The following is a 57671-nucleotide window of genomic DNA, read 5'->3' on the forward strand; positions in this document are numbered from 1 at the left end:
GCTCAGATCCAGGCTCATACGGCAGCCCACGCCGGCTCTCGACACCTACGCTGCCACATTCCGAACAGATAAGGCTCTTCTGCGGCATCCATGCCGCAGAAGGTCCCGCGACGGTGGGCGGCCAAAGGCTGGTCACGATGGTCGGTGCACCACCAAGCAGTGCGTGCATTCATCGCTCTGAGCGATCCGCCCAGTGCCCGGCCCGGTGTTGCCGTCGCATCGGTGCCGCTTGCACGGATGCGTGGCCGTGCAGTTGCAGCGCACCGAGACGATCCGCTGCGTCAGATCTTGGCGCGCTGTTCCCGCAGGGCGGTCAATTGCACGGTCCAGTCGTTCAAGCGCGCGCGCTCCTGTTCGACCACCGCCGCCGGCGCGTTCTGCACGAAGGTGGCGTTGCCCAGCTTGCCGTTGCACTTGCCGATCTCGCCTTCCACGCGCTTGATCTCCTTGTCCAGGCGGGTGCGCTCGGCTTCCATGTCGACCAGGCCTTCCAGCGGCACCAGCAAGGTGAGCTCGCCGACGATGGCGGCGGCGGCCGGTGGCGTGCCCTGGCCGGCGTCCAGCCAGTCGATCGTCTCCAGCTTGAGCAGGAACGACAGCTGCGAGGCGAAGCGGGCAACGCGTGGGCGGTCCTCGGCGGTGCCGGCCTGCAGCAGCAGGCGCACCTGCCTGGAGGGCGGCACGTTCAATTCGCTGCGCACGCGGCGCAATGCCGACACCATCGACTTCAGCCATTCGACATCGGCGTCTGCGCTGGCGTAGCTGCTGGTGTCCACATCGCCGACCTGCGGGAAGGCCTGCAGTGAGATCGTTGCAGCGGTGATGCCGAGGCGCGGCGCAACCTGCTGCCACAGTTCTTCGGTGACGAACGGGGTCAGCGGGTGCAGCAAACGCAGCAAGGCATCGAGCACGTACAGCAGGGTGTGGCGGGTGCTGGTCGCATCTGCGGCGTCCTCGCCGTTGAGCGCAGGCTTGGCCAGTTCCACGAACCAGTCGCAGAACGCGTTCCAGGCGAACTCGTACAGCGACTGCGCGAGCAGGTCGAAGCGGTAGTTGGCATAATGCGCATGCGTTTCGGCGGTGACCTTGTCCAGCCGCGCCAGGATCCATTTCTCCGCTTCGGTACGCGGCTGCGGCACGCCGTTGAAGCGTGCGCCTTCGGTGTTCATCAGCACGAAGCGCGTGGCATTCCACAACTTGTTGCAGAAGTTCTTGTAGCCTTCGGCGCGCCCCAGGTCGAACTTGATGTCGCGGCCGTGGGTGGCGAGTGCGGCGATGGTGAAGCGCAGCGCATCCGCACCATGGGCGATGATGCCGTCCGGAAATTCCTTGCGCGTGGCTTTTTCGATCTTTTCGGCCATGCGCGGTTGCATCAAGCCATGCGTGCGCTTGGCAACCAGCGCTTCGATACTGATGCCGTCGATGATGTCCAGCGGGTCGAGCACGTTGCCCTTGGACTTGGACATCTTCTGGCCCTGCGCATCGCGGATCAGGCCGGTGATGTAGACATCGCGGAACGGCACCTGGCCGGTGAAGCTGTCGGTGGCCATGATCATGCGCGCCACCCAGAAGAAGATGATGTCGAACCCGGTGACCAGCACGCTGGAGGGCAGATAGCGCTCGAAGCCGCGCTCGGCCATCGCCTGCGCCTCCGGCCAGCCCAGCGTGGAGAACGGCCACAGCTGCGAGGAGAACCAGGTCTCCAGCACATCGCTGTCCTGATGCAACGCGATCTCTGCGCCCAGGCCATGCGTCGCTCGCACCTCGGCTTCGTCGTGGCCGACGTAATACTTGCCGGCATCGTCGAACCACGCCGGAATGCGGTGGCCCCACCACAGCTGGCGGCTGATGCACCAATCCTGGATGTTTTCCATCCAGTGGCGATAGGTATTGATCCAGTTCGGCGGCACGAACTTGACCTGGCCGCTTTCCACCAGCTCCAGCCCGCGCCTGGCCAGCGCGTCCATCTTCACGAACCACTGGTCGGTGAGATAGGGCTCGATCACCTGGCCGGTGCGATCGCCGCGCGGCACCTGCAGTTTGTGCGGCTTGGTTTCCACCAGGATGCCGAGGTCTTCCAGCTCGGACAACACCAGCTTGCGCGCATCGTAGCGGTCCAGCCCGCGATAACGCTCCGGCGCGTTGTCGTTGATGGTCGCAGTGACGGTAAATAGATTGATCAGCGGCAGGTCATGCCGCACACCCACCGCATAGTCGTTGAAATCATGCGCAGGCGTGACCTTGACCACGCCGGTGCCGAAGGCGCGGTCCACATAATCGTCGGTGATCACCGGCACCTGGCGGCCGGTGAGCGGCAGCACGATGCGTGCGCTGTGCAGGCTGGCATAGCGCGCATCGTCCGGGTGCACCATCACCGCGGTGTCGCCCAGCATGGTTTCCGGGCGCGTGGTGGCCACCACCAGATAATCGCGGGTTTCGCGCAGGGTCTCGACGCCATCGGCATCGTGCTCGATGTGTTCGTAGGTCACGCCATCGGCCAACGGGTAGCGGATCGACCACAGGAACCCGTCTTCTTCGACGTTTTCCACTTCCAGATCGGAGATGGCGGTCTTCAGCACCGGGTCCCAGTTGACCAGGCGTTGGCCGCGATAGATCAGGCCCTGTTCGTACCAGCGCACGAAGGCCTCATTCACCGCCGCCGACGGCTGCGGATCCATGGTGAAGGTGCTGCGCGACCAATCGCTGGAGGTACCCAGCCGGCGCATCTGGCGCTCGATGGTGTCGCCGGATTCAGCCTTCCATTCCCACACCTTGGCGATGAAGCCTTCGCGCCCCAGCGAGTCGCGCGTTTCGCCCTTGCCTTCCAGCGCCAGATTGCGCGACACCACCATCTCGGTGGCGATGCCGGCATGGTCAGTGCCCACCTGCCACAGCGTGTCGTAGCCGCGCATGCGGTGATAGCGCACCAGCGCATCCATCAGCGTCTGCTGGAACGCATGGCCCATGTGCAGCGTGCCGGTGACATTCGGCGGCGGCAGCAGCACGGTGTATGGCTCGCCCTTGCCGGACGGCACGAAATAACCAGCCGCCTCCCACTGCGCATACAGGCGCGATTCGAAGGAAGCGGGGTCGTAGCTGGAGGCGAGGGTGGTCATAGAGGTGCTGGGATTCGGGAATCGGGAGTCGGGATTGGTTGCGATATGGGGCCGGCGAAAATCACTGGCCATCCACTCGTTAACGTCAGTGTTGGTGCTGTGGAGCGAACATCGGCCGCGTTGGATTGGTCGTTGGATGTAGCCTCGGGGCGCGCAGCAATCTGCTTTAACGAATCCCCAATCCCAACTCCCCAATCCCAGCCCCACTCACATGTCGTACTTGGTCAGTTCCAGGCCCAGGGCCTTGTACTGCTTCCAGCGTTCGCGCAGCGGTTCGCGGGCGGCGGGGTCGGCGGGGACCACTTCCAGCACGCGGTCGCAGGCGCCCAGGTACGGGTCGTCGCGCAGGTTGATCACCAGCGGGCGCGAGGGTGCGGCGAATTCGGGCGCGGCGATCAGCACCGGCGCCAGTTCGTCTTCCTCGTCGGTGCCGGCGATCTGGTGCGGCACATAGGCTTCGTCGTCGAACGCCCACAGCAGGTCGTCCAGTGCTTCGGCCTGTTCTGCATCGCGGGCCAGGATCAACGTGGACAGGTTGGCGTCGTTGGCCTTGCGCGCCAGCTCGCAGACCAGCCGCAGCGGTTCGTTGAGGAAGCGCGGCTTGGCGATCAGATAGAAATCGGCACGGGGCATCAGAGCAGGGATTCGTTGAGGGGGATTCGGGATTGGTAACAGCGGGTCACTGTCTGCCTGCGAGTTGCTAAGGGCGGCGGGATGCGTGTGCTTGCACGAATCCCGAATCTCCACTCCCCAATCACGCCGCGCCGCTTGCGGCGCGGTCGAGCAACCACTGCGTCAGCAGCCCGACCGGGCGGCCGGTGGCCATGCCGCGCTTGCCTTCGTCGCTGGCCACGCCGGCAATGTCCAGGTGCGCCCAGCGCTGGTTTTCGGTGAAGCGCGACAGGAAGCAACCCGCCGTGATCGCGCCGCCCCAGCGGCCGCCGATGTTGTAGACGTCGGCAAAGGTGGAATCCAGCAGGCCCTGGTATTCGTCCCACAGCGGCAGGCGCCAGGCGCGGTCGAACACATGCTCGCCGGCGGCCAGCAATTCGTTGGCCAGGTCGTCGTGCTTGCTCATCAGGCCGGCGGTCTGGTGGCCCAGTGCCACCATGCAGGCGCCGGTCAGCGTGGCCACGTCCACCAGCGCTTCGGGATTGAAGCGTTCGGCGTAGGTCAGCGCATCGCACAGGATCAGGCGGCCCTCGGCGTCGGTGTTGCCGACCTCGATGGTCTTGCCGGACATGCTGGTGATCACGTCCGACGGGCGGTACGCGTTGCCGTCGATGGCGTTCTCGACCGCCGGCACCACCACCACCAGGTTGATCGGCAGCTCGGCCTTGACCGTGGCCACGAAGGTGCCGATGACGTTGGCGCCACCGCACATGTCGTACTTCATTTCCTCGATGCCGCCCTGCGTCTTGAGGTTGACGCCGCCGGTGTCGAAGGTGATGCCCTTGCCGACCAGCACATACGGGCGCGCGTCGCCGCCGCCGTTCCACTTCAGCACGATCAGGCGTGGGCGGTTGGCCGAGCCGCGCGCCACCGACAGCAGCGAGCCCATGCCCAGCGCGTCCATCTGCGCCTCGTCCAGGATCTCGGCCTCGGCGCCGGGGAACTTGCCGGCAAACGCGGCCGCGGTGTCGGCCAGGTAGGCCGGGGTGCAGTAGTTCGGCGGCAGGTTGCCCAGCTCGCGGGCGAACTCCACGCCCTCGGCGGTGGCCACGCCCACGGCCAGTGCGCGGGCGTCGTCGCCGGCGATGGCCAGGGTGCTCAGGCCGCTCTCGTCGACCTTTTTCTTGCCCAGGGTGGCGGTGTAGCGGTAGGCCGCGTGGTCGCTGACGGTCACCGCCTGGCGGATGTTCCAGGCTGCATCCCGGGCCTTGACGGTCAGCTCGGTCAGGGTGAGCAGGGCGGTGCCGACCGCGCCGGTCTTCAGCGCACGGGTCGCATCGCCGATGGCCTTCAGGTAGGGCGCCACGCCGAACTTGCCGGCTTCGCCCAGCCCCACCACCAGCACGCGCGGGGCGCTGACGCCCGGCAGGTCATGGACCAGCGTGGTGCTGCCGGTCTTGCCGGTCACGTCGCCGCGTGCCACCAGGGCGCTCAGACGGCCCTGGCTGGCGCTGTCCAGCGCCTGGGCGGCAGGCGAAAGGGTCTTGTCGGCGAACACGCCAACCACGATGCAGTCGACGGCAGCGCTTGCCGGCGCGTCTTGGTTCAGGGTGAATTGCAGGGCCATTGATCAGATTCCGTAGGCAAATCCGTACAATCGCGGGCTGTTTACGCCAACCGGACTAGGCTGGCGGCGCCGCGAACGAATCCGAGAGTTTAAAACAAGCCCACCCCATGCCGAAGCTCGATCGATACCTGCTTAGCGATTTCACCCAGAGCTTCCTGGCCACCTTGATCGTGCTGCTGGTCGTCAGCGTCGGCGGTGTGCTGGTGGATATCCTCGGCAATATCGCCGACGGCCGCATCCCCGCTCGCTTGCTGCTGTCGCAGGTGGGCCTGCAGTTCGTGGCCTACCTGCCCATCATCCTGCCGCTGGCGCTGATGCTGGGCCTGTTGCTGGCGCTGGCGCGGCTGTACCGCGATTCAGAAATGGCCGTCATTACCGCCATTGGCGTGGGCCCCAGGCGCATGTTGCGGCCGATGCTGATGCTGGTGGTGCCGGTGGTGGCCATCATCGGGCTGTGTTCGCTGTGGTTGGGCCCCTGGGCCAGCCGCACCGCCGAGACCATGCTGGAAGACGCCAATCGCAGCGTGCTGATGGCCGGCCTGGAGTCGGGCAAGTTCACCCCGCTGTCCGGCGGCGGCGTGGTCTACCTGACCACGATTTCGGCCGACGGCAAGGGCCTGGGCAAGGTGTTCCTGCAGCGCCAGAAGGACGACCGCATCGATGTGGTCACCGCGCAACGCGGGGCGATGTTCTTCGAAGGCAAGACCGACCGCTACCTGCGCCTGGAAGACGGCTATCGCATCGAGGGCCCGGCCGCAGGCGCCACCCTGGATTACCGCCTGATGAAGTTCGCCAGCAACGACGTGGCGCTACCCGACCGCACCCAGGTGCACGATGCCAACGACCCGGAAGTGATGTGGACCACCCAATTGCTCAGCGATGAACGCCCGGCCGCGCGTGCGCAGCTGCACGAGCGGCTGGCGCCGCCGCTGCTGGCGCTGGCCTTTGCCCTGCTGACCCTGCCGCTGTCGCGCAGCGCGCCGCGCCAGCAGCGCTATGGCCGGATCATGCTCGCGTTCCTGGCGTACATGGTCGGCACCAATCTGATGATCGTCGGCACCCAGTGGATCGCCAACGGCAAGACCCCGGCCGCGCTGGGCCTGTGGTGGCTGACCCTGCCGCTGCTGGGCGTGGCGATCTGGGCATATGCGCGCGATGGCCGCGTGCGTCGGCCGAGGGTGCGCGCATGAGGCTGATGCCGCGGGTCCACGATTGGTATGTCGGTCGGGTAGTGTTGTTCACCGTGCTGCTGACCTGGGCGGTGCTGTTGGGCCTGGACCTGGTCAATGCGTTTGCCAGCGAAGCCAAGAGCATCGGGCAGGGCAGCTACAGCTTCGGGCATGCGGTGGCCTATGTGGCCTATACCGTGCCACGCCGGGCTTACACCTTGTTCCCCACCGCCGCCGTCATCGGCGCCCTGATGGGCCTGGGCCAGTTGGCGGCAACCTCGGAATTGACCGCGCTGCGTGCGCTGGGCGTGTCGCGCAAGCGCATGTCCGCTTCGGTGGTGGCCGCAATGGCGCTGCTGACCGCAGGCATGGTGATCAGTGGCGAGACGATCGGGCCATGGGCCCAGAACCAGGCCGACACGCTCAAGACCAGCGCGCGCTACAACAGCAACATGGCAATGGCGCGCTACTCGGGCCTGTGGGCGCGCGAGGGCGACACCTTCCTCAATGCACTCAGCGGCGAAGAAAAGCTGCTCGAGGGCGGCGGTACCGCGCTGGCCCTGCACGACGTGCGCCTGTATCACCTGGACGCCAGCGGCCGCATGCAGCAGCTGACCTACGCAGCGGTGGCCGAGCACCGTGACGGTCGCTGGACCTTGCGCCAGGTGCGCCGCGATACCTTCCAGGAACGCTCTGTGCAGCGCGAAACCTTCCCGGAACTGCCCTGGCAGTCGCAGCTGAGTCCTGCGGCGCTGGCGGCCGGACTGGCCAAGCCGCGCAATCTCTCGGCCCACGAACTGCAGCAGAGCATCGAGTACCGGCGCCGCAACGGCCTGGATGCGCGCGATTACGAAGACCAGTACTGGAGTCGCTGGTTCTACCCGCTCAACGTGCTGGCGCTGTGCATGGCGGCCATCCCGTTTTCGTTCGGCTCGCTGCGCAGCGGTGGTCTGGGCAAACGCCTGTTCCTGGGCATCCTGTTTGCGCTGGGATTCTGGCTGCTGCAGCTGTTCTTCGGACGCATGGCCGGCGCGCTCAAGCTGGATTACCGCATCGCCTATGCATTGCCGCCGATGGTGATGTTGGGGGTGTCGGTGTGGTTGTTCAGGCGACGCAGTAGTTGAGCCGCGCAGCGCAGGCCTTGCCCGATGCCGACCGACGTGCGCTTGCGCAGGCGGTCAGCGAGGTACTGCATTATCTGTGGGATCCGATCGGAGTTGCGGGCGTGCCGCAGGCGCGTGATGAGTACGACAGCTATGTTCCCGAAATATGCACGCTGCTCTGGCAGGGTGCTGATCAGGCAACGGTCGCCACGACCCTGCGTGAGATCTCCGGGCAGCGCATGGGTCTTGACGACACGGACGCTTTAGCCGAGCAGGCGGCCCGCCGTTTGATGGCGTGGCGCGAGGTCATCACCCGTTAGAGGGGTGGGGAAATCCGTCAGGCATACTGGCTGGCCGGTTCCGGCAGCCGACGCGCCGCCGGTCATTAGGTGAGCGCGTGTTCGACCTCGCACGTGCGGGCAGGTCCCCGAGGCGGCTGCGTAGTGCCCTTGCCAGCGCATGCCGTTGACAGGCTCACAGGAGCTCGCTGGTATCCGCAATCGGCATGTTGCAAAACGGCCACTCAGCCGCAGCAAATTCCCCCCAACTAGCATTAGCTGGCGACGTGTTGATTGTGGCTAATGCTTGGGAATGCGCTGCAGCCGGGTGCCACTCGCACGGTCATGCCAGGTCAGGCGCTCGCGATCCAGCCATGCCCACCAGAATCCGGCGCCGCCCAGCATCAGCGACAGCGTGCCCACTGCATAACGCATCCAGGCCTGTCGCCAGCTGGGGGATGGCCCTTGCAGCTGCAGTCGCCACGGGCGCATGCCCAGGGTCTGCCCACCGCGCCGCCAGCTCACCGTGGCGTAGATCCCGCCGGCGACCCAGCAGCACAGCCACAGCAGCCACTGCCAACTACTGAAAGGAGCGATGTTCTCGCGCGCCGGGTGCCCGGCGAGCGTAAAGCCCAGCGTGAACGCGGCGGAGATCAGCATCGACAGCGCCAGCACCGGCCAGGCGTCGTAGCACAGCGCCAGCAGTCGCCAGCCCACCAGGGCGGGGGGGCGTGCAACGCGAGGCGACGGGATCGAGGTCATGGCGCGAGCATAGCGGCCGGCAGGCACGGCGCAACGCTGCGCTGCGGTGACGGCGATCCGCGGCGTGCATGTGCTGCGCCATCGCTACATCGCGCCGCGCCAGGCGTCTCGATCGGGCGCATGCCTGTGCCCAGCGTCTGCCTGCTGTGGTGCCGGCTCGCGGCGCGTACACCGCCGCATTCCCGCCACACCGCTGCCGGTTGTCGGTCTCTCTGCAGGTGACGAGGTCCGTCAGGCCTGGCAAGGCCGTTTGGCGCAGCGGCACCACGACGCCGCGCATCCAGGCAGGCTGCGTGCAGACGACAGCCAGCGCAGCGTCCCTCAACCGCGCCGCCCGTTTATGCTGTTGCGATGTCAGCCAGCAGTCCCGCAGAACGCCGCCAGCTTGCCCAGCAGTTGCCCCCCGTCCAGGCGGCCGACGCCGCGGCCATCGAGCGCTTCCTGGATCGGTTGTGGGCCGAACAGGGCGTGGCGCGGCAGACCCTGGAGAGCTACCGGCGCGATCTGGAGGGGCTAGCACGCTGGCGCGATGGTGCCGGCGGCGGCCTGCTCGGCGTCGACCGCGCGGTGTTGTTCGACTATCTGCGCTGGCGCACCGAGGCGCGGTATTCGCCGCGCAGCAATGCCCGGCTGTTGTCGACCTTGCGCGCCTTCTACGGCCTGTGTCTGCGCGATGGCGTGCGCAGCGACGACCCCACCACGCTGCTGGACCCGCCGCGATTGCCGCGCTCGTTGCCCAAGGCGCTGACCGAAACCCAGATCGATGCCTTGCTGGCCGCGCCCGACATCCAGACGCCGCTCGGCCTGCGCGACCGCGCCATGCTCGAGCTGATGTATGCGGCCGGGCTGCGGGTCAGCGAGCTGGTCACGCTGCCGGCGGTGGGCGTCAACCTGCGCCAGGGCGTGCTGCGCGTCACCGGCAAGGGCAGCAAGGAGCGCCTGGTGCCGCTGGGCGAAGAATCGCAGCACTGGCTGGAACGCTATCTGCGCGAGGCGCGCACGCTGCTGGCCGACGGGAAGCCGGTACCCGCCGTAGACGGGCAGGTGCCCCTGTTCATCGACGCTGCGCGGCAGCCGCCCAGCCGCCAGCAGTTCTGGTCGCTGGTTAAACGCTACGCGGCGCTGGCCGGCATCGACCCGGCAACGGTCAGCCCGCACGGCCTGCGGCATAGCTTTGCGACCCATCTGCTCAACCACGGCGCCGACCTCCGCGCGCTGCAGATGCTGTTGGGCCACAGCTCGCTGTCCACTACCCAGATCTACACGCTGGTCGCACGGCAGCACCTGCAGACGCTGCATGCCAGGCACCACCCGCGCGGCTAGCGAGGTGTTGCCGGGACGGCCCCGTCGCCTGCACGCGCGTTCCCCGAGGATCGATGGCGCCGGTCGCGCAATTGGCGGCGCCCGCAGGCCTGCGGTGCATGCCCGGCGTCGAATGGTCACGAACCCACCGGCCGGCGAACGAACAAACTGTCGCGGCCGCTGCCTGGCTTCATCTGCCCTGTGCGAGAATCCAGCCACCCCATTCCACTGGATGCGTGAATGTATCGTCTTGCCATCGCCGCACTGCTGGGCGCCATCAGCCTCACCGCCTGCGCGCAATCCTCGCAGCCCGCGGCAAGCAACGCTGGCGCCAAGCCGGCCGCCACCGCGCCTGCCGCTGCCGGCAATGTGGATCAGCGTGTGGGCGCGGCGCTCAAGGCGCTGGACCCGGACTTCAAGCCCGACTACATCGGCGCCGCGCCGTTCCCCGGCTTCCGCGAAGTGGTGGTCGGTGGGCAGGTGCTGTACGTCAGCGATGATGGCCGCTACCTGATCCAGGCCCAGCCGTTCGACATCCAGAACAAGCAGTTTGCGGCCAGCCCCGGCCTGCTGGCCTATCGGCGCAAGCAGCTGGACACCGTGCCCAAGGCCGATCGCATCGTGTTCGCGCCGGCCAACCCGAAGTACACCGTCACCGTCTTCACCGACGTGGAATGCGGTTACTGCCGCAAGCTGCACAGCGAGATCGGCGAGCTCAACAAGCAGGGTATCGCCGTGGAATACCTGGCATTCCCGCGCATGGGGCTGGGCAGCCAGGACCACAAGGAAATGATTGCGGTCTGGTGTGCGGCCGATCGCAAGCAGGCGCTCACCGCCGCCAAGTCCGGCCAGCCGGTGGCGTCCAAGGACTGCAAGAACCCGGTGTCGATGGAATACACGCTGGGCCAGCGCCTGGGCGTCAACGGCACCCCGGCGATCTTTGCACCGGACGGGACCCAGCTCGGCGGCTACCTGCCGCCGGCGCAGTTGCGTGAAGCGCTGGAAAAGCGTGCCGTGACCACGGCGGGCGGCAGCCGCTGAGGCGGGCTCAGCCCTGATCATCGCGGCGCCTCGCCGATGGCGCCGTCGCGGTGGTGGTCTGTGCAATGACAAAGGCCCGGGTGCGTCCGCATCCGGGCCTTTGCTGTTTCCGGCGCCCGGACGCCATCTGGCCACATCCCCTACTGCCGGCCGGCGCAACACGCCGGCATGGGCATGGGCCCGCGCAAAGGCCCGCCTGACGATTCCCGATTCCCGATTCCCGATCCGTAACGCCGCACACCCGACCGACGCCGACCCACCGGCTCCGTTACAATCTGCAGCCCCGTTTCTGACACGGTTCCCCGGACATGATGGTCCTCGAGGGCGCTTCCGCCCTTTCGCCGTTCCGCCGCGCTCGGCTCGAAACCCGCCTGCAAACCCTCGTCCCCGCGCTGCGCATCACCGGCGCCTGGCACGTGTACTTCATCCGCGCCGAAGCCGGGCAAGCGCCCGATCAAGCCACCTTGCAGCGGATCCTGCAGGCCGACGCCGCCCCCGCGCCGCGCGACGCGGATGCCTCCTCGCGCTATGTGGTCCCGCGGCTGGGTACGCTGTCGCCGTGGTCCAGCAAGGCCACCGAACTGGTGCGCGGCGCCGGGCAGCCGATCCAGCGCGTGGAGCGCGGCACCCGCATCGACCTGGCCGGCTGGCCGGAGGACGCGGCCGCGCAGGCTGCCGTGGCCAAGCTGCTGCACGACCCGATGACGCAGTCGCTGCTTGGCTCGGCCGCCGCTGCCGAGGCGCTGTTCAACGTGCCCGATCCGGGCCAGTTGCAACGCGTGCCGCTGGACGCGCTGGAGCAGGCCAACCGCGACCTGGGCCTGGCGCTGGCGCAGGACGAGATCGACTACCTGCGCGAGCGCTTCGCCGCGCTGGGGCGCGACCCGGCCGATGTCGAACTGATGATGTTCGCCCAGGCCAATTCCGAGCATTGCCGGCACAAGATCTTCAACGCCAGCTGGACCATCGACGGCAAGCCGCAGGAACGCTCGCTGTTCCGCATGATCAAGCACACCCACCAGCAGACCCCGCAGCACACCTTGTCCGCCTACAGCGACAACGCGGCGGTGGTGGAAGGCGTGCCGGCTGCGCGCTATCGCCCGGACCCGGTCAGCGGCGAGTACCGCAGCGAAGCGGTGCTGCCGTCGGCCTTCGCGATCAAGGTGGAAACGCATAACCACCCCACCGCGATCGCGCCATTCCCCGGTGCGGCCACCGGCGCGGGCGGCGAGATTCGCGACGAAGGCGCCACCGGCCGCGGCGGCAAGCCCAAGGCCGGCCTGACCGGGTTTTCGGTCTCGCACCTGCGCATTCCCACCCTGCCGCAGCCGTGGGAAGCGCCGCGCGCGCTGAACCCGCGCATGGCGCCGGCGCTGGACATCATGCTCGATGGCCCGCTGGGCGGTGCCGCCTTCAACAACGAATTCGGCCGGCCCAACCTGCTCGGCTATTTCCGTAGCTTCGAGCTCGCCGAAGGCCCGGGCCTGACCCGCGCCTACGACAAACCCATCATGCTGGCCGGTGGCCTGGGCGCGATCGATCGCAACCAGGTCGAAAAGCTGCGCCTGCAGCCGGGCGATGCGGTGATCGTGCTGGGCGGCCCGGCGATGCTGATCGGCCTGGGCGGCGGTGCGGCCAGTTCGGTGGCGGCCGGCGACAGCGCCGAGGCACTGGATTTCGCCAGCGTGCAGCGCGAAAACCCGGAGATGGAGCGCCGCTGCCAGGAGGTCATCGACCGCTGCGTGGCGCTGGGCATCGACAACCCGATCCGCTGGTTCCACGACGTGGGCGCGGGTGGTCTGTCCAACGCCATTCCCGAGCTGCTGCACGACTCCGGCGTGGGCGGCATCATCGACCTGGGCCGCGTGCTCACCGACGACCCCTCGCTGTCGCCGCTGGAACTGTGGTGCAACGAATCGCAGGAACGCTATGTGCTCGGCGTGCCGCAGGCGCGCCTGGAAGAATTCGCCGCCATCTGCGCCCGCGAACGCTGCCCGTTCGCCGCAGTCGGCGTCGCCACGGCCGAGGAGCGGCTGGTGGTGGGCTACGGTGTCCTTGACGCCGGGAATGGGGAATCGGGAATCGGGAATCGCAACGGCGCATTGCCGGCGACCGACGCCGCTTCTCACCAATCCCCAATCCCGACTCCCGACTCCCAGCTCCCCATCGACCTGCCCATGGACGTGCTCTTCGGCAAGGCGCCGAAGATGCATCGCGATGCCGTGCATCCGCCAGCGCCGCAGTGGCCGGTGTTGCAGACCGCCTCGCTGGACCTGCAGCAGGCTGGCCTGCGCGTGCTGGCGCATCCCACCGTGGCGTCCAAGAGTTTTCTGGTCACCATCGGCGACCGCAGCGTGGGCGGGTTGACTGCGCGCGAGCAGATGATCGGGCCGTGGCAGCTGCCGCTGGCCGATTGCGCGATCACCCTGGCCGGCTTCGACACCTTCGAAGGCGAGGCGATGTCGATCGGCGAGCGCACCCCGCTGGCGCTGTTGAACGCGGCTGCGTCCGCACGCATGGCAGTGGGCGAGGCGATCACCAACCTGTGCGCTGCCCCGGTGCAGCGGCTGGACAGCATCAAGCTCTCGGCCAACTGGATGGCCGCCGCCGGCCACAACGGCGAAGACGCCTTGCTGTACGACGCCGTGCGCGCAATCGGCATGGAACTGTGCCCCGCGCTCGAACTGAGCGTACCGGTAGGCAAGGACTCGCTGTCGATGCAGGCGCAGTGGGTTGAGACCGGGATTCGGGATTCGGCATTCGAGATTGGCGAAACACCGGAGCCCTCCGCTGTTGCAAATCCCCAATCCCCAATGCCCAATCCCATCGCTCACAAGAGCGTTTCACCGGTCTCGCTGATCATCAGCGCCTTTGCGCCGGTCGGCGATGTGCGCCGGCAGTTGACGCCGTTGTTGCGCAACGACGAAGAGAGCGAGCTGTGGTTGATCGGGCTGGGTGGCGGCAAGCAGCGTCTGGGTGGATCGGTGCTGGCGCAGGTGTATGCCGATGACGCGGCGTTGCCGGCGTTTGGCGGCGAAGTGCCGGACCTGGACGATGCGCAGCGGCTGCGCAGCTTCTTTGAGCTGATTGGCGATGCACGCGAGAGCGGTCTGCTGCTGGCGTACCACGACCGCAGCGATGGCGGTGCGTTTGCGGCGCTGTGCGAGATGGCGTTCGCGTCGCGTCAGGGCCTGGACATCACCCTGGATGCATGGGGCGAGGACGCATTCCGTAGCCTGTTCAACGAAGAGCTCGGTGCGGTGGTGCAGATCGCCAGCGAAGACCGCGCGGCGTTCGCCGATCTGGTCGAGCGCCACGCCTTGACCGAATGCGCGCAGCGCATTGCACGCCCCACCGGCACGCCGCGCATCCGCGTGAGCGGGCAGGGCCGCGTGCTGGCCGAATGGCGCTGGGAAGAGTTGTTCGATGCGTGGTGGTCGGTGACCCATGCCATGCAGAAGTTGCGCGACAACCCGGACAGCGCCGACGAAGAGCGCGCGCTGGCGCGCGATTTCCAGGCGCCCGGGCTGCGTCCGAAACTGGTGTTCGACCCCTCGGAAGATGTGGCGGCGCCGTTCGTGGCCACCGGTGCGCGGCCCGAGGTGGCGATCCTGCGCGAGCAGGGCGTCAACGGGCAGATCGAAATGGCCTACAACTTCGAGCGCGCCGGTTTCCGCGCCTACGACGTGCACATGAGCGACCTGATCGACGGCCGCGTGGAGTTGAGCGAGTTCGTCGGCTTCGCAGCGTGCGGCGGTTTCAGCTACGGCGACGTGCTGGGTGCCGGGCGTGGCTGGGCAACCTCGATCCTGGAGCGTTCGGCATTGCGCGATGCGTTTGCCGCATTCTTTGCGCGCGGCGATACGTTCGCGCTGGGCGTGTGCAACGGCTGCCAGATGCTCAGCCAGCTCAAGGACATCATTCCCGGTGCCGAGCATTGGCCGCGCTTTCTGCGCAACCGCAGTGAACAGTTCGAAGCACGCACCGCGCTGCTGGAAGTGGTGGAATCGCCGTCGATCTTCCTGCGCGGCATGGCCGGTTCGCGGATTCCGGTGGCGGTGGCGCACGGCGAAGGCCGGGCCGAGTTCGAGACTGCCGTGGACCAGGCCGCCGCGCGCGTGGCCTTGCGTTTTGTCGATGGCGACGGCGCAGCGTCCTTGCGTTACCCGCTCAACCCGAACGGCTCGCCAGACGGCATCACCGGGCTGACCAGCACCGATGGCCGCGCCACCATCCTGATGCCGCATCCCGAGCGCACCCCACGCACGGCGAACCTGAGTTGGCATCCAGCCGACTGGGGCGACGATTCGCCGTGGCTGCGGATGTTCCGCAACGCGCGCGTCTGGTGCGGCTGATGGCTGCACGCCGCGCGCGCTGACCCGGGCGCGCGGCGATCCGGCTGCGTTTGGCGCAAGCCGTGCGGCCGGCGCGGGAACCAGCCGCATGCCGGCCGATTGCCGGAACCAGCCGGGTGGGCGACGGACGTCGCCCGCTGCCAGCGCCATCATTCACGGCCGTGTGCAGCCCTGCGCGCGGCCGTTGTCGTGTGCGCGATGGCCTGACATCGGCGTTCGCCAGGCGCGCCGCGTGGTGGCAGCGATGTCCCTGCGCCGGTGATTGATGGCGCCCGCTGGGTGGCAGCGCGACGCTGCGCCGTGATACCTGCTGCGCCGGGCCTGGCGCGGGGCCTGGCGCGGGGCCGGCCAGCGCGACAGCCGAGCCGCACCCCGCAAACCAGCCCGACCGCCAACGGCCTCCAGCAGATCGAAGTGCAAGCGCGCTGCGCGATGCCAGTCTGCAGGTGGCGTGGAGATCGTATGCAAGTAAATGAAAACGCCGGTACGTGGTATTTTTTAAGTAACTAATAAAAATACTAGTTTTTCAGGGGTGGATGGTCGCCATTTCGATAATGCGACGTCTAGCGCATTTGAATACTGTGTTTTTCAATAGATTCATCTGGCGTTATCCATTTGCGGAATTTCCGCATTATCTGCTGCATCCGTTTATTTACTTGATTGAATCTTTTGCGCGGGAGGTTTTCCGCCGCAGAAGGCATGTGTGCGCATGTCGACAGAGCCTCAGGGGGACCGTGCGATGCAATCGCGCGGTGGCCGGTTTTTTTTACACACCAGGCCAATGGGGAGTAAGGCGTTAATGAAACGACATTATCTGCAGGACGGTCTCGAGCAGGGCGCTCTCGACCGAATGGCGGCGCATGCCTGCGCCACCGGACATCACCGGCCAGGCATGCGGCGGGCACAGGCCGGCAGCCTGCTGACGGCATCCATGGGGGTGGTGCTGTTCGGCATGGCGGGCGTTGCCGGTGCGGTCACCGCGCAGGCGGCGCCGGGCGCGCAATGCCGCCTGATCGATGGCCGGCAACACTGCGGTCCCGATGCGGGCATCGATGCCGCTGCCACGGCTGCACCGTTGGAGCGTGCAACGACCCAGCGCGCGGCAACACCCGCTGCCGACAGCGACCTGCCGCCCTTTGCCGACGGGCAGGATGCGCTGGCCCTGGGCAATGCAAGCAATGCCCTGGGCGATGGAACCATCGCGCTCGGCGGCGGCAGCCTGGCGGTGGAGCGCAATGCCACCGCAATCGGCTACAACGCAGCGGCAGCCGGAGAATCGGCCGTCGCCCTCGGTGGGGTGGCCACCGTTTACGACTACGACGCGTTCGGGTTCGTCATTGGTCAACGCGAACTGGCCGCGCAGGCGGCAGGCGTTGGCGCCACCGCCATCGGGGGCGGTGCGGTGGCCGCCACGCCATTTGCAAGCGCGCTTGGCAGTGGTGCCAGCGCCGACGGCGTGCAGAGCGCGGCGCTGGGCTACCGCGCGCAAACCTTCAGCGATGGGGCGACTGCAGTAGGCGGCCTGTCCACGGCAAGCGGTTTCCTGTCCACTGCCGGTGGCTATCTGTCGCGGGCCAGTGCCGACACGGCAACCGCCTTCGGTTACCGGGCGCGCAGCGATGGCGCCAGCAGCGTTGCGATCGGCGATACCGCTTTCGCCATCGGTGCGCAGAGCGTGGTGATCGGGGGTGTCAGCGATTTCGGCGCGATCACGGCGGCCACCGGGCGTGGTGGCATCGCCTTCGGTGCGGGCGCGCAGAGTCAGTCCGACTATGCCATTGCGATCGGCTACGACTCCAACGTGTTTCCCAACCGACCCGGCAACACCGATTCGATAGCGATCGGGCACTCGGCGGGCACCTTCGCACCGGGCACCGTGTCGCTGGGCGGTTTTGCGTTGACGATGGGCGACGGTGGCATCTCGATCGGCCAGGACAGCGTCACCTATACCGAAAACAGCGTCGCGCTCGGTGCTCGTGCCAGCACCTCGTGGTTCAACGGCAACAACACCGCCATCGGTGCCGATGCGCAGACCAACGGGGTCGATGCGGTGGCACTCGGCTATGGCGCGCGGGTAGGCGACTTTGTCGACGATGCGTGGAACCGTTCTGCCTCCAGCGCAGTGGCGCTGGGCGCGTTTTCCTACGCGGACCGCAGCAACACGGTGTCGGTGGGCAACGTGCAGACCGGCCTGACCCGGCAGATCACCAATGTGGCGGCCGGGACCGAGGCATCGGATGCGGTGAACGTCGCGCAGCTGGACAGCGTGCGCGCGGTCGCTGCACGTCTGGATAGCCATCTTGCGTTGGCCAAGTCCGACACCGACGAGCCGGCGGCCTTTGCCGAAGGCAGCAATGCGATTGCGCTTGGCAGTGCCAGCAATGCGCTGGGCGAGGGAGCCGGCGCGCTTGGATCGGGCAGTGCGGCGATCGGGCGCGACGCCGTGGCGGTTGGCCGCAATGCCAGTGCCTCCGACGCCTCGGCGCTGGCGGTAGGCGGTGTTGCCACGGTGCCGCTGGTGGATGCCGCCGGCTTCATCATCGGCGAGCAGGAGCAGGCCACCACCGCGCAAGGGCGCGGCGCAGTCGCCCTGGGCAGCGGCGCCACCGCCATGCAGGTGTTTGCCACCGCCGTGGGGACCGGTGCCAGGGCACTGGGCACGCAGTCGACCGCGGTGGGTTTCGGCGCGCAGGCGCTGGCGGACACCACCGCCGCGTTGGGAAGTTTCTCGGCCGCACGCGGCGCCGGATCGTCGGCGTTCGGGTTCAATGCCACCTCCGCCGCCAGCCTGGCGACGGCGGTGGGCTTCAATGCGCTGGGTTTTGGCGAAAGCAGTATCGCCGTTGGCAGCAGCGCGGCATCGACCGGCGAGCGCAGCATCACCGTGGGCGGCTTCTCGCTCATCAGCAACACGCTGCGCAGTGCTGGCGCGTCCGGTGTCGGGGGCATTGCCATCGGGGCTGGCGCGCAGAGCCAGGCCGACTATGCAATTGCCCTGGGCTACAACGCCAATGTCTTTCCCAATGGCAGCAACACCGATGCGGTGGCGATCGGCCATAGCGCAGCGGCGTCCGCACCACGTGCCGTGGCGCTCGGGGGCGCGGCCTCGGCCTGGGGCGAGGAAGGCATTGCCATCGGCTACGACGCGCGTGCCGCCAACAACCGCAGTATTGCCATCGGCAGCGGTGCCGACACCTCGATCGTCCATCGCGACGCCATCGCGCTGGGCACCAACGCCAGGGCCGACGCCGCCGATGCGATTGCGATCGGGCGCGACGCCAGCGTCGGGGTGTTCGTCGGCGACATCGGCAGTGCGGCGGTCGCGGTGGGCGTGCAGGCGCGTGCGCTCGGCAACAACAGCCTGGCACTGGGCCACAACGCCTTTACCCGCGAGAGCGGGCGCAACGCGGTGGCGGTGGGCACCAACGCCGGTGCCAACGGCGCCGATTCCGTCGCGCTCGGCGCAGGTGCACGCAGTGATCAGGCCGAGGTGGTCTCGGTGGGCAATGGCAACGGCCGCGGCGGTCCGGCCAGCCGTCGCATCGTCAATGTCGGTGCCGGTGCGATTGCAGCGGGCAGCACCGATGCGCTCAATGGCGGGCAACTGTTCCAGTCGTTGAGCAATGCGGCCAGTTTCCTGGGCGGTGGTGCGGCGATCGGCGCGCAGGGCGTGTTCGTCGCGCCGACCTACGTGATCCAGGGCAGCAGTTACAGCAATGTGGGCGCTGCATTGACGGCCCTGGACAGCAAGGTCAGCGAGCTGGATGCGCGTGGCGGCAGGGAAGTGGCGTCACGCGGCAGCGCAGCGCGCGCGGCATCGGTCAGCGTGTCGTCGGCGGCCAATGCGGTGGGCGGCAGTGGTGCAAGCGACCTTGCCGCTGGCGCACTGGCAACGCAGTCAACGGACGACACCGGCGCTGTCGCGGCCTCGCTCGCCACGGCGTCGGCCGGCAGTCCTGCGCAGGCCGATGGCGTGCAGGGCACGCCCACCGCCGCCGTGGTCGGCAGCATCACGCCGGCGGCAACGTCCACGGCGGTCGGCACTGCTGCAGTGGCCAACCACGTCACCGGTACTGCAATTGGCGGCAGCGCGTATGCGCACGGCCCCAACGACACGGCGATCGGCAGCAATGCACGCGTCAATGCCGATGGAAGCACGGCGGTGGGCGCCAATACGCAGATTGCCGCGGTGGCCACCAATGCGGTGGCGATGGGCGAGGGCGCGCAGGTCAGCGCGGCCTCCGGCACGGCGATCGGTCAGGGCGCACGTGCCAGTGCGCAGGGCGCGGTTGCCCTGGGGCAGGGCTCGGTGGCCGATCGTGCCAACACGGTGTCGGTGGGCAGCGTCGGCGGCGAGCGTCAGGTGGCCAATGTGGCGGCCGGCGTGCGCGCCACCGATGCGGTGAACAAGGGGCAGTTGGACAGCGGGGTTGCCGCAGCCAACAGCTACACCGACAGCCGCTACAGCGCGATGGCCGACAGCTTCGAAAGCTACCAGGGCGATATCGAAGACCGTCTGCGTCGGCAGAACCGTCGCTTGGACCGTCAGGGCGCGATGAGCTCGGCGATGTTGAACATGTCCGCCAGCGTGGCGGGCATCGCGTCGCAGAACCGCATCGGTGCCGGTGTGGGGTTCCAGAACGGCGAATCGGCGTTGTCGGTGGGCTACCAGCGCGCGATCAGCCCGCGCGCCACGTTGACGGTGGGCGGTGCGCTCAGCGGCGACGACAGCTCGATCGGCGTGGGTGCCGGTTTCGGCTGGTAACGCAGGCCTTGCACGCGTAGCGGTGGCATGTGCGGCCGCTGCGCGCTCACTCATTCGCCATGCATTTCATCTTGAAGAGGACGTCATCGTGATTCAGACCCATCATTCCCGCGCGCTTGCCATCGCCTGCAGCGCCGTACTCTTGCTGTCCGGCGGCAGCGCTCTTGCGGCTGCCGCCGATGCCGGCATGCGCACCGTGCAACGTCAGCAGGCCCTGCGCGATGCGCCGGTCGACGGCATCATCGTCAAATATCGCAGCGGCACGGTGGCCGCGCGCAGTGTCGGCGCCGCGTCGGTGGCCACGATCACCGCGGCCGCGTCACGCGCTGCCGTGCAGTTGGCTCCGGCCGCGCGCAGCGGCGTGCATCCGGCGCCGACGCATGTGCGGACGCTGGCAGTGGGCAGCGAGTTGATCAAGTTGCCCACTCGACTGCGCCGCAGCGACGCCGATCGCCTGGTACGTGCGCTGCAAGCGGATCCTGCGGTGGAATATGCGCAGATCGACACGCGCATGTATCCGTTGCAGAGCAGTGGCGGCAGCCTCCCCAACGACCCGTTGCTGGCGAGCAATCAATGGCATCTCACCGATCCGGTCGGCGGCATCGATGCGCCGGCGGCGTGGAAGACCGCGCAAGGCGAGGGCGTGGTGGTGGCCGTGATCGACACCGGCATCCTGCCGGCACATCCGGATCTGGCCGGCAATCTGCTGCAGGGCTACGACTTCATCACCAACGCCGACACCTCGCGACGCGCCACCGATGCGCGCGTGCCGGGGGCGCTGGATTACGGGGATTGGGAAGCGACGGACGGCGAATGCGGCATTTTTTCAGCGGCCCGCGACAGTTCCTGGCACGGCACGCACGTGGCCGGCACCATTGCCGAAGCCACCGGCAACGGCATCGGCGGCGCCGGCGTGGCCTACAGGGCCAAGGTGTTGCCGGTGCGCGTGCTCGGCCATTGCGGGGGTTCGTCTTCGGACATCAGCGATGCCATCGTGTGGGCGTCCGGCGGGCATGTGGATGGCGTGCCGGACAATCGCGATCCGGCGGAAATCATCAACATGAGCCTGGGCGGTTTCGGTCCCTGCGATTCGGTGACGCAGGCGGCGATCAACGGCGCGGTAGCGCGAGGCACCACCGTGGTGGTGGCGGCCGGCAACGACAGCTCGGATGTATCCAGTGCGGTGCCGGCCAACTGTGCCAACGTGGTGTCGGTGGCGGCCACCCGCCTGACCGGCGGGCTGGCCTACTACAGCAATTTCGGCAGCTTGATCGATCTGGCCGCACCCGGCGGCGGCGCGCGCAATCTGGAAACCGACACCTTGTACGACGGCCTGATCGGCAGCTGGATCTGGCAGACCGGCTACACCGGCAAAACCACGCCCACGTCCGGGCAATTCACCTATGTCGGGCCTGGTTTTGCCGGGACCTCGATGGCCTCGCCGCATGTGGCCGGGACCGCCGCACTGGTGCAGAGCGCCTTGATCGCCGACGGCAAACCGCCGTTGACACCTGCGGCGCTGGAACGCCTGCTCAAGCGCAGCGCGCGCGCCTTTCCCGTGCAGTTGCCGCTGACCACGCCGGCCGGCAGCGGCATCGTGGACGCCGCCGCAGCCATCGATCGTGCACTGCGCCGCTGCGACAGTGGCGACCTGAGCTGCCAGCTGGACGCGCAGACGCTGCGCAACGGCGTGGCCGAACGCGGTCTGTCGAACGTGGCCGGCGATGCCGGCGTCTTTGCCTTCGAAGCGAATGCCGGCGCGGTACTGAGCTTCATCAGCTTCGGCGGCAGCGGGCAGACCGCGCTGTATGTCGCGTTGGGCCGCGCGCCGACCGCGACCGATAACGACGGCATGTCCAGCCGCAGCGGCACCAGCCAGACCGTGCGCTTCACCGCGCCACGCACCGGAACCTATTTCCTCCGGCTCGATGGCCGTGGCTTCGATGGCGTGAGTCTGCTCGCGCGTCAGTGATCCGACACGCGACGGCGCAAGGGGGCGCTGTCGTCGGTTTCTTGGCGCAGTTCTGTAGGTGACACCGGTCTCGGCGACGAGGGCGCCGCCCGAGGACGGCGGCACGGGGCGCGCTGACCGGCCTTCTGACCTGTTCCGCGTACGGTTTTGCGCAACCAAGCCCGCTGGCATCCTGCCGGCGGGCTTTTTTGTCTTCATCAGACACGGCTATTCAGGATCCGAATGTCTCGCGAGACACGATCTAGGTCGCTGTTTTCCAAAGAATTATCAAAAAAATAATAAAAGCAAGCAGAAGTGTGACCAGATGCACGCTTATCTTCGCTTTCTGTCAAAAACTTGACGCCTGATTTGACGACTGTTAACACTTCGCGCAGTTCTATGGTTGGGTAGCGTTCACTTTTTGACTATCCAGGGTGCAGGCGCGAGCCGCCCATCGCCGCAAGGTCCATAGCGCAACCAACCGCGGGGAATCGCCTGGCCGAACGGCCTTCCGATGGTGGGTGTTCGCCAAAAACCAGTCCAAACAACTCAGGAGTCGTGCGTCGATGAATCGGATTTATCGCAAGGTCTGGAACAAATCACTGGGCGTATGGGCCGTGGCATCGGAATTAGCCAGCGGTGACAGCCCCGGAGCCGTCGCTCCAGCCTCGCTCATCGACCGCCGCCAGAGCCTGGCTCTGGCCGCCGCCATCACCCTGGCGCTGGGTGGCGCCGGCCTTGTCACGCCGCTCCCCGCCACCGCGCAGTCGGTCGAAGTCGGCCGCGGCGCTACTGCACCCGCCGCCAAGGCGACCGCCATCGGCGCAGGCAGCCATGCCAGCGCGACCGGCGCAGTGGCCACCGGCGCCGACAGCAGCGCCAGCGGCGTGAACAGCAGCGCGATCGGGCGCCAGACCAATGCGATCGGCGAAAACGCCGTGGCCATCGGCTACAACAGTTTCGTGCGTCAGGCCGGTGAAAACGGCGTGGCGCTGGGCGCCAATGCCGGCGTCACCGGCGCAAATTCCGTGGCGCTGGGCGCAGGCTCGCGCACCCACGAAGACGACGTGGTGTCGGTGGGCAGCGGCAACGGCCGCGGTGGCCCGGCCACGCGCCGCATCACCAACGTCACCGCCGGCGTCAACGCCACCGACGCGGTCAATGTCGCGCAGCTGCGCGACGTGGCCGATGTGGCCGAAGACACCGCAACGTTCTTCAAGGCAAGCCCGGGCGAAGACAGCGTCGGCGCCTATGTCGAAGGCGAGCGCGCCCTGGCCGCAGGCGATGGCGCCAATGCAGTGGGCACCGCCACCACCGCGCTGGGCAGCGGCGCCAATGCCGTGGCCGAGAACGCAACGGCAGTGGGGTTCAATGCACTGGCATCGGGCCAGAACAGCGCGGCCTTCGGCCATAACGCACAGGCCACTGGCCCGGCCAGCGTGGCCGTTGGCGGCGCGGCGGTGAACGAAGACGGCCAGCCGTTGATCACCAACGGCGGCGTGCCGGTCGATACCGGCGCCACCAGCGCCGGCGTCGGCGGGACCGCGGTCGGCGCCAGTGCCAATGCCGATGGCTTTGCCGCGTCCTCGTTCGGCGTCGGCGCGTATGCGGCCGGTGCGCAGTCGTCCGCGTTCGGCGCGGTGGCCAATGCGGCCGGCGATTACGCCACGGCCGTGGGCACGCAGACCAGCGCCAGCGGCACCAGCAGCACTGCTGTCGGTGGTCCGGTGGACCTCATCCCCGGCCTGGGTTTCTTCGTGCAGACCCAGGCCAGTGGCGAAGCGGCCACTGCGCTGGGCGCCGGTGCGATCGCGTCCGGCACCTACACCACGGCCGTCGGCACGCTCAGCGAAGCCTCCGGCACCGAAGCCACCGCCGTGGGCTACTTCGCCTACGCACCTGGCGAAGGCGCCACAGCGGTTGGCCCGGAATCCTGGGCCAGCGGCGAACTCAGCACCGCGCTCGGCTACTACAGCACTGCACGGGGCGCCAACTCGGTTGCGTTGGGTGCCAACTCGGTCGCCACGCGCGCCAACACCGTATCGGTGGGCGCGGCCGGCGATGAGCGTCAGATCACCAACGTGGCCGCTGGTACCGAGGGCACCGATGCGGTGAATCTCGACCAGCTCACCGCGGTGTCCGACGTTGCATCCACCACCGCGCGTTCCTTTGTCGCCACCGGCGATGGCGCCGCCGTTGCAGAAGGCGTCGACAGCGTCGCTGCCGGTTCCAACGCATCGGCCTTCAGCGATTACAGCACTGCGGTGGGTTCGAGCAGCGCGGCCTCTGCGCAGGGTGCAACTGCCGTTGGCAGTGGCGCCAATGCAACTACCGACAACGCCACGGCGGTGGGTTTCAACAGCGCCGCAATCGCCGAAAACACCACCGCGCTCGGCGGCAACAGCAGCGCTTCGGGCGACTCCAGCACTGCGGTGGGCGGCGCAAGCCAGGCCACCACCAGCGGCGCGACCGCCCTGGGTTACGAAAGCATCGCCAACGGCGCCGATTCCACTGCGCTGGGTGTGGGCAGCGTGGCCTTCGGTGACACCAGCACGGCCGTGGGCGGCGCAAGCGTCGCGTTCGGTGATGACAGTGCCGCCTTCGGTGCCAATGCCGCCGCCGGTGGCAGCGCATCCACCGCGATCGGCGCAAACAGCAGTGCCTTCGGCGAGCGCACCGTTGCGCTGGGTAGCACCAGTAACGCGTCGGGCGACGACGCCATTGCGCTCGGTGCGGGCAGCCAGGCCTCTGCGCTGGGGACCACGGCGGTCGGCAGCAATGCCAACGCCAGCATCGCCAATGCCACGGCGGTGGGCTTCAACAGCAGCGCCGGCGACGACTACGCCACTGCGCTCGGCGGCGACAGCAATGCATCGGGATATTTCAGCACTGCCGTCGGCGGCAACAGCATTTCCAACGGGCGTGGTGCAACGGCAATCGGTTACGAAAGCATCGGCAATGGCAGCGCATCGACTGCCCTGGGCTTTGCCAGCGTGGCATGGGGTAACGGCGGCACCGCCATCGGGACCGAAAGTGTGGCCTATGGCGATGACAGCACGGCAGTGGGCGCGAATGCGTTTGCGGCCGATACCGGCGGGATTGCGGTGGGCACCTATGCAAATGCGTATGGCCCGCGTGCCATTTCGCTCGGTGGCCAATCCAGAGCGACTGGCGATGAGAGCATCGCACTGGGTTGGGAAGCCACTGCGGTGGGCACGCAGAGCATCAGCCTCGGCGGCGGCGCGCTGGCATCTGCCGACAACAGCGTTGCGCTGGGTGCAGGCGCCGTCGCTGATCGCGCCAACACGGTGTCGGTTGGTGCAGCCGGCAGCGAACGCCAGATTGCCAATGTTGCGGCCGGCACCGAGGGCACCGATGCGGTGAATCTCGATCAGCTCAACGCCGTGGCTGGCGCTGCGGAAAATACCGCGCGCCTGTACGCAGGCACCGGTGACGGCACCGCCTTCGCACAGGGCGACGACGCGACCGCGGCCGGTTCCAATGCCACCGCAGACGGCGATTACAGCAGCGCGTTCGGTGCCAGCAGCCAGGCCACCGCAATCGGTGCGGTGGCCATCGGCAGCGGTGCCAGCGCCACGGCGCAGTACGCCAATGCGGCCGGTTACAACGCTGCGGCCAGCGGTTTCGGCAGCGTGTCCAATGGCGCCTTCAGCCAGGCCAGCGGTGACTACGCGGTGGCCGTGGGTGGCGAGAGCGAAGCAGCCGGCGCGCAGAGCACCGCGCTCGGCGCAGCGGCAGGCGCCTATGGCGATGGTTCGCTGGCGGTCGGCGCGTTGAGCGAAGCGCAAGGCAGCGAATCCACCGCAATGGGCTATTTCGCCAGCGCCAGCGGCGAATCGGCCACCGCGGTCGGTGCGGAGAGCGTCGCCAACGGTACCAGTGCGGCGGCCTTCGGCTTCGGTGCCGAAGCCACCGGCAACTACACCACCGCCTTGGGCGGCTATTCCACCGCCAGCGGTTTCAACAGCACCGCGCTGGGTAATTTCAGCACGGCCAGCGGTTCCAACACGCTGGCCGTGGGTAGCGATGCAACCGCCACCGGCGCCTACAGCGTGGCGGCCGGCCAGGGCAGCGTGGCCAGTGGCTACAACAGCGTGTCGGTCGGCGGTGCGGTGCTCGGCCTGTTGCCGACCGAAGCCTCCGGCGATTTCTCCACGGCACTCGGCGGCGCGGCGTGGGCGCCGGGCCTCAACAGCACCGCGCTGGGGAATTTCTCCGAATCCACCGGCGAAAGCAGCGTGGCGTTGGGCGCCGATTCGGTGGCCGATCGTGACTTCGCGGTGTCGGTGGGCAGTGCCGGCAACGAGCGCCAGATCACCAACGTGGCAGCCGGCACGCAAGGTACCGATGCGGTGAATCTGGACCAGCTCACCGCGGTTGCCGAAGCCGGTGCAGCCACCAGCAAGTACTTCCAGGCCAGCGGCAGCGACGACAGCGACGCCGGCGCGTATGTGGAAGGCGACAACGCGTTGGCGGCAGGCGAGGGTGCCAATGCCACCGGTACCGGCACCACCGCATTGGGCGCAGGGGCGCAGGCAGTAGTCGACAACTCCACCGCAGTTGGCGTCGCCGCGTTGGCTGGCGGCATCGGCGCGGCAGCGGTGGGCAACAACGCTCAAGCAGTGGGCGAAAACAGCAGCGCGGTCGGCAGCAACGCATTGGCCAGCGATATCGGCGCCACCGCGAACGGTGCCGGTGCGCAGGCGATTTCCACCTACACCACCGCACTCGGCAGCGAAGCGGTGGCCTCCGACAACCAGGCCACCGCTGCGGGCTTCCGCAGTGCCGCCTCCAATGTCGGCAGCGCCGCATTCGGTGGCTACAGCGAATCCAGTGGCCGCCTGTCGTCGGCACTGGGCTACGGCGCAGTGGCTTCGAGCGACTACAGCACCGCCGTTGGTGCTGCCTCGCTGGCTTCCGGCGCCAGCGCAGTGGCCGTGGGTGAATTCAGCGAAGCCACCGGCGACGAAAGCGTGGCGGTGGGCGGTAGCACGTTCTTCGGGTTCATTCCGGCGCGTGCGTCCGGTACCGGCGCGGCCGCCTTCGGTGCAGGTGCGTGGGCAACCGCGGACTACACCACCGCAATCGGCTGGAATTCCTATGCCGACGGCGCCAATGCGACCGCACTGGGCCAGAGCGCAGCCGCGCTTGCCGACAACACGCTGGCATTGGGTGGTGGCAGCCGCGCCGATGCAATCGGCGCCAGCGTGGTCGGTGTGGATGCATCGGCCACTGGCATCAACAGCACCGGCGTCGGTCGTCAGGTCAACGTCATCGGCGAAAACGCGGTCTCGGTTGGCTACAACTCGTTCGTGCGCCAAAGCGCGGTCAACGGCGTGGCCCTGGGTGCCAACGCCGGTGCAACCGGTGCCGATTCGGTGGCGCTGGGCTCCGGTTCGCGTACCTATGAAGCCGACACGGTGTCGATCGGCAGCGGCAATGGGCGCGGTGGTCCGGCCACGCGTCGCATCGTCAACGTCAGCGATGGCCAGGCGGCGACCGATGCAGTCAACAAGGGCCAGCTCGATGCGCTGACGGCCGATGTGCAGAACACCAGCAGCAAGTTCAAGACCACCGGCGATGCAGTGGCCTCGGCGACCGGTGAGCGCAGCACCGCTGCCGGCTCGGGCGCCGCCGCCACCGGCGCACGTAGTGTGGCCATCGCCTCCGGCAGCAGCGCGTCGGCTACCGGCGCCAGCGCGATGGGCGTGGACAGCAGCGCCAGCGGCGTGAACAGCACCGCGATGGGCCGTCAGACCAGTTCCATCGGCGAAAACGGCGTGGCGCTGGGCTACAACTCCTTCGTGCGCGAGAGCGGCAGCAATGCCGTGGCATTGGGCGCCAACGCCGGTGCCAGCGGTGCCGACTCGGTAGCGTTGGGCTCGGGCTCGCGTACCTACGACGCCAACACGGTGTCGGTGGGTAGTGGCAATGGGCGCGGCGGTCCGGCCACGCGTCGCATCGTCAACGTGGGCGCCGGTGCGATTGCCGATGCCAGCACCGATGCCATCACCGGTGGCCAGCTGTTCCAGTCGTTGAGCAATGCGGCCAGCTTCCTGGGCGGCGGTGCGGCGATCGGCGCGCAGGGCGTGTTCGTTGCGCCGACCTACGTGATCCAGGGCGCCAGCTACAACAACGTGGGCGCGGCGTTGACTGCGCTGGACAGCAAGGTCACCGAACTGGATGCACGTGGTGGCAGCACGGTTGCCGGCACCACGGCCGGCACCGCGTCGCTGCGGACCGCAACGGTGCCCGCGGTTGTCGCAACTGTCACGAGCGATGCGGCCGGCAACGTGAGCGCCTCCACGGCGACGAGCGGCGTGCAGGGCACGCCCACCGCCGCCGTGGTCGGCAGCATCACGCCGGCGGCAACGTCCACGGCGGTCGGCACTGCTGCAGTGGCCAACCACGTCACCGGTACCGCGATTGGCGGCAGCGCGTATGCGCACGGCCCCAACGACACGGCGATCGGCAGCAATGCACGCGTCAATGCCGATGGCAGCACGGCGGTGGGCGCCAATACGCAGATTGCCGCCGTGGCCACCAATGCGGTGGCGATGGGCGAGGGTGCGCAGGTCAGCGCGGCCTCCGGCACGGCGATCGGCCAGGGCGCGCGTGCCAGTGCGCAGGGCGCGGTGGCCCTGGGGCAGGGCTCGGTGGCCGATCGTGCCAACACGGTGTCGGTGGGCAGCGTCGGCGGCGAGCGCCAGGTGGCCAACGTGGCGGCTGGCGTGCGCGCTACCGATGCGGTGAACAAGGGGCAGTTGGACAGCGGGGTTGCCGCAGCCAACAGCTACACCGACAGCCGCTACAGCGCGATGGCCGACAGCTTCGAAAGCTACCAGGGCGATATCGAAGACCGTCTGCGTCGGCAGAACCGTCGCTTGGACCGTCAGGGCGCGATGAGCTCGGCGATGTTGAACATGTCCGCCAGCGTGGCGGGCATCGCGTCGCAGAACCGCATCGGTGCCGGTGTGGGGTTCCAGAACGGCGAATCGGCGTTGTCGGTGGGCTACCAGCGCGCGATCAGCCCGCGCGCCACGTTGACGGTGGGCGGTGCGCTCAGCGGCGACGACAGCTCGATCGGCGTGGGTGCCGGTTTCGGCTGGTAACGCGGCACACGCACGCGCAGTTGCATCACACGCGGCGGCGCGCACATGCGCCGCCGCGGCAAGGCAAGGCCTGAGGGGGCGGGCAAGGACCGTGGCTAGGCCAGCCAACGGATTCGCATGGAGTGATGGCCGTACCAGGAGCGATCCACAGCAACAGCGCAGGCCGTTTGACGGCTGCGCGCCGTTGCCGACGTCGTTCCAAGCCTGATTCACGAAAAACACGAAGAGGATTTCACCGTGATCGACAAGACCTTCCGCCTCACCCCGCTGACCGGCGCCATCCTGATGATGGCCCTGGGTGCATCCGGCACCCTGGCTGCCGCACCGAAACTGCTGGTCAAGGAACCGACCCAGGCAGCGCCGGCCGGCGCCGCATTCAGTAGCCGCCTGATCGTGCGCTACAAGGACAACACTGCCGCTGCGACCGATCGCAGCAGCAAGCTCAATGCCGTGCAGGCCGCTGTCGGCCGCGTTGGCGCCAGTACCGGGGCACGCAGCGCTGCCGCCGCTGCCAAGGCGACGTATGTGCGCAAGCTGGGCATCGGTTCGGACCTGATCAGGCTGTCCAGCACGCTGACTGCCGCACAGGTAAACAAGGTGGTGGTGGAGCTGAAGAACGACCCGTCCGTGGCCGACGTGCAGATCGACCGCATGCTGCGTCCGATCGACATCCAGAAGAACGTGCCGGCCACCGACGTGAGCCCGCAACTGGTGCCCAATGATCCGCTGTACGCGCAGTACCAGTGGCACCTGAGCAACCCGACTGGCGGCATCAATGCGCCGGCGGCATGGGACCTGTCGCAGGGCGCCGGCGTAGTGGTGGCAGTGCTGGACACCGGCATCCTGCCGGGCCATCCGGACTTTGCCGGCAACCTGCTGCAGGGCTACGACTTCATCACCGATGCAGAAGTCTCGCGCCGCCCGACCGATGCCCGCGTGCCGGGCGCGCTGGACTACGGCGACTGGGAAGAGGCCGACAACGTCTGCTACGACGGCTCGGTGGCACAGGAGAGCTCCTGGCACGGCACCCATGTCTCGGGCACCGTGGCCGAGGCGACCAATAACGGCATTGGCATGGCCGGCGTGGCGCCCAAGGCGACCATCCTGCCGGTGCGCGTGCTCGGCCGTTGCGGCGGCTACACCTCCGACATCGCCGACGCCATCGTGTGGGCGTCCGGCGGTACCGTCGACGGCGTGCCGGCCAACACCAATCCGGCCGAAGTGATCAACATGAGCCTGGGCGGCGGCGAGCCGTGCGACTCGGCCACCCAGCTGGCGATCAATGGCGCGGTCTCGCGCGGCACCACCGTGGTGGTGGCGGCCGGCAACAGTGGCGAAGATGCAGCCAACCATTCGCCGGCCAGCTGCAACAACACCATTACCGTGGGCGCCACGCGCATCACTGGCGGCATCACCTATTACTCCAATTACGGCAGCAAGGTCGACCTGTCCGGCCCGGGTGGCGGTGGCAGCGTGGACGGCAATCCGGGCGGCTACATCTGGCAGGCCGGCTACGACGGTGCGACCACGCCGACCTCCGGTTCCTACATCTATATGGGAATGGGCGGCACCTCGATGGCGTCCCCGCACGTGGCCGGCGTCGTGGCGCTGGTGCAGAGCGCGTCCATCGGTCTGGGCGATGGACCGTTGACCCCGGCCGCGGTGGAAGCCCTCCTCAAGCAGACCAGCCGCCGTTTCCCGGTGACCCCGCCGGCCAGCACCCCGATCGGCAGCGGCATCGTCGATGCCAAGGCCGCACTGGAAGCGGTGCTGGTGGAGCCGTGCGACCCGTCCACCGAGAGCTGCGCGCCCACCGCCATCGCCCTGACCAACAAGGCGCCGGTGACTGGCCTGAGCGGCACTGCCGGCAGCGCCACGCTGTACAGCTTCGAGGCCAAGGCCGGCGCCGTGCTGAGCTTCATGACCTATGGCGGCACCGGCGATGTCTCGCTGTACGTCAGCCATGAAGCCGAGCCCAGCGCCACCAGCTTCGATGCCAAGTCGACCCGCCCCGGCAACAGCGAAACCGTGCGCTTCACCGCGCCCAAGGCAGGCACGTACTACATCAAGTTGGTGGGTGCGTCGGCCTATGCGAAGGTGACGCTCGTTGCGCGACAGTAAGCGCATGCAATAGTGTGACCGATGCCCCCGGCTCATCACCGGGGGCATCGTTTTTCAGGGGGATTCAGATGCGTGCGGTTGATCGTCGCGGCAAACTGCTACAGTCGGCGACGGACCAGTGGAGACGAGTGTGAACGCGGTTGCCGTCGATCCAATTGAGCAGCGAAGTGCCGAAACGCGCATCGTCGAAGCACTGCTTGAACGCCGTCGTCTGAAAGACTCCGACCTGCTGCGCGCGCGCCAGTTGCAGGCCGAGTCAGGCATGGGTCTGCTGGCCCTGCTCGGCCGTCTGGGCCTGGTGTCCGAACGCGATCACGCAGAGACCTGCGCCGATGTGCTCGGCCTGCCGTTGGTGGATGCGCGCCAACTCGGCGATACCCCGCCGGAAATGCTGCCGGAGGTGCAGGGCCTGTCGCTGCGCTTCCTCAAGCAATTTCATCTGTGCCCGGTGGGCGAACGCGATGGCCGGCTGGAGCTATGGATCGCCGACCCGTACGACGACTACGCAGTCGATGCCGTTCGCCTTGCCACCGGCTGCACGTTGTTCCTGCAGGTCGGCCTGCGTTCGGAAATCGACGATCTGATCGAGCGTTGGTATGGCCAGGGCCGCAGCGCGATGGGCACCATTGTCGAAACCGCCGATGGCGATGCCAACAGTAACGACGACATCGAAGCGCTGCGCGATCTGGCCTCCGAAGCGCCGGTGATCCGGCTGGTGAATCTGGTGATCCAGCACGCGGTGGAACTGCGCGCCTCCGACATCCATATCGAACCGTTCGAAAGCCGGCTCAAGGTGCGTTACCGCGTCGATGGCGTGCTGGTGGAGGGCGAGAGCCCGCCGGCCAAGCTCACTGCCGCGGTGATCAGCCGCATCAAGATCATGGCCAAGCTCAATATCGCCGAACGTCGCCTGCCGCAGGACGGCCGCATCATGTTGCGCGTGCAGGGCAAGGAGCTGGACCTGCGCGTCAGCACCGTGCCCACCGCGCATGGCGAAAGCGTGGTGATGCGTCTGCTCGATCGCGAAACGGTGGTGTTTGACTTCTACAAGCTGGGCTTCACCGAAGAGTTTCTGCCGCAGTTCCGCAAGGTGCTGGAGCAGCCGCACGGCATCATGCTGGTCACCGGCCCCACCGGCTCGGGCAAGACCACCACGCTGTACACCGCGTTGAGCCAGCTCAATACCTCCGACGTCAAGATCATCACTGTCGAAGACCCGGTGGAATACCAGATCGAAGGCATCAACCAGATCCAAGCCAAGCCGCAGATCGGGCTGGATTTTGCCAATGCGCTGCGCAGCATCGTGCGCCAGGACCCGGACATCATCATGATCGGCGAAATGCGTGACCTGGAGACCGCGCGCATCGCGATCCAGTCCGCGCTCACCGGCCACCTGGTGCTCTCCACGTTGCACACCAACAACGCCGCCGGCGGCATCACCCGCCTGCTGGACATGGGCGTGGAAGATTACCTGCTGACCTCCACCATCAACGGCATCCTGGCCCAGCGGCTGGTCCGCAAACTGGACCTGGCCAATGCCGAATGCTATGCCGCATCGCCGGAGGAGATCGACAAGTTCGATCTGCGCCGCCTGCAGCCCGAGGGCGAGATCTACCTGTATCGCCCGCGCCCCTCCGCCGCCGCACCCACCGGTTACCTGGGCCGCACCACCATCGTCGAGTTCCTGGTCATGAACGACGAACTGCGGCGTGCGGTGATGCGCCGCGCCGGCATGGGCGAGATCGAACAGCTGGCACGCCAGGCCGGCATGCGCACCATGTACGAAGACGGCCTGTCCAAGGCCCTGCGTGGCGAAACCACCATCGAAGAAGTCCTGCGCGTCACGGAGGATGCGTGAGAAGGCCGGGACCGGGGACCCGGGACCGGGGGCCCGGGAACAGCCAAGGCAAGGGCCCAGTGGGGTGCTTCGTATTCGCTGACCAAGGCGCTGGCGCGGTTCGGTGCGGCAGTGGAGTGCTGCTGTCGGGACCCGGGAACAGCCTCGTCAACGGCGCTGTTGGTGAGGCCGCATGCGCCGACCAACGCGCTGCCAAGTCTCAGTGCTGCATCGTGCTGCGTTTCCCGTGTCCCGTGTCCCGTGTCCCTGGTCCCGGTCATTCCTGATGCCGCTCTACCGTTACAAGGCGCTCGACGCCCACGGCGAAATGCTCGACGGCCAGATGGAAGCGTCCAGCGATGCCGAGGTGGCGTTGCGCCTGCAGGAGCAGGGCCATCTGCCGGTGGAAACACGCCTGGCCACCGGTGAGAACGATTCGCCATCGCTGCGCATGCTGTTGCGCAAGAAGCCATTCGACAATGCGGCGCTGGTGCAGTTCACCCAGCAGCTGTCCACCCTGATCGGTGCCGGGCAGCCGCTGGATCGCGCGCTGTCGATCCTGATGGATCTGCCCGAAGACGAAAAAAGCCGGCGCGTCATCGGCGACATCCGCGACACCGTGCGTGGCGGTGCGCCGCTGTCGTCGGCGCTGGAACGCCAGCATGGGCTGTTCTCCAAGCTGTACATCAACATGGTGCGCGCGGGCGAAGCTGGCGGCAGCATGCAGGACACGCTGCAGCGGCTGGCCGATTACCTGGAGCGCAGCCGCGCGCTCAGGGGCAAGGTGATCAACGCGCTGATTTACCCGGCCATCCTGTTGGCGGTGGTCGGCTGCGCATTGCTGTTCCTGTTGGGCTACGTGGTGCCGCAGTTCGCGCAGATGTACGAAAGCCTGGACGTGGCCTTGCCCTGGTTCACGCAAGCGGTGCTGAGCGTCGGCCTGTTGGTGCGCGACTGGTGGATCGTGCTGATCGTGGTGCCCGGCGTGCTTGGGCTCTGGCTGGATCGCAAGCGCCGCAACGCTGCATTTCGTGCGTCGTTGGATGAGTGGCTGCTGCGCCAGAAGGTGGTCGGCAGCCTGATCGCGCGGCTGGAAACCGCACGCCTGACGCGCACGCTGGGCACCTTGTTGCGCAATGGCGTGCCGTTGCTGGCGGCCATCGGCATCGCACGCAATGTCATGTCCAACCTGGCGCTGGTCGACGATGTGGCCACTGCGGCCGACGACGTCAAGAACGGGCATGGCCTGGCAATGTCGCTGGCGCGCGGCAAGCGCTTTCCGCGCTTGGCGCTGCAGATGATCCAGGTGGGCGAGGAATCCGGCGCGCTGGACACGATGTTGCTCAAGACCGCCGACACCTTCGAGCTGGAAACCGCGCAAGCCATCGATCGCGCACTGGCGGCACTGGTGCCCTTCATCACGCTGGTGCTGGCCTCGGTGGTGGGGCTTGTCATCATCTCGGTGCTGGTGCCGCTGTATGACCTCACCAATGCGATCGGCTGAGCGCAATGACCAACATCGCTGCAGCGCCGTCAGCCGGACCCGAGCGGGGCTCGGCATCGGTACGCATCGCTCGTACACTTCGGTGGCAATGCACAGCTCCCTGACCGCAGTAACGGCTTCACGACAACTTTCCGGTGACCGCACGACACCCATGCGGGAACCACTGCAATGGCCGCCGTGTCCTCTGTTGGCGGCAGCATCCTTCATCGACGTGCAAGGAAATCGTTCATGATCAAGCGCTCCATCACCCGTAGTCCGTCGCGCGCAGGCCAGGCCGGCATGAGCCTGCTGGAAATCATTATCGTCATCGTGCTGATCGGTGCAGTGCTCACCCTGGTCGGTAGCCGCGTGCTCGGTGGTGCCGATCGCGGCAAGGCCAATCTGGCCAAGTCGCAGATCCAGACCCTGGCCGGCAAGATCGAGAATTTCCAGCTCGACACCGGCAAGTTGCCGGGCAAGCTCGATGACCTGGTGACCCAGCCCGGTGGCAGCAGCGGCTGGCTGGGCCCGTACGCCAAGCCGGTCGAGCTCAACGACCCGTGGGGCCACACCATCGAATACCGCGTGCCCGGCGATGGCCAGCCGTTCGATCTGATCAGCCTGGGCAAGGACGGCAAGCCCGGCGGCAGCAGCTACGATTCGGACATCAAGTACCAATAAGCCCTCGCCATGCGCGTTGCGTGTCAGCCGTTGCGTCATCGGCATGAAGTGGTCGGCCCTGGTCGTCCGCGCACGCGTGGCACATCGTTGCTGGAAATGCTGCTGGTCATCGCGTTGATCGCCATGGCCGGCGTGCTCGCGGCCGCGGCATTGAACGGCGGCATCGACGGCATGCGCCTGCGCACCGCCGGCAAGGCGATCGCCTCGCAACTGCGCTACACGCGCACCCAGGCGATTGCTACCGGCACGCCGCAGCGGTTCCTGATCGACCCGCTGCAACGTCGTTGGGAAGCCCCCGGCGGCCATCGCGGCGATCTGCCGTCCTCGCTGCAAGTGCGTTTCACCGGCGCGCGCCAGGTGCAGTCGCGCGAAGACCAGGGCGCCATCCAGTTCTTTCCCGACGGCGCCTCCACCGGCGGCCGCATCGATCTGCAGGTCAAGGACGCGCGCTGGCGCGTGGATGTGGGCTGGATCACCGGCGAAGTGCGTTCGGGCCCATTGCGGACGCCGTCGCCATGAGGCGTGAGCGCGGTTACACCCTGATCGAAGTGATCGTCGCCTTCGCGCTGCTGGCGCTGGCCTTGAGCCTGTTGCTGGGATCGTTGTCGGGTGCGGCGCGGCAGGTGCGTGCGGCCGACGACAGCACCCGCGCCACGCTGCACGCGCAATCGTTGCTCGCCCTGCAGGGCATGGACAAGCCGCTGGTGCCCGAGCAGCAGCAGGGCAGCTTCGAGAACGGGCATTTCCGCTGGTCGATGGATGTGCGCCCCTACGACGAGCCGCGGCGCAACCCGCAGGCGCCGGTCGCGCCGGGCGCGCACAAGCTGCTGCAACTGACCCTGGTGGTGCGCTGGGGCGAGCAGCCCAATCAGATGCTGCAGTGGCGCACCTTGCGGCTGGTGGCCGCCACCGCGCAGGACGGCGCCTGATGCGCCGTTCGCGCAGTGCAGGGTTCACCCTGATCGAGGTGCTGCTGGCCACCATGCTGCTGGTTGGCGGCCTGGCGCTGGCCTTTGCCACGCTGCGCTCGGCCAGCGCAGTGAGTCAGCGCGGCGAGGCGATTGCCCAGCGCAGCGAGCGCGTGCGCGCGGTGGAAGAATTCCTGCGCCGCCGTCTGGCGGCCGCGTTGCCGCTGGCGATGAGCATCGACCCGCAGAGCCAGCAGCCGATGCTGTTCGTCGGCGAGCCGCGGCGCATGCGCTTTGCCGCCGACGTGCCGGATTACCTGGGGCGCGGCGGCCCGTATCTGCATGACCTGGCGGTGGTCGGCGACGGCGAGCAGCGCACCTTGCAGATTGCCCTGACCATGCTGCAGTCGGGCAAGTCGATCGAAGAAGGCAGTGCGCTGCCGCCGGAGCCGCTGGCGCAGGACGTGCAGCAGGTGAGCTTCCGCTATCGCGGCATGGACCCGCAGACCGGCCGCCTGAGCGCGTGGTTGCCGCAGTGGGAATGGCACGACCGCCTGCCGCTGCTGGTGCGCATCGACATCCGCAGCGGCGATGCGGCATGGCCGTCGCTGGTGGTGGCGCTGCCGCAATCCAGCAACCCCGGAGCAGGGCAATGAGCCGGATGCGCGGCGCGGCGCTGGTGCTGGTGTTGTGGCTGATTGCCCTGCTCACCGCGATGATCGGTGCGTTCGCGCTCACCGCCCGCGTGGAAGCATTGCAGGGCAGCATGCTGCGCAACGGCGCGCAGGCGCAGGAATACGCGCGTGCTGGCCTGGAATACGCACTTTCGCGCTTGCAAAGCACCGATACCCAGGCACGCTGGCGCGCAGACGGCCGGCGCTATCGTTGGCAGCTGGACGATGCCACGGTGGAGATCCGCATCACTGACGAAAGCGGCAAGGTGGATCTGAACATGGCCGAGCCGGCGCTGCTGGCCGGGCTGGTGCGTGCGGTGGGCGGCGAACAGGGCCGCGACACGCGCATTGCCGGCGCGATCGTCGATTGGCGCGATGGCGACTCGCTGAGCCAGCCTGGCGGTGGCGCCGAAGACCGCGACTATGCCGACGCTGGCCTGCCGTACGGCGCAAAGGACAGCCCCTTCGAAACCCTGGGCGAACTGCGGTTGGTACTGGGCATGGACAGCGCGTTGTATCGCAAGCTGCTGCCCAACCTCACGCTGTACAGCGGCCGCTCGCGCCCCGAAGCGCGCTTTGCGCCCGGCCCGGTGTTGACCGCAATGGGCCTGGATGCGCGGCAACTGCTGGCGCAGCGTGACGCGCCGCTGGGTTTGCCGGGCAGCGAGGCGACGGTCGGTGGCTCTGACACTTATAGTATCGAGAGCCGGGCGCGACTGAGTCAGGGACGCGAGGCTGTGTTGCGGGCGGTCGTGTCCACCAGCGCGTCCGCCGTACCGGGATCGGCCTACACCGTGTTGCGTTGGGAAGAGGGAGCAGCAGTGCAATGACCGCATGGCGGGATACCTTGGGTCGTATCGGCGTACGCGCCATGCCGGGCGCCGGAGGCTTCTGGCGTTGGTGGCAACAATCGCTGCTGGCCTGGCTGCCGCAACGGTGGCAATGGCAATTGGGTCTGTCGCAGGCACGCCTGTTGTTGCAGCTCGATGGCGATACCTTGCAGTTGCTGCGCCAGCGCGACCATAGCCGCGAGGCGGTCGCCAGCCTGCCGTGGCCGGTGCAGCCGCAGGAAGTCAACGCCGTGCTGCCGAGCGCGCTGGATGGGTTGCCGCGGCATTGGCTGCTGCCGTCGGCGCATGCGCTGCGGCGCCCCTTGCGGCTGCCGGCCGCCGCCGCCGCACGCCTGCAGGACGTGGCGCGTTTCGAGATCGACCGGCAGACCCCGTTCACGGCCGACCAGGTGTATTTCGATGCGCGCGTGCTCGACGTGCGCGAAGACGGCCAGCTCGATGCCGAACTGGTGGTGGTGCCGCGGCGCATGATCGACGGCCCGGCCGGCGTGCCCGATGCCTGGACCAGCGCGTTGTCCGGCATCGACGTGGCCGACACCCAGGGCGTGCCGCTGGGGGTGAACCTGCTGCCGCCGGCGCGCCGGCTGCGGCGCAGCGACCCCATGCAGCGCTGGAACCTGATGCTTGCCGCCACCGCGCTGGTGTTGCTGGCAGTGGCCGGCTGGTTGCTGCTGGACAACCGCCGTCAGGCGGCCGACGACCTGCGCGCCAAGGTGCAGGCCAATGCCGCGCGTGCGCGCCAGGTGGCCGCCGAACGGCAGCAGCTGATGGACCTGGTCGAAGGCGCCAATTTCTTCCAGAAACAGCGCGCCACGCGTCCGACCTCGGTGGAAATCTGGGACGAGCTGAGCCGGCGTCTGCCCGGTGGCACCTATCTGGAAAAATTCTCGGTCGAAGGCGGGCAATTGCAGTTGATTGGCCTGAGCAACGAAGCCTCCTCGCTGGTGCGCCGTCTGGAAGGCTCGCCGTTATGGCGCACGCCCTCGCTGACCGGCGTGCTGCAGAGCGATGCCGGTCGCAACGTCGACCGCTTCACCATCACTGCCGAGCTGGCCGGCCCCGACGCCAAGGAGGCGGCCGATGCCACGCAGCGTTAAGCGCGATCGCTGGATCGCTTTGGGGTTGCTGCTGCTGGTGCTGGGCGTGGCGTATCTGGTGCTGGTGCACCCGTGGTTCACCCAGCCGATGATCGCCGTGCAGGACGACCTGCATTCGCTGCGCGAGCGCGAGCTGCGCGTGCGCGTGCAGCTGCAGCAGGCGCCGGAAGTCAGCAAGCGGCTGCGGCAGGCACGCCAGACGCTGGAGAGCCGCCCGGGGTTCCTGCCGGAAACCTCCGCCGAGCTGGCCTCGGCCGGGCTGGTGCAGCGGCTGGAACGCGCGGTGGTGGAAGCCAGCCCTGGTAACCGCAGCTGTGCCATCAGCAACCGCTCGCCGCTGCAGCCGGAGAGCAAGGACCGCTTCACCCGCGTGGCGGTGCAGGTGCGCCTGCGCTGCGGCACGCCGGAGCTGGCCTCGGTGTTGTACAGCCTGGAAAACGGCACGCCGCGGCTGTTCGTGGACAACCTCAATGTCATGGCGCAGCGCTACCAACTCTCTCCCAACGAAAGCGGCAACGGGCTGGATATCGCCTTCGAACTGGCCGGCTACCTGCGCCCCGGCGCCAGTGCCGCACCGTTGAACACCGAGGCCGCGCCCGCCGCCGCCGGGGAGGCCAGCAATGCGCCTTGACCTGATCGGTTTACGCACCTGGTTGCTGGCCACCGTGGTCGGCTGGGCGCTGCTGGTGTGCATCCTGGCGGTGGCCGGCCTGGGCAAGCGCGTGGAGCTGCTGCCCGACGACCCGGCGCTGGTGCAGCGCCTGCCCACGTTGCCGGCACCGGCGCCGGAACGGCTGGGCGCGTTCGAGAAATATTCGGAGATCGCCGCGCACCCGGCCTTCGCCGAGGACCGCCTGCCGCATCCGTTCTTCCTGTCCGGCAACGATGGCAGCGGCGCGGCCTCGACGGTGCGCCTGACCGGCGTGCTGCTGACGGAAAACTTCAAGATGGCCACGCTGACCCTGGACCCGCAGGATTCGGTGCGCGTGCAGCTCGGCGGCGACGCGGTCAAGGGCTGGCGCCTGCTGGCCCTGCAGCCGCGCAGTGCCACCATCGAAGGCCCCGGCGGCACCCAGACCCTGGAACTGCACGTGTTCAACGGCCAGGGCGGGCAGCCGCCCACCGCCAATGCCGCCGCGCGCGGGGCTGCGGGCGCCACCCCGCCGTTGCCCTCGCCCGACGCAGCGGATCCTGCGGCCACGGCGCAACCGCCGCAGCCGCAGCCGGCCACCCCGCCGCAGCCGCAGCCCGGCGGGCAGGCCCCGCCCACGGTGCCGCCGCAGCGCAGCGATGGCGCCCAGGAAGCCCCACGCCCCTCCGACGATCAGATGCGTGCCATCCGCGAACGCATCGAAGCCCGACGCCGCCAGCTGCAACAGCAGCGCCAGAGCGGCTCTACCCCCGGTCAGACCCAATGAGTGAACGCATGACGCCGCGCCTGTTTCCCGTGTCCCTGCTGATTGGCCTGCTGGCCGGTTGCGCCACCACTCCGCCACCGGACGTGCGCCGCGACGCGCGCCTGGACCCGCAAGTCGGCGCTGCCGGCGCCACCCAGACCCCCGCCGAACAGCGCGCCGACGGCGATGCCAACGCCAAGCCCAGCCCGGTGATCCGCCGCGGCAGCGGCACCATGATCAACCAGAGTGCGGCTGGCGCGCCGGCGCCCACGCTGGGCATGGCCAGCAGTGGCAGCGCCACCTTCAACTTCGAAGGCGAATCGGTGCAGGCCGTGGTCAAGGCGATCCTGGGCGACATGCTCGGCCAGAACTACGTCATCGCGCCGGGCGTGCAGGGCACCGTGACCCTGGCCACGCCCAACCCGGTCTCGCCGGCCCAGGCACTCAACCTGCTGGAGATGGTGCTGGGCTGGAACAACGCCCGCATGGTGTTCAGCGGTGGCCGCTACAACATCGTGCCGGCCGACCAGGCACTGGCCGGCACCGTCGCGCCCAGCACCGCATCGCCGTCGGCCGCACGCGGGTTCGAAGTGCGCGTGGTGCCGTTGAAGTTCATTTCCGCCAGCGAAATGAAGAAAGTGCTCGAGCCCTATGCACGGCCGAATGCCATCGTCGGTACCGACCCCGCGCGCAACGTCATCACCCTCGGTGGTACCCGCGCCGAGCTGGAAAACTATCTGCGCACCGTGCAGATCTTCGACGTGGACTGGTTGTCGGGCATGTCGGTGGGCGTATTCCCGATCCAGTCCGGCAAGGCCGAGAAGGTCTCTGCCGACCTGGAAAAGGTGTTCGGCGAACAGAGCAAGACGCCCAGCGCCGGCATGTTCCGTTTCATGCCGCTGGAAAACGCCAACGCCGTGCTGGTGATCACCCCGCAGCCGCGCTACCTGGACCAGATCCAGCAGTGGCTGGACCGTATCGACAGCGCCGGCGGCGGCGTACGGCTGTTCTCGTACGAGTTGAAGTACATCAAGGCCAAGGACCTGGCCGATCGGTTGTCGGAAGTGTTCGGCGGCCGCAGTAGCGGTGGCGATTCCAATGCCTCGCTGGCGCCGGGCGCCGAGAGCAGCGTGCTCGGCGGTCAGCTGGGTAATCGCGACAGCACGATGGGCGGCAGCTCCGGCCTGACCGGTGGCAGCGTCGGCGAAAGCGGCGATGGCAGTGGTTCGGGCAGCTTCGGCGGTAGCAGCGCCATGGGTGGCGGCAGCAGCGGTAGCGGCGGCCTGGGCAACGGCAGCCTGCAGCTGTCGCCGCGCAGCAATGGCAATGGCGCCGTGACGCTGGAAGTGCAAGGCGACAAGGTCGGCGTGTCGGCAGTGGCCGAAACCAACACCTTGCTGGTGCGCTCCACCCCGCAGGCATGGACGTCCATCCGCGATGTCATCGAGAAACTCGACGTGATGCCGATGCAGGTGCATATCGAGGCACAGGTGGCTGAGGTGAATTTGACGGGTGCGCTGCAGTACGGTGTGAATTGGTATTTCGAGAATGCAGTGAGCGTGCCAGTGACATCCGGTGGGCCTGGCCTGCCACCCGCTGTAGGACGCGGCATCTGGGGCGATATTGCAGGTACCGTCACCAACGGCGGCGTGGGCTGGACGTTTCTCGGCAAGAATGCTGCAGCAGTCATCAGTGCCCTGGATACGGTCACCAATTTGCGACTGCTGCAGACACCGTCAGTCTTTGTGCGAAACAACGCCGAAGCCACGCTCAATGTTGGCTCACGCATTCCGATCAATTCCACGTCGATCAATACTGGCCTGGGCAGCGACAGTAGTTTCTCGTCGGTGCAATACATCGATACCGGTGTGATCCTGAAGGTGCGCCCACGCGTTACCAAGGACGGCATGGTGTTCCTGGATATCGTGCAGGAAATCAGCACCCCGGGCGCACGGCCTCAAGCGTGTACGGCAGCAGCCACAACCACCGTCAACAGCGCTGCTTGCAATGTCGATATCAATACGCGTCGTGTCAAAACCGAGGCGGCAGTGCAAAGTGGTGACACCATGATGCTGGCCGGCCTGATCGACGACAGTACGACCGATATCAGCGCTGGCGTGCCATTTCTCAGCAAGTTGCCGGTTGTCGGCGCCCTGTTTGGTCAGAAAAATAAAGATACCAACCGCCGTGAAGTCATCGTCTTGATCACTCCCACGATCGTGCGCAACCCGCAGGAAGCGCGCAATCTCACCGACGAATACGGCCAGAAGTTCAAGGCCATGGAGCCGCTGAAACCCAGCCAGAAGCCGCAATGAGTGCAGCACTGCCCGTCGTGCTGGTGCCGATTGGCACCGACGACGAGGCGCTGGACGCGTGCCTGGGTGCACTGGATGTGGCCACACCCGCAGGTACACGGGTGTGGCTGGCCGACGATGCGCAGGCCGGCCCGCGCGGGCGTGCGGTGATCGAACACTGGTTGGCACGCACTCGATTGCAGGCCCATCACACCCGTCGCCAACGCATGCTCGGCGAGGTGGCGCATCTGGATGAAATGCTCAGCGCCTGCGGCGACGCCGATGTGGTGGTGTTGGGCGTGGATGCCTGCCCATTTCCGGGCTGGTTGAGCCAGTTGAGCGCGTGCTTTGCGCGCGATGCGGCGATCGCCACGGCCACGCCATGGAGCAACGTGGGCGAAGCCTGCAGTTGGCCGCGGCTGGGCGAACTCAACCCGTTGCCGGATGCGCCGGAACGGTTGGCCGCTGCCTGTGCGGCCATGCCGCCGTTGCACCCGGAGCTGCCTTCGGCGGTCGGCCACGCGGTGCTGTTGCGCGGCACCGCGCGACGCAAGGCCGGCGGCCTGGATGCCAGCAGCTACGGCTCGTGGTACGCCGCGCTGGTGGACCTCAGCCTACGCATGGGCGGGCTGGGCTGGCGCAATGTGTTGTGCGACACCGCCTTCGTCGCGTCGCCGCACGAAGGCCGCCCGGCCGATGGCGACATGGATGCACTGGCCACGCGTTGGCCGGCCTGGCATGCCCGCCTGGCCAACTTCCTGATGCACGACCCGCTGCGTGCGCAACGCGAACAACTGAGTCGGCTGCTGGCCGAACTGCCGCCCCCCGATCCACAACGCCTGCTGTTCGACGCCTAGCCGCCCGCAAACAACGCCTTCCATGCATGCCGGCGGTGGCGCAGCGACGTCGCGATGACGGACAAGACGTCGCGATCACGCAAGAAGATGCAAGGGCAAAACCACTGCGCAGTGGTCAGCACACGCAGCTGCCCGGTACAGCAGACGGCACAGCGATCCGCATCTGCGCCGCTCGCCGCCTGGTGTCAGCTGCATGACCATAATCACCAAGACACACGCAACACTGCCGATAGCAGCGCATGCTTTTCCCGATTCCCGATTCCCGATTCCCGATTCCCGATTCCCGGCGCTAAAGCGCATCCCGCGTCGGCGCATCGGTCCGCACCACCACCTCCAGCGCGTCGTGACGCCAGGATTCGATATCCAGTTCCACCGCGCGGCCGTCCTCGGCAAAGCTGGTCCGCTGCAGGCGGAAGCAGGGCGTGCCGGTGGTGGACTGCAGCAGCAGCGCCTGGGTGGCATCCAGGCCGGCCGGATGCATCGACACCTGCGCACGGCTCAGGAACAGCCCCAGCTTCTGGTTGAACACGCTCGACAGCGAGCCGGCCAGATCGTGTTCCAGCAGGCCCGGCGCCCACGCTGCAAGCACCACATTGGTTTCCAGCAGCACCGCGCGGCGGTCGATCCAGCGCCGGCGCTGCAGCACGAAGACATCCTCGTAGGGCGACGCCAGGCGCAGCGCGGCGGCGAAGGCGGCGCCGGCCGGTTGCCGGGTCGCACTGAGCAGCTCGGTACGCGGCTTGCGCCCTTGCGCGGCCACGTACTGCATGAAGCCGGCAATGCTGGTGGGGTCGTAACGCACGCGTGGCGCGCTGACGAACCAACCGCGGCGGTTTTCGCGGTAGATGCGTCCCTGCGCTTCCAGTTGCTGCAGGGCCTCACGCAAGGTGATGCGGGTGCAGCCGAACCGCTCGGCGAGTTCGCGCTCCACCGGCAGGCGCTGGTCAGGGCCCCATTCGCCGGCAGCGATCTGCGCGGAGATGATCTCGGTGATGGCGTGCTGGCGCGAGGCGCTCATGCGGCGTGCCGCCCGGCAAGGAGTTGACGCATCGGTAAGGCAACAGGCTGAAAGTCGTGCATGCGCCGATGGTAAAGAAGAACGCGCCAGCAAACCGCGCCGGACTCAGCGCAGCGCCGCCGGATTCCGGTTCTGTTGGGGTTTCCAGCTGCGCCACCCGTAGACCGCCAGCGCCACGAAGCCGGCGTAGAGCAGGGCAGTGGGGTACAGGCCCTTGCTGACGAAGACGCCGACATACACGCAATCCAGCGCGATCCACAACACCCAGTTGGCAATGCGCTTGCGCGCGGCCCACACGCTGGCGACCAGGCTGAAACTGGCCAGCGCCGCGTCCAGCCAGGGCAGTGCGGCGTCGGTGCGGTGATGCATGTACGCGCCCAACCCCGCAGCGAACGCAGCACCGATGCCCAGCGAGATCCATAGTTCCTGCTGCGGCATCCGCAACGGGCGGATGCGCGTGTCCGTGGCATTGCCGCGCTGCCACTGCCACCAGCCATACAGCTGCGTCAGCACGTACACGCCCTGCAGCAGCATGTCTGAGTACAGCTTCCACTGGTAGAACAGCCACGCGTACAAGCCCACCGCCACGATGCCCACCGGCCAGCACCAGCGGATGCGCCGCGCGGTCAGCCACACGCCCAGCAGGTTGATCACGACAGCGATGGATTCGAGCAACGACATGCAATGCCTGATGGATAGTGGAGAGCGGGGAACAGGGAACAGGGAACAGGTGCAACCCGTGCAAAACCGTGTTGCAGTCGCAAGTGGATGCTGCGCGACTCCGAGCCTGTATGCGATGGAAACCCAACAGCGTCCTCACCGCCGAGCTCCTGCCTCAAGAGCGGCTGACACAGCCTGGCGCCCACCCGAATGGCGGCCGCGCAGGAGTGCTGTCAGCTGCTGCCATCAGCCAGTGCTTGAAACACGCTGCCCGACGTCTATCAGGGTGCGCCAAGCACAGGTGATTTCGACGTCCTTCTCCCGCTTGCGGGGGAAGGTGCCCGAAGGGCGGATGGGGGAGACAGCAGACCTCAAAAATCCACCTGCACGGTCAGCCGCGCCGTACGCGGTGCGCCCGGGAACAGATATGCATCGCCCTGGTATTCGCCGGAATCGCGCCAGTAGCGCTTGTCGAACACGTTGTCCACGTTCACCCGCCACGTCGTTGCCAGTGTGCCCAGCGTCGTGGCGTAGCGCGCGCCCAGATTGGCCACCGTGTAGGCGGGCACGCTGGCACTGCCGAGGCGGTCGGCAAACTTGCGCCCGCTGTATTGCACGCCGGCCAGCAGCGCCAGCCCATCGACGCCAGGTACGCTGTAGTCGGCCTGCACGCTGGCGCGCAGCTTGGGCACGTTGATGGCCTGATGGCCCTCATACGCTGCAATGTCGGTGTCTTCTGCGCGGGCGCGGATGGTCGCGATGCTGGCGAACAGGCGCAGCTGCTCGGTCGCCGCGCCATCGGCCGACAGCTCCAGGCCGCGGTTATGCAGCCGGCCCTGCTGCACGAACAGCAGGCCACCGTCGGCTTGCGGCTGGGTGAACTGGTAGGCCTGGCGGATGTCGAACAGCGCCGCGCCCAGGCGCAGGCCCTGCAGGTCGATCTTGGCGCCGGTTTCCAGCTGATACGCACTGGTGGGCGGCAGGATCTCGTCGGCATTGTCGGCAAACCACGGCGCGGTGCCGCCGGCGGCCAGGCTCTTGGCGTAGCTGGCATACAGCGACACGTTCTGCTGCGGTTTGAACAACAGCGCCGCCTGCGGCAACACCGCGTCCTTGCGGGTGCGGCGTTCCAACAGCCCGTCGCGATCGAACGCGCGTTCGTCCAGCCGCACTGCGCGCGCGCCCAACGACAGCTCCCACTGCTCACCCAGGCCGATGCGGTCGGCCAGCACCAGCGCGCGCTGGCGGCTGTCCAGGCGGCGTTGTTTCGGGTCCAGCGGCACGTCGGTCTGCGCGAAGACTTCCGGGTCGCGGTCGATGCTGCCGCTGCCGACGAATTCGTTGACCGAACCAAAGCGGTCGATGGTGCGGCGCAGCCAGTCGCCACCGATGCTCAGGCGATGCTCCAGCGCACCGGTGACCACGCGGCCTTCCAGCGTGGCGCGCAATTGGTCGTGCACGCGGGTGTCGTCCGGGCTGCGGTAGTCGTAGACGTCGTACTCGCCCTGCGCGCTGAAGAAGTTTGGCGTGGCGATATCCGCGCAGCTTGCCGCGCCGTAGCAGCCCCAGGCGAACGCGGAAAAATCGTTGATCGTCGAGCGGCTGCGCGACGCGTCGACGGTGGCGCGCCAGTCGCCGTTGAACTGATAGGCGTAGCGCAGCTGCGCGTTGAGCGAGTCCATTTCCACCGGGCGTGACCAGGGCTGGTACCCGAGCAGGCGGTGCACGTCGATATCGCGCGGCACCTGCGTGCCGCCGAGCAATTGATAGCCGGGCACCGAGCGCTGTTGCCGGTGCTGGTATTCCACGTCCAGCTGTAGCAGCGACTGCGGGGTGATCTTCCAGTCGCCCGCCAGCGACAGGAAATTGCGGTAGCCGTCGGCATGATCGACGTAGCTATCGATGTCTTCGCGTGCGGCATTCACGCGCAGGCCCAGGCTGCGCTCGGCACCGAACCAGTCGCCCAGGTCGGCCGCGACATAGCGCGAGCCCTGCTCGTCGGTACCCAGGGTCACGCTGCGCACACGCTCGGGCCGCTTGGTGCGGTAGTCGATCAGCCCGGCCGGTTCGTTGACACCGGACTGCAGCCCGGCCAGGCCTTTGAGGATCTGTACCTGCTGCTTGTTCTCCAGCGCGATGGATTGCTCGCCCACCGCACTCAGGCCATTGATGCGGTAGCTGTTGGCGGCATTAAGCGAATACCCGCGCACCACGAAGTTTTCGTAATAGCCGATCGGCGCATACGCATCGCCGGCGGAGGCGTCGGCACGCAGCACCTCGCTGAGTATGCGCGCCTGGCGATCGAGCAATTGCGGGCGGTCGATCACCGCGATGGAGGCGGGCGCATCCAGCAGACGGGTGGCGCCGAAGCCGGTCAGTGCGGTGGCTGCCTCGTTGCGTTGCCCAAGCACGTTGACCGCGTCCAGTTCCACCGCTGCGCTGTCGGGTTGTTGTTGTGCCAGGACGGGGGTGGACAGGCACACCGCCAGGGCAAGCGTGAGCGGGCGGCGGGACAGCAGGCGAATGGATGCGAAGGACATGGGCAAGGCTCGATGGAAAAAGGGAAACCGCTCAGGGCGAGCGGTGCGCGCGCGCATGCAAATGCGCGAGCAGGGCCTGGCCATCGGCGCTGGAAAACCAGTCCGCATGTCCGAGCAGATAACGGTGATAGGCGATGTCCACGTTGTCGGCGGAGCGCGTGATACCGGCGAAATAGTCGATCTCGCTCAACGCGAAATCGACATGCACGATCGGCAGCAGCGCGGCCAGGCAGCGCAGCTGCGCGGCACCGAGCGGGCAATGCGCTGCGTAGCCATCCAGCAATGCATCCAGCTGCGCCAGCTCGGGCTGCGCGCGTGCGCCGGTGTCCAGGTGCAGCCACGGGATCAGGTTGCGTTCGATGGCCGTGGCCAGATCGAACAGCGCGCTGTTGCGATCGCTCAATCCGAAATCGAAGATCGCGCTGACCCTGGTGTCGCCGTGGTCGGTGTTCCAGAGCAGGTTGGACGCGTGCCAGTCGCCATGCGTCCACAGCGGCGGCATGGCACCCGGTGCAGACAGCAAGGGCCAGGCACGTGCATGCCAGGGCAGCACGTGGGTGGCCAGGTCACGCTGCCAGGGATACCCGTGCAGGGCCGCAGCCAGATGCGGCCGTGTCGGTAGCGCGCGCTGCAGCGCCGGCAGTGGCTCGGCCTGCGCGAACACCTGCAGGTTGGCAACCAGCACGGCGCTGGAACGCGCGGGTGCAGCGAAGCCCCGCGCAGCGCGGTGGAGCTGCGCCAGCGCCGCGCCGGCGGCGTGCGCGTGGGCGGTGTCGATGAACGGCGTCCACGACACCGCATCGCGATACAGGTCGTGCCCGGCACCGACGCGCTGCACTTCGTAGACCCAGGCGTCGTGGGCAAACGCGGTCTGGCCGTCGGCCGCGTGCAGCACCTCGACCACCGGCGCGCCGGCCCGGCGCAGATGCGCCATGAACGCGTGCTCCTCGCGCAACGCGGCAACGCTGCGCACGCGGCGATGGTGGCGTTTGACGATCACCGGCCCGGTGGCGGTTTCCACGCGGGCGGCGGCAGAGAACGGGCGCGCACTGTGCCACTGCACGTCCTGCGCACCGCCAAGCGTGGGCAGGCGCTGCAGCACGCGCCGGATTTCCTCCAGGGTCAGTGCCGGCCAGTCGGGCGGCGCCAGCGCCAGGCTCATGCCATGGACCTGATGCGGCGCGTTCACGGCTGCAGGCTCCACGCGCAAGCCATGGGGAGATCGAGTGGTATAGACCAACGGGGTGAGGCCGATCCGATGAGCCCGGCGCGTATGCCGGCATTGCGGACGGCGCTGCCGGGCCGTCGGTGCAGGGCGGGCGCCATCAGGCGGTCGCACTGCATGGAATGAAAGGGCAGCGCGAAACCGGAAGGTCGCTGGCCGTCATCTCTGAGGATCAAGTGGGGGTGCCGCGGACGGCGCCGACGCAGGCCGCGTGGCGGCTGTCGGGCGCGCAGTATGCCTGCTGCTGCGGCACGCCGCCATGCCGAGGCGCCACACGCGATGGCGCGGCGGTGGCCCCGCACCGGATAATGACCGCATGACTCCAGTCCAGATCGCCGCCGTCGTCGTCACCTACCAGAGCAGCAGCACCATCGATGCCTGCCTGTCGCGGTTGCGCGCGGCCCAGGGCATCAGCGAGATCCGGGTGGTCGACAACGCCTCCAGCGACGACACCCTGGACGTGGTGCAGCGGCACGCGCTGGCCGACGCCCGCGTGCACTTCATCGCCAACCCGGACAACCCCGGCTTTGCCACCGCCTGCAACCAGGGCGCGCGCGACTCGCAGGCGCCCTGGCTGGTGTTCATCAACCCGGATCTGATGGTCGAGCCCGACACCCTGGTGCAGTTGTGCGCGCGCGCGGCCGGGCATGCTGCCGTGCTGCTGGGCGTGGAGCAGGTGGACGAACAGGGCCGCCCCGACGCCGCAGTGCGCCGCCGTGACCCCGACTTTGCCGCCATGCTGCGCGCGCCGCGTGCCGCCGCCCAGCTGGCGATGCCGGCCGACCCGTCGCAGGCGCTGCAGGCGGTCGATGCAATCTCCGGTGCGCTGATGCTGATGCAGCGCAGCCTGTTCGACCGGCTGGACGGCTGGGACGGCCATTACCGGCTGCATGCCGAGGATCTGGACCTGTGCCGGCGTGCCCGTCAGGCCGGCGCGCTGGTCGCGGTGGCCAACGATCTGCAGGTGGTGCACGTGCGCGGCGTCTCCAGCCGAGCCCGCCCGTACTTCGTTGAATGGCATAAACACCGCGGTCTGTGGCGCTATTTCCGCAAGTTCGAAGCCGCCCAGCGCGGGCCGCTGACCCGGGTTGGCGTGTGGCTGGCGATCTGGGCGCATGCGGCCGCGCAGCTACCGCGGTTGGTGCGTCGGGCATGACGCGCGGTCCGTTAAATTAGTGATAAATCCGTGACGGGGAGCCAGTCGTAACTGTGATACGTTGCGCGGCGAAGTGTGATCCAGTCAGTGCTTCCTGTCCCTAACGGGTCCCCCATCAGGAAACGTACAAATGTCCTTACAGATCGACCCGCGCGCGCGGGTACGTCAGTCGTGCCTTATCCCTGCACAGTCCAGTCCGGTTTCCCGGCCGTCGGCCTCTTTTCGTTCCCTCGGCCGCAAGCCGCTGGCCGCGCTGTCGGCGCTGGCGCTGGGCTGCACGCTGGCCGCATTGCCGGGCGCTGCGCTCGCCGGCGCCTGGACGCAACCGCAGGGCGACACGCTGGTGATCGTCAAGGCGCTGCATAGCGATGGCCGCGGGTGGTTCGACGACAGCCATCACCGCACCACCTTCGGTGACGGCCAGCAATTCGACGGGAACGGGCGTAGCCGCCAGGACCAGCTGAATGTCTACGTCGAGCATGGGCTGACCGACAGGCTCAGCGTCATCGGCAATTTCTATTTCAGCGATGTCGGTTTCAGTAGCCATGACAGTGGCCGCGGCCGTCAGCAGACCAGCACCACCGGGTTTGCCGATCAGGAAGTCGGCCTGCGCTATGCGTTGCCGAGCGCGCCGGACGATGTCTGGCGCAGCTCGGTCCAGGGGCTGGTCAGCATCCCGGCGTATGGCCGCAGCAAGACCTACCACCCGAACAATCCCCAGGCGAACACCGATCCTGCGCTGGGTTTGGGCGATTACGGGCTGGAGCTGCGTTACAGCCGTGGCCGCGGGTACACGCTGGGCGGACGCAACGGCTATGTCGATCTGGGTGGCGCGGTGCGCCTGCGTGGCAGTGCGGCCTCCGACGAGGTACGCGTGGATGCCTCCACCGGTCTGAGCCTGACCCCGAGCTGGTTGCTGCTCGGCGAGCTCAACGTCATCCAGGGGCTGGGCAACGGACGTAACAACTTCGATGTCGCAGGCTCTGCGGGCGGTGTGGGTTTCGTCGCCACCGGCACCAACTACGACCTGACCAAGCTGCAGCTGTCCACGCTGTACACCGCCCCGGGCGGCAGTCAGTGGCAGCTGGGCTATCAGCAGCCGGTGATGGGGCGCAACACTGCTGCCGCAGGCGGGCCGTTCGTGGCCGCCTGGTGGCGTTTCTGAGGACGCCCTGCCCATGACGGTCAGCTGCGAAAGCGAGGCGCTGGGACGGGTGCCGGATATCGGCCGCGAACGCGGCCTGCTGGGGCGTGCGCTGGTGTCGGCGGGCGTCATCACCGACGAACAGCTGCGCGCGGCGCTGGCGCTGCAGCAGCGCTGGAACTCGCGCCTGGGCGATGTGATCCTGGCCCAGCGCGGGGTGCCGGCGCAGCGCTTCTACGCCATCGTCGCCGCGCACTTCGGGCTGGAATTCATCGACCTGGTGCAGCAACCGCCGGATCCGGCGCTGCTCACTGCCGGCGATCTGGACAGTTACGCCCAGCGCCTGCTGCTGCCCTGGCGGCGCGAGGACGGCGTGCTGGTGCTGGCCGTGGCCGACCCCGACCCGGCGCTGTTCGCCTGGGCGCGCGCGCACTACGGCCAAGACGTGCGCTTTGTCGGCACCGCCAAGTTCGACGTCATCTGGAGCCTGCAGCGCCACGCCGACGAGCAGCTCACCGACAACGCGCTGAACCTGCTGGCTGCGCATGCTCCGACCTATTCGGCACGCCAGGTGGTGACGCGCGGGCAGAAGCAAACCCTGTGGGCGATTGCCGCGGCGTTGCTGATCGCGATGGTGGTGTTTCCGGTGCCGGCCCTGATCGCCATCAACGTGCTGGTGGCGCTGGGCTTTCTGGCGACCTTCGGTTTGAAGCTGCTGCTGGTGTGGTTCGGCTCGCGCCACCGCATCGACATCAAGGTCACCGAAGACGAAGTGGCCGCGCTGCGCGACGACGACCTGCCGGTCTACACCGTGCTGGTGCCGATGTACAAGGAACCGGAAGTCCTGCCGATCCTGGCCAATGCGCTGCGCAAGCTGGATTACCCGATCAGCAAGCTCGACGTGAAACTGGTGCTGGAAGCCGACGACTTCGACACCATCGAAGCGGCCAAGAAGCTCGGCCTGGAAGCGTTCTTCGAAATCATCCGGGTGCCGCCCTCGCAGCCCAAGACCAAGCCCAAGGCCTGCAACTACGCGCTGCATTTTGCGCGCGGCGAACTGCTCACCATCTACGACGCAGAAGACAAGCCCGAGCCGGATCAGCTCAAGCGCGTGGTGGCGGCCTTCCGCAAGGCCGAGAAGGACGTGGTGTGCATCCAGGCGCGGCTGAACTACTACAACGCCGACGAAAACTGGCTGACGCGGATGTTCACGCTGGAGTACACGCTCTGGTTCGACTTCTACCTGCCGGCGCTGGAATACCTGCGCATCCCGATTCCGTTGGGCGGCACCTCCAATCACTTCCGTCTGGATGTGTTGCGCCAGGTGCGCGCGTGGGACCCGTATAACGTCACCGAAGACGCCGACCTGGGCGTGCGGCTGATCCAGAACGGCTACCGCGTCAACGTGGTCAATTCCACCACGTTCGAAGAAGCCAACGTCAGCATTCCCAACTGGATCCGGCAGCGTTCGCGCTGGCTCAAGGGCTACATGCAGACCTGGCTGGTGCACATGCGCGACCCGGTGCATCTGTATCGCAGCACCGGGTTCAAGGGGTTTTGGGGCTTTCAGTTCTTTATCGGTGGCGGTTTTTTCACCGCACTGGGCGTGCCGGTACTGTGGACGCTGTATACGGTGTGGCTGCTCACCGGCACCAGCATGTTCGAGCGCTTCTTCCCGCCGTGGCTGGGCGCGGTATCGCTGGTCAATCTGCTGCTGGCCAACGCGTTCTTCATCTACATCACGCTGGTGGCGGCGTTCAAACGCGACTACTTCAAGTTGGCCCCGTACGCGTTGACGGTGCCGTTGTACTGGGCATTGCAGTCGATCGCCGCCTACAAGGGGCTCTGGCAGCTGATCCACAATCCGTTCTACTGGGAGAAGACCACGCATGGCATCAGCAAGCATTCGGAAAACGAACGCCGCGCCGCACTCGAAGAGTGACTCGGTAACGCCGCGTCGCGAAAGCGGGCTGCCGGCGTTCCTGGTAGCCGTGGTGGCATTGTCGCTGCTGAGCCAGCCGTTGCTGCTGCAGTCGGTCGGCACCGCAGCGCCGACCAGTGCGCCAGGTGCTGGCTTGCCGGCAACTGGCCTGCTGGCGTGGGCGCTCGATCTGACCCTGCACAGCTGGAATCTGCCGTTCCAGATCTGGCCGTTCCTGGCGGTCGCCGCCAACGCGTTGTTCCTGTCGCTGCTGTGGCGCGATCTGGCCGGCGTGTTCGGGCGTGGCTGGGCCAGCGGTCTGACCCTGCTGGTGGGCTGTAACCCGCTGTTCCTGCTGCCGATCGCGGCGGGCGGCAGCCAGGCGGTGGGCCTGCTGGCGTTCTACGGCCTGTGCCGCACGCTGCGCCGCCTGCAGGCGCCGGTGGAAGCGTTCACCTACCTGCGCATCGCCGGGTGGCTGTGCATCCTGCTGTGTCTGGACCTGCAGACCCTGGCGTTGTCGACGATGGTGGCGCCGTGGCTGCTGCTGGTGATGCCGCCGCAGATGCTGCGCAAGGCGCCCGGCTCGTTCTATTTGGTGTGCTATCTGCCGTTCGTGTTTCTGGTCGGCATGTGGGCCTACGTCAATCTGACCGTGTTCAATGCGCCGTGGCCGACGCTGTCGAGCATCGGCCAGGCTGCACATCCGCTGCCATTGCCGCTGGCCGCCCAGGCGCAGGACTGGTTGCCGGCCGTGCGTTGGGGCGTAGCCGCAGTGGTCTGCTTCCCGGTGCTGGCACTGGTGGTGCGCACGCGCAGTGGTGCCCTGGCGCGCGGCGTCATCGCCAGCGCCGGCACGGTGATCTGCGCGGCGGCGCTGTCGTTTGCGTTCGGCTGGGCCGGGTTCGACGCCTTGTTGTTGCTGTGGGTGCCGGCGGCGTTGTTGCTGCGCGCGCTGCAGGCCGACCAGCGCACCCAGGCAGCTGGTTTGTTGCTGCTTGGTCTGGTCGGTGCGGCCTGGGTGCAGCCGCCGGGCTGGGGCAGCTGGCTGCGTGCGGCGCCTGCCGACGAGCAGTCGCTGCTGCAGGGCGAGGCAGTCGTCATCGCCGCGCCGGTATCGCTGCCGGTCAAGCCCGCAGCGGCCCCGTCGGCAGCCGTGCCTGCAACGCCGCGGCTAGGGGACGATGCCGTGCTCACCGCGGTAGCCTCACCGGTAGCGAGCGCACCGGCGGAGCTGGCGGGCCCTGCCACGGCGACGGTGGCGCAGCCGCAAACCGGCAATGCAAGCGTGCAGGGCAGCACATGCGTGCAGGGCACGACAGCGTCGACCACCGAGGCGTCTGCGGCATGTTCAAGCGCGTTCTGACGCTCGCCGCGGTGCTGGCGGTGTGCCTGCTTGCCAATGGCTGCAATGCAGCCGCGCCGATGTGGATGGGCGCCAACGTCAAGGTGTCGGCCAATGCGCCGTGGCAGAGCGCCGCCGCCGCGCAATCGCTCGATGCGTTGGCCGACACCGGTGCCAGCAAGGCGCTGCTGGTGGCCTTTGTGTGGCAGGCGACCCCGCATTCCAGTGACCCGGTCCTGGGCAGCGACAGCAGCCTGGAGGCCATGCGCGCTGCGTTGCGGCAGAGCCAGCGTTCCGGTTTGCAGCCCACGCTCAAGGTGCATGTCTGGATACCCGGTCACTGGGCTGGCGAGGTGGCGCCCGGTGATCAGGCCGCCTGGTTTGCGGCGTATCAACGGGCGCTGCTGCCGCTGGCGCAATTGGCCGAAGACGAACACGCCGAGGCGCTGGTGGTCGGCACCGAACTGCGCAAGCTGCAGGACGCGCCGCACTGGCCCGAGCTGGTGGCCGCGGTACGCAAGGTCTACCACGGCAAGCTGCTGTACGTGGCCGATGGCATGGAGCATGCCGAGAGCTTCCGTTACTGGTCGCTGTTCGATGCGGTCGGCACCAGCCTGTACCCGCGCCTGTCCGAGGCGGGCGATGCCCGCACGGCGGAAATGAACGCCGCCGCGCAGCGCCTGCAGCAGCTGGGCCAGCGCGTCGGCAAGCCGGTGTGGGTAGCCGAGCTGGGCCTGCGCTCGGCACGTGGCAGCCTGGCCGCACCCTGGGTAAGCCCAGAGCAACGTGTCGCCGCAGTGGATACGCAGCTGCAGCTGCAAGTGCTGCAGCAATGGCGCAAGGTGCTGCAGGCGCATGGCATCGACGGGATTGCGCTGTGGTGCTGGTACACCGACCCCAGGGCCGGCGGCGCGGGCGACAGCGACTTCACCGTGCAAGGCAAGCCGGCCCAGCGGGTGCTGGCGCGCTGAGGCGCCCAGCTGCGCCTGCGGACGGCGTCGCGGCAGTGGATCGAGTGGGAGGCTGGGCGCGCAGCTGCCTGTGGCAGCGGCGGCAACAGCCGATGGTCGGCACGCTGGGCGGGGCGCGTGCGCGTGGCAGCCGGAGCGTCGGCGGCCTTGCACGTCCCGCCAGCGCCGCTGCGGGCATAATCCGGCGGCATGATCATCCATTCGCTGCTCGACACCGACCTGTACAAATTCACCATGATGCAGGCGGTGCTGCATCAGCACCCGGCCGCGCAGGTGGAGTACCGCTTCAAGTGCCGCACCCCTGGCGTGAACCTGGCGCAGTTCATCGATGAGATGTCGCGCGAGATCGATGCGCTGTGCCGGCTGCGGCTGCGCGAAGACGAGGTGGATTACCTGCGCAGCCTGCGCTTCATCAAGCCGGACTTTGCCGACTTCCTGGCGCTGTTCCATCTGGACCGCAAGTATCTGCAGCTGTCGGCATCGACCACCCATCCGGGCGAGATCGAGCTGACCATCCGTGGCCCGTGGCTGCACACCATCCTGTTCGAAGTGCCGCTGCTGGCGATCATCAACGAGGTGTGGTTTCGCAACACCTCCGAGCCGGATTTCGAGGAAGGCCGCAGCCGCCTGCGCGCCAAGGTCAGCAGCCTGCGCAGCATGCCGGCGGGCTGCAAGATCGCCGATTACGGCACCCGGCGGCGTTATTCGCGGCACTGGCATGGCGAGCTGTTGCCACTGCTGCGCGATGGGCTGGGCGAGCAGTTCGTGGGCACCAGCAACGTGTATTTCGCCAAGCATTACGGGCTGACCCCGCTGGGCACGATGGCGCACGAATACCTGCAGGCATTTCAGGCGCTGGGGCCGCGGCTGCGCGATTCGCAGGTGGCGGCGCTGGAGTCGTGGGCCCGCGAGTACCGCGGCGACCTGGGCATTGCGTTGTCGGATGTGGTGGGGCTGGATGCGTTCCTGCGCGATTTCGACCTGTACTTCTGCAAGCTGTTCGACGGCATGCGCCACGATTCCGGCGACCCGTTCGAATGGGGCGAGCGGGTGATCGCGCACCTGGAGGCGCACCGCATCGATCCCCGGACCAAGGTGCTGGTGTTCAGCGACGGCCTCAATATCGACAAGGTGATGCAGCTCTACCAGCACTTCTACACGCGCTGCCGGCTGGCCTTCGGGGTGGGCACCAGCCTGACCAACGACCTGGGGCCGACCCCGTTGCAGATCGTGATCAAGATGGTCCGTTGCAACGGCCAACCGGTGGCCAAGCTCAGCGACTCGCCCGGCAAGAGCATGTGCGAGGACGTTGGCTACCTGCGCTACCTGCGCGATGTGTTCGGCCTGCCGCCGATGCCCGACGACAGTGGCACTGCGCGTCACTAGGTGACGCCGGCCGGCAGGGAGAAGGGTGGACCGCCCACCCTGATGTAGGGGAATCGCCAGAAAAAATGAGAACCCCATCGCGCTTGCACGTTGGCTGACGTTAACATTGGCATCACGCCGCCATCACAATTGATGCGGCGGTTGCTTCTGTCGTCCCATCTTGCGAAGTCCGTTGATGCCCGCACTCGACCCGTTATCGCTGTACCGCGCGCGTGGCTGCTCCCGGCAGTGGCTGGGCTTCGTCCGCGCCATGGCTGAGGAGTTCGGCGCCGAGTTGCCCGAGCACGATCTGGCCACGTTGATGGCGCGGATCGGCCGTCGGTTTGCGCGCGAGCACAGGCTGGCGGCCTGCAACGCGCTGGCCGAGGTGCAACAGGCCGCCAACGCGATCTGGGACGGCTGCGACTGGGGCCAGTGCGCGATGGACGAGCACGCCGACCATGTGCAGATCCGGCATGCCGGTGCGCCGCTGGGCGTGGCGCTGGATGGCGCCGCCTGGAGCGACGGATTCCTGCAGGGCGTCTACGAAGGCTGGTTCCAGCAACTGGGGATGCTGGCGGGCCTGTCCGTACAGGCCGTGCCGGGAGAGAGCGTCGACCTGCGCCTGATGGTGCTGGCGCGGACGCCATGAACAGCGGTCATCGGACAAGGAGAATGTGATGGCGCCAAAGAACACCAGAAATACACCGGGACACGACGATGTGTCCGGCCTGTTCGCACGTTTGGGGACGCAGGCGAGTCAGGGGTACCAGGATTTCGCCTATCCCCAGTTGCCGCCGCGCAAACCCGGCGGCCTGCCTGCCGGCGCGCCGGTCGCTGGCGCAGCGGCGCCGGATGCGAGCGATGCGGTAGCGCCGCCGGCGCCGGCGTCGCCAGCTGTACCGGCAACCG

General features: G+C 67.6%; 37 protein-coding genes and 1 pseudogene (1 of these 38 running past the window's edge). 30 read left to right on the forward strand and 8 right to left on the reverse strand.

Annotated elements, in window-relative coordinates:
* Positions 1-281: 281 nt before the first annotated feature.
* The 3 genes from ABQZ09_RS10475 to ABQZ09_RS10485 all read right to left on the reverse strand — a co-directional run bounded on the left by ABQZ09_RS10475 (position 282) and on the right by ABQZ09_RS10485 (position 5355).
* Positions 282-3116, reverse strand: a complete 2835-nt coding sequence (locus tag ABQZ09_RS10475) for a valine--tRNA ligase (protein ID WP_184552959.1) — start codon at positions 3114-3116, stop codon at positions 282-284.
* A 207-nt stretch (positions 3117-3323) separates the two neighbouring features.
* The gene (locus ABQZ09_RS10480) at positions 3324-3749 is read right to left on the reverse strand and encodes a DNA polymerase III subunit chi (protein ID WP_003490202.1); all 426 of its coding nucleotides are present in this window, start codon (positions 3747-3749) and stop codon (positions 3324-3326) included.
* A 121-nt stretch (positions 3750-3870) separates the two neighbouring features.
* Positions 3871-5355: a leucyl aminopeptidase gene (locus tag ABQZ09_RS10485; protein ID WP_228315387.1), complete on the reverse strand. Its 1485-nt coding sequence runs from the start codon at positions 5353-5355 to the stop codon at positions 3871-3873.
* A 107-nt stretch (positions 5356-5462) separates the two neighbouring features.
* On the opposite strand from ABQZ09_RS10485, the gene lptF reads away from it, so the two are divergent.
* The 3 genes from lptF to ABQZ09_RS10500 all read left to right on the forward strand — a co-directional run bounded on the left by lptF (position 5463) and on the right by ABQZ09_RS10500 (position 7947).
* Complete coding sequence (lptF, locus tag ABQZ09_RS10490; RefSeq protein WP_039413717.1) at positions 5463-6545, forward strand: LPS export ABC transporter permease LptF; 1083 nt, start codon at positions 5463-5465, stop codon at positions 6543-6545.
* On the forward strand, positions 6542-7648 hold the full coding sequence (gene lptG / locus ABQZ09_RS10495) for an LPS export ABC transporter permease LptG (protein WP_039413719.1): 1107 nt from the start codon (positions 6542-6544) through the stop codon (positions 7646-7648). Before lptF ends, lptG begins: the two co-directional genes overlap by 4 nt.
* Positions 7649-7749: 101 nt before the next feature.
* Complete coding sequence (locus tag ABQZ09_RS10500) at positions 7750-7947, forward strand: hypothetical protein (protein WP_184390042.1); 198 nt, start codon at positions 7750-7752, stop codon at positions 7945-7947.
* 258 nt (positions 7948-8205) lie between these two features.
* On the opposite strand, the gene ABQZ09_RS10505 is transcribed toward ABQZ09_RS10500, so the two are convergent.
* Positions 8206-8667 carry an RDD family protein gene (locus tag ABQZ09_RS10505; RefSeq protein WP_184552955.1) on the reverse strand — a complete coding sequence of 154 codons (462 nt, stop codon included), beginning with the start codon at positions 8665-8667 and terminating at the stop codon, positions 8206-8208.
* A gap of 351 nt (positions 8668-9018) precedes the next feature.
* Between ABQZ09_RS10505 and xerD the strand changes: the two genes are divergently transcribed.
* The 19 genes from xerD (at position 9019) to ABQZ09_RS10600 (ending at position 43414) form a co-directional block, all read left to right on the forward strand.
* Complete coding sequence (gene xerD / locus ABQZ09_RS10510; protein WP_047697277.1) at positions 9019-9990, forward strand: site-specific tyrosine recombinase XerD; 972 nt, start codon at positions 9019-9021, stop codon at positions 9988-9990.
* A gap of 219 nt (positions 9991-10209) precedes the next feature.
* Entirely contained in the window at positions 10210-11010 is an 801-nt protein-coding gene (locus tag ABQZ09_RS10515) for a DsbC family protein (RefSeq protein WP_039413731.1), read from the forward strand.
* Between the two features lie 308 nt (positions 11011-11318).
* Positions 11319-15365, forward strand: a complete 4047-nt coding sequence (gene purL, locus ABQZ09_RS10520) for a phosphoribosylformylglycinamidine synthase (RefSeq protein WP_349776845.1) — start codon at positions 11319-11321, stop codon at positions 15363-15365.
* A gap of 931 nt (positions 15366-16296) precedes the next feature.
* The gene (locus ABQZ09_RS10525; protein ID WP_349776933.1) at positions 16297-20130 is read left to right on the forward strand and encodes a YadA-like family protein; all 3834 of its coding nucleotides are present in this window, start codon (positions 16297-16299) and stop codon (positions 20128-20130) included.
* Between the two features lie 88 nt (positions 20131-20218).
* Complete coding sequence (locus ABQZ09_RS10530; RefSeq protein ID WP_349776846.1) at positions 20219-22102, forward strand: S8 family peptidase; 1884 nt, start codon at positions 20219-20221, stop codon at positions 22100-22102.
* A 545-nt stretch (positions 22103-22647) separates the two neighbouring features.
* On the forward strand, positions 22648-29214 hold the full coding sequence (locus ABQZ09_RS10535; RefSeq protein WP_349776847.1) for an ESPR-type extended signal peptide-containing protein: 6567 nt from the start codon (positions 22648-22650) through the stop codon (positions 29212-29214).
* A gap of 237 nt (positions 29215-29451) precedes the next feature.
* On the forward strand, positions 29452-31335 hold the full coding sequence (locus tag ABQZ09_RS10540) for a S8 family peptidase (protein ID WP_184552943.1): 1884 nt from the start codon (positions 29452-29454) through the stop codon (positions 31333-31335).
* Between the two features lie 130 nt (positions 31336-31465).
* Positions 31466-33193, forward strand: coding sequence for a type II secretion system ATPase GspE (gene gspE / locus ABQZ09_RS10545; protein ID WP_349776848.1), 1728 nt, complete (start codon positions 31466-31468; stop codon positions 33191-33193).
* Between the two features lie 265 nt (positions 33194-33458).
* Positions 33459-34676 carry a type II secretion system protein XpsF gene (gene xpsF, locus ABQZ09_RS10550; RefSeq protein WP_039408345.1) on the forward strand — a complete coding sequence of 406 codons (1218 nt, stop codon included), beginning with the start codon at positions 33459-33461 and terminating at the stop codon, positions 34674-34676.
* A gap of 228 nt (positions 34677-34904) precedes the next feature.
* Positions 34905-35336, forward strand: coding sequence for a type II secretion system major pseudopilin GspG (gspG, locus tag ABQZ09_RS10555; protein WP_039408341.1), 432 nt, complete (start codon positions 34905-34907; stop codon positions 35334-35336).
* A gap of 9 nt (positions 35337-35345) precedes the next feature.
* The gene (gene xpsH / locus ABQZ09_RS10560) at positions 35346-35855 is read left to right on the forward strand and encodes a type II secretion system protein XpsH (protein ID WP_228314332.1); all 510 of its coding nucleotides are present in this window, start codon (positions 35346-35348) and stop codon (positions 35853-35855) included.
* On the forward strand, positions 35852-36265 hold the full coding sequence (xpsI, locus tag ABQZ09_RS10565; protein ID WP_228314333.1) for a type II secretion system protein XpsI: 414 nt from the start codon (positions 35852-35854) through the stop codon (positions 36263-36265). The genes xpsH and xpsI overlap by 4 nt, the downstream gene beginning before the upstream one ends.
* A complete protein-coding gene (locus tag ABQZ09_RS10570) occupies positions 36265-36900 on the forward strand; it encodes a type II secretion system protein J (protein WP_349776849.1) in 636 nt (211 codons plus the stop codon). Before xpsI ends, ABQZ09_RS10570 begins: the two co-directional genes overlap by 1 nt.
* Positions 36897-37748, forward strand: coding sequence for a type II secretion system minor pseudopilin (locus ABQZ09_RS10575; protein ID WP_039408329.1), 852 nt, complete (start codon positions 36897-36899; stop codon positions 37746-37748). The genes ABQZ09_RS10570 and ABQZ09_RS10575 overlap by 4 nt, the downstream gene beginning before the upstream one ends.
* Complete coding sequence (locus ABQZ09_RS10580; RefSeq protein WP_039408326.1) at positions 37745-38866, forward strand: PilN domain-containing protein; 1122 nt, start codon at positions 37745-37747, stop codon at positions 38864-38866. The genes ABQZ09_RS10575 and ABQZ09_RS10580 overlap by 4 nt, the downstream gene beginning before the upstream one ends.
* Entirely contained in the window at positions 38850-39497 is a 648-nt protein-coding gene (gene gspM / locus ABQZ09_RS10585) for a type II secretion system protein GspM (protein ID WP_349776850.1), read from the forward strand. The genes ABQZ09_RS10580 and gspM overlap by 17 nt, the downstream gene beginning before the upstream one ends.
* The gene (gene xpsN, locus ABQZ09_RS10590; RefSeq protein ID WP_184552929.1) at positions 39487-40284 is read left to right on the forward strand and encodes a type II secretion system protein XpsN; all 798 of its coding nucleotides are present in this window, start codon (positions 39487-39489) and stop codon (positions 40282-40284) included. The genes gspM and xpsN overlap by 11 nt, the downstream gene beginning before the upstream one ends.
* Positions 40281-42578: a type II secretion system secretin GspD gene (gspD, locus tag ABQZ09_RS10595; RefSeq protein WP_184552927.1), complete on the forward strand. Its 2298-nt coding sequence runs from the start codon at positions 40281-40283 to the stop codon at positions 42576-42578. The genes xpsN and gspD overlap by 4 nt, the downstream gene beginning before the upstream one ends.
* Complete coding sequence (locus tag ABQZ09_RS10600) at positions 42575-43414, forward strand: glycosyltransferase family 2 protein (RefSeq protein ID WP_349776851.1); 840 nt, start codon at positions 42575-42577, stop codon at positions 43412-43414. Before gspD ends, ABQZ09_RS10600 begins: the two co-directional genes overlap by 4 nt.
* Positions 43415-43703: 289 nt before the next feature.
* Here the strand turns inward: ABQZ09_RS10600 and ABQZ09_RS10605 are convergent, their stop codons facing one another.
* The 4 genes from ABQZ09_RS10605 to ABQZ09_RS10620 all read right to left on the reverse strand — a co-directional run bounded on the left by ABQZ09_RS10605 (position 43704) and on the right by ABQZ09_RS10620 (position 48821).
* A complete protein-coding gene (locus ABQZ09_RS10605) occupies positions 43704-44432 on the reverse strand; it encodes a UTRA domain-containing protein (RefSeq protein ID WP_349776852.1) in 729 nt (242 codons plus the stop codon).
* A gap of 105 nt (positions 44433-44537) precedes the next feature.
* A complete protein-coding gene (pnuC, locus tag ABQZ09_RS10610; RefSeq protein ID WP_349776853.1) occupies positions 44538-45113 on the reverse strand; it encodes a nicotinamide riboside transporter PnuC in 576 nt (191 codons plus the stop codon).
* 350 nt (positions 45114-45463) lie between these two features.
* Positions 45464-47632, reverse strand: coding sequence for a TonB-dependent receptor (locus ABQZ09_RS10615; protein WP_349776854.1), 2169 nt, complete (start codon positions 47630-47632; stop codon positions 45464-45466).
* A gap of 31 nt (positions 47633-47663) precedes the next feature.
* Positions 47664-48821: a phosphotransferase enzyme family protein gene (locus ABQZ09_RS10620; RefSeq protein ID WP_184552917.1), complete on the reverse strand. Its 1158-nt coding sequence runs from the start codon at positions 48819-48821 to the stop codon at positions 47664-47666.
* A gap of 352 nt (positions 48822-49173) precedes the next feature.
* Between ABQZ09_RS10620 and ABQZ09_RS10625 the strand changes: the two genes are divergently transcribed.
* The 8 genes and pseudogenes from ABQZ09_RS10625 to ABQZ09_RS10660 form a co-directional block, all read left to right on the forward strand.
* Entirely contained in the window at positions 49174-50013 is an 840-nt protein-coding gene (locus ABQZ09_RS10625; RefSeq protein WP_039408301.1) for a glycosyltransferase family 2 protein, read from the forward strand.
* A gap of 130 nt (positions 50014-50143) precedes the next feature.
* Positions 50144-51178 carry a hypothetical protein gene (locus ABQZ09_RS10630; protein ID WP_184552915.1) on the forward strand — a complete coding sequence of 345 codons (1035 nt, stop codon included), beginning with the start codon at positions 50144-50146 and terminating at the stop codon, positions 51176-51178.
* A gap of 13 nt (positions 51179-51191) precedes the next feature.
* Entirely contained in the window at positions 51192-53099 is a 1908-nt protein-coding gene (locus ABQZ09_RS10635; protein ID WP_349776855.1) for a glycosyltransferase family 2 protein, read from the forward strand.
* 49 nt (positions 53100-53148) lie between these two features.
* Positions 53149-54231 (forward strand): annotated as a pseudogene (locus ABQZ09_RS10640) (hypothetical protein); the annotation flags it as partial.
* A 194-nt stretch (positions 54232-54425) separates the two neighbouring features.
* Positions 54426-55394, forward strand: coding sequence for a glycoside hydrolase family 113 (locus ABQZ09_RS10645; RefSeq protein ID WP_349776856.1), 969 nt, complete (start codon positions 54426-54428; stop codon positions 55392-55394).
* Positions 55395-55583: 189 nt separating this feature from the next.
* Entirely contained in the window at positions 55584-56780 is a 1197-nt protein-coding gene (gene pncB / locus ABQZ09_RS10650; RefSeq protein ID WP_349776857.1) for a nicotinate phosphoribosyltransferase, read from the forward strand.
* 175 nt (positions 56781-56955) lie between these two features.
* Positions 56956-57411, forward strand: a complete 456-nt coding sequence (bcsD, locus tag ABQZ09_RS10655) for a cellulose biosynthesis protein BcsD (protein WP_184552907.1) — start codon at positions 56956-56958, stop codon at positions 57409-57411.
* Between the two features lie 28 nt (positions 57412-57439).
* On the forward strand, positions 57440-57671 hold the start of the coding sequence (locus ABQZ09_RS10660) for a hypothetical protein (RefSeq protein WP_184552905.1). 254 nt of this gene lie beyond the right edge of the window; the window shows 232 of its 486 coding nt (coding positions 1-232); the start codon lies at positions 57440-57442; its stop codon lies beyond the right edge, outside the window.

This window comes from Xanthomonas sp. WHRI 6106 (genome assembly GCF_040202405.1).
GTDB lineage: Bacteria > Pseudomonadota > Gammaproteobacteria > Xanthomonadales > Xanthomonadaceae > Xanthomonas > Xanthomonas cannabis.

Excerpts from the sequence above, each read along its gene's own strand:
- purL (WP_349776845.1), top strand. The coding sequence starts at position 11,319 with ATGATGGTCCTCGAGGGCGCTTCCGCCCTTTCGCCGTTCCGCCGCGCT.
- ABQZ09_RS10525 (WP_349776933.1), top strand. The coding sequence starts at position 16,297 with ATGGGGGTGGTGCTGTTCGGCATGGCGGGCGTTGCCGGTGCGGTCACC.
- ABQZ09_RS10505 (WP_184552955.1), bottom strand. The coding sequence starts at position 8,667 with ATGACCTCGATCCCGTCGCCTCGCGTTGCACGCCCCCCCGCCCTGGTG.
- ABQZ09_RS10630 (WP_184552915.1), top strand. The coding sequence starts at position 50,144 with ATGTCCTTACAGATCGACCCGCGCGCGCGGGTACGTCAGTCGTGCCTT.
- ABQZ09_RS10645 (WP_349776856.1), top strand. The coding sequence starts at position 54,426 with ATGTTCAAGCGCGTTCTGACGCTCGCCGCGGTGCTGGCGGTGTGCCTG.
- ABQZ09_RS10485 (WP_228315387.1), bottom strand. The coding sequence starts at position 5,355 with ATGGCCCTGCAATTCACCCTGAACCAAGACGCGCCGGCAAGCGCTGCC.
- ABQZ09_RS10515 (WP_039413731.1), top strand. The coding sequence starts at position 10,210 with ATGTATCGTCTTGCCATCGCCGCACTGCTGGGCGCCATCAGCCTCACC.
- ABQZ09_RS10580 (WP_039408326.1), top strand. The coding sequence starts at position 37,745 with ATGACCGCATGGCGGGATACCTTGGGTCGTATCGGCGTACGCGCCATG.
- xpsN (WP_184552929.1), top strand. The coding sequence starts at position 39,487 with ATGCGCCTTGACCTGATCGGTTTACGCACCTGGTTGCTGGCCACCGTG.
- xpsH (WP_228314332.1), top strand. The coding sequence starts at position 35,346 with ATGCGCGTTGCGTGTCAGCCGTTGCGTCATCGGCATGAAGTGGTCGGC.
- ABQZ09_RS10625 (WP_039408301.1), top strand. The coding sequence starts at position 49,174 with ATGACTCCAGTCCAGATCGCCGCCGTCGTCGTCACCTACCAGAGCAGC.
- pncB (WP_349776857.1), top strand. The coding sequence starts at position 55,584 with ATGATCATCCATTCGCTGCTCGACACCGACCTGTACAAATTCACCATG.
- lptF (WP_039413717.1), top strand. The coding sequence starts at position 5,463 with ATGCCGAAGCTCGATCGATACCTGCTTAGCGATTTCACCCAGAGCTTC.
- gspM (WP_349776850.1), top strand. The coding sequence starts at position 38,850 with ATGCCACGCAGCGTTAAGCGCGATCGCTGGATCGCTTTGGGGTTGCTG.
- ABQZ09_RS10480 (WP_003490202.1), bottom strand. The coding sequence starts at position 3,749 with ATGCCCCGTGCCGATTTCTATCTGATCGCCAAGCCGCGCTTCCTCAAC.
- ABQZ09_RS10575 (WP_039408329.1), top strand. The coding sequence starts at position 36,897 with ATGAGCCGGATGCGCGGCGCGGCGCTGGTGCTGGTGTTGTGGCTGATT.
- gspD (WP_184552927.1), top strand. The coding sequence starts at position 40,281 with ATGAGTGAACGCATGACGCCGCGCCTGTTTCCCGTGTCCCTGCTGATT.
- xerD (WP_047697277.1), top strand. The coding sequence starts at position 9,019 with ATGTCAGCCAGCAGTCCCGCAGAACGCCGCCAGCTTGCCCAGCAGTTG.
- ABQZ09_RS10605 (WP_349776852.1), bottom strand. The coding sequence starts at position 44,432 with ATGAGCGCCTCGCGCCAGCACGCCATCACCGAGATCATCTCCGCGCAG.
- xpsI (WP_228314333.1), top strand. The coding sequence starts at position 35,852 with ATGAGGCGTGAGCGCGGTTACACCCTGATCGAAGTGATCGTCGCCTTC.
- ABQZ09_RS10615 (WP_349776854.1), bottom strand. The coding sequence starts at position 47,632 with ATGTCCTTCGCATCCATTCGCCTGCTGTCCCGCCGCCCGCTCACGCTT.
- xpsF (WP_039408345.1), top strand. The coding sequence starts at position 33,459 with ATGCCGCTCTACCGTTACAAGGCGCTCGACGCCCACGGCGAAATGCTC.
- lptG (WP_039413719.1), top strand. The coding sequence starts at position 6,542 with ATGAGGCTGATGCCGCGGGTCCACGATTGGTATGTCGGTCGGGTAGTG.
- ABQZ09_RS10600 (WP_349776851.1), top strand. The coding sequence starts at position 42,575 with ATGAGTGCAGCACTGCCCGTCGTGCTGGTGCCGATTGGCACCGACGAC.
- ABQZ09_RS10570 (WP_349776849.1), top strand. The coding sequence starts at position 36,265 with ATGCGCCGTTCGCGCAGTGCAGGGTTCACCCTGATCGAGGTGCTGCTG.
- ABQZ09_RS10475 (WP_184552959.1), bottom strand. The coding sequence starts at position 3,116 with ATGACCACCCTCGCCTCCAGCTACGACCCCGCTTCCTTCGAATCGCGC.
- bcsD (WP_184552907.1), top strand. The coding sequence starts at position 56,956 with ATGCCCGCACTCGACCCGTTATCGCTGTACCGCGCGCGTGGCTGCTCC.
- ABQZ09_RS10535 (WP_349776847.1), top strand. The coding sequence starts at position 22,648 with ATGAATCGGATTTATCGCAAGGTCTGGAACAAATCACTGGGCGTATGG.
- gspG (WP_039408341.1), top strand. The coding sequence starts at position 34,905 with ATGATCAAGCGCTCCATCACCCGTAGTCCGTCGCGCGCAGGCCAGGCC.
- ABQZ09_RS10635 (WP_349776855.1), top strand. The coding sequence starts at position 51,192 with ATGACGGTCAGCTGCGAAAGCGAGGCGCTGGGACGGGTGCCGGATATC.
- pnuC (WP_349776853.1), bottom strand. The coding sequence starts at position 45,113 with ATGTCGTTGCTCGAATCCATCGCTGTCGTGATCAACCTGCTGGGCGTG.